The 57,671-nt window shown below is 50.8% G+C and carries 44 protein-coding genes, 1 other RNA gene and 6 pseudogenes (1 of these 51 only partly in view); 24 read left to right on the top strand and 27 right to left on the bottom strand.

Annotated elements, in window-relative coordinates:
* From BM261_RS01895 to BM261_RS01885, 3 genes are all read right to left on the bottom strand, one after another.
* A protein-coding gene (locus BM261_RS01895) for a hypothetical protein (RefSeq protein WP_074894563.1) crosses the window boundary here: on the bottom strand, window positions 1-64 show its 5' end (the start). It extends 1,301 nt beyond the left edge of the window; 64 of the gene's 1,365 nt are visible here — the first part of the coding sequence; its start codon is at window positions 62-64; the stop codon falls past the left edge of the window.
* Window positions 65-92: 28 nt separating this feature from the next.
* Window positions 93-2,978, bottom strand: a complete 2,886-nt coding sequence (gene uvrA, locus BM261_RS01890) for an excinuclease ABC subunit UvrA (protein ID WP_074894561.1) — start codon at window positions 2,976-2,978, stop codon at window positions 93-95.
* A 158-nt stretch (window positions 2,979-3,136) separates the two neighbouring features.
* Window positions 3,137-3,700, bottom strand: coding sequence for a YceI family protein (locus tag BM261_RS01885; protein ID WP_074894558.1), 564 nt, complete (start codon window positions 3,698-3,700; stop codon window positions 3,137-3,139).
* 205 nt (window positions 3,701-3,905) lie between these two features.
* Here BM261_RS01885 and BM261_RS01880 point away from each other — a divergent pair, with 205 nt between their 5' ends.
* Entirely contained in the window at window positions 3,906-5,801 is a 1,896-nt protein-coding gene (locus tag BM261_RS01880) for a tetratricopeptide repeat protein (protein WP_074894556.1), read from the top strand.
* Between the two features lie 180 nt (window positions 5,802-5,981).
* Here BM261_RS01880 and BM261_RS01875 read toward each other — a convergent pair whose 3' ends face one another.
* From BM261_RS01875 to BM261_RS01865, 3 genes are all read right to left on the bottom strand, one after another.
* Window positions 5,982-6,419 carry a YiiD C-terminal domain-containing protein gene (locus BM261_RS01875; protein WP_074894660.1) on the bottom strand — a complete coding sequence of 146 codons (438 nt, stop codon included), beginning with the start codon at window positions 6,417-6,419 and terminating at the stop codon, window positions 5,982-5,984.
* A gap of 113 nt (window positions 6,420-6,532) precedes the next feature.
* The gene (ykgO, locus tag BM261_RS01870; RefSeq protein WP_040666351.1) at window positions 6,533-6,658 is read right to left on the bottom strand and encodes a type B 50S ribosomal protein L36; all 126 of its coding nucleotides are present in this window, start codon (window positions 6,656-6,658) and stop codon (window positions 6,533-6,535) included.
* Complete coding sequence (locus tag BM261_RS01865) at window positions 6,658-6,933, bottom strand: type B 50S ribosomal protein L31 (RefSeq protein WP_003774416.1); 276 nt, start codon at window positions 6,931-6,933, stop codon at window positions 6,658-6,660. The genes ykgO and BM261_RS01865 overlap by 1 nt, the downstream gene beginning before the upstream one ends.
* Before the next feature lie 179 nt (window positions 6,934-7,112).
* Between BM261_RS01865 and BM261_RS01860 the strand changes: the two genes are divergently transcribed.
* Both BM261_RS01860 and BM261_RS01855 read left to right on the top strand, forming a co-directional pair.
* Window positions 7,113-8,138: an ABC transporter permease gene (locus tag BM261_RS01860; RefSeq protein ID WP_041961591.1), complete on the top strand. Its 1,026-nt coding sequence runs from the start codon at window positions 7,113-7,115 to the stop codon at window positions 8,136-8,138.
* The gene (locus tag BM261_RS01855; RefSeq protein ID WP_074894554.1) at window positions 8,138-9,703 is read left to right on the top strand and encodes an ABC transporter ATP-binding protein; all 1,566 of its coding nucleotides are present in this window, start codon (window positions 8,138-8,140) and stop codon (window positions 9,701-9,703) included. Before BM261_RS01860 ends, BM261_RS01855 begins: the two co-directional genes overlap by 1 nt.
* 134 nt (window positions 9,704-9,837) lie before the next feature.
* Here BM261_RS01855 and BM261_RS01850 read toward each other — a convergent pair whose 3' ends face one another.
* Entirely contained in the window at window positions 9,838-10,626 is a 789-nt protein-coding gene (locus BM261_RS01850; protein ID WP_074894552.1) for a polyamine aminopropyltransferase, read from the bottom strand.
* A 143-nt stretch (window positions 10,627-10,769) separates the two neighbouring features.
* On the opposite strand from BM261_RS01850, the gene BM261_RS01845 reads away from it, so the two are divergent.
* The 4 genes from BM261_RS01845 to BM261_RS01835 all read left to right on the top strand — a co-directional run bounded on the left by BM261_RS01845 (window position 10,770) and on the right by BM261_RS01835 (window position 14,170).
* Entirely contained in the window at window positions 10,770-12,284 is a 1,515-nt protein-coding gene (locus tag BM261_RS01845; protein WP_074894550.1) for a polyamine aminopropyltransferase, read from the top strand.
* An 83-nt stretch (window positions 12,285-12,367) separates the two neighbouring features.
* Window positions 12,368-12,496, top strand: coding sequence for a hypothetical protein (locus BM261_RS12845; protein ID WP_256205697.1), 129 nt, complete (start codon window positions 12,368-12,370; stop codon window positions 12,494-12,496).
* 101 nt (window positions 12,497-12,597) lie between these two features.
* Complete coding sequence (locus BM261_RS01840) at window positions 12,598-13,359, top strand: glycosyltransferase family 2 protein (protein WP_074894548.1); 762 nt, start codon at window positions 12,598-12,600, stop codon at window positions 13,357-13,359.
* Between the two features lies 1 nt (window position 13,360).
* Window positions 13,361-14,170, top strand: coding sequence for a glycosyltransferase family 2 protein (locus BM261_RS01835; RefSeq protein WP_074894546.1), 810 nt, complete (start codon window positions 13,361-13,363; stop codon window positions 14,168-14,170).
* A gap of 169 nt (window positions 14,171-14,339) precedes the next feature.
* Here BM261_RS01835 and BM261_RS01830 read toward each other — a convergent pair whose 3' ends face one another.
* The 4 genes from BM261_RS01830 to BM261_RS01815 form a co-directional block, all read right to left on the bottom strand.
* Window positions 14,340-15,782 (bottom strand): NAD-dependent succinate-semialdehyde dehydrogenase, encoded by a 1,443-nt coding sequence (locus BM261_RS01830; protein WP_074894544.1) that lies wholly within the window; start codon window positions 15,780-15,782, stop codon window positions 14,340-14,342.
* 153 nt (window positions 15,783-15,935) lie between these two features.
* Window positions 15,936-16,409, bottom strand: coding sequence for a hemerythrin domain-containing protein (locus tag BM261_RS01825; RefSeq protein ID WP_074894542.1), 474 nt, complete (start codon window positions 16,407-16,409; stop codon window positions 15,936-15,938).
* A 143-nt stretch (window positions 16,410-16,552) separates the two neighbouring features.
* Entirely contained in the window at window positions 16,553-16,900 is a 348-nt protein-coding gene (locus BM261_RS01820; RefSeq protein WP_074894540.1) for a SpoIIAA family protein, read from the bottom strand.
* 25 nt (window positions 16,901-16,925) lie between these two features.
* A complete protein-coding gene (locus tag BM261_RS01815; protein WP_370446631.1) occupies window positions 16,926-17,810 on the bottom strand; it encodes a DMT family transporter in 885 nt (294 codons plus the stop codon).
* A 214-nt stretch (window positions 17,811-18,024) separates the two neighbouring features.
* Between BM261_RS01815 and BM261_RS01810 the strand changes: the two genes are divergently transcribed.
* The 3 genes from BM261_RS01810 (at window position 18,025) to mltB (ending at window position 20,081) form a co-directional block, all read left to right on the top strand.
* Window positions 18,025-18,384 (top strand): hypothetical protein, encoded by a 360-nt coding sequence (locus BM261_RS01810; RefSeq protein ID WP_049248955.1) that lies wholly within the window; start codon window positions 18,025-18,027, stop codon window positions 18,382-18,384.
* Window positions 18,385-18,388: 4 nt separating this feature from the next.
* Window positions 18,389-18,835, top strand: coding sequence for a protein YgfX (locus tag BM261_RS01805; protein WP_074894535.1), 447 nt, complete (start codon window positions 18,389-18,391; stop codon window positions 18,833-18,835).
* Between the two features lie 169 nt (window positions 18,836-19,004).
* Window positions 19,005-20,081, top strand: a complete 1,077-nt coding sequence (gene mltB / locus BM261_RS01800; protein WP_074894533.1) for a lytic murein transglycosylase B — start codon at window positions 19,005-19,007, stop codon at window positions 20,079-20,081.
* Between the two features lie 116 nt (window positions 20,082-20,197).
* Here the strand turns inward: mltB and BM261_RS01795 are convergent, their stop codons facing one another.
* Window positions 20,198-21,097, bottom strand: coding sequence for a Dyp-type peroxidase (locus tag BM261_RS01795; RefSeq protein WP_074894531.1), 900 nt, complete (start codon window positions 21,095-21,097; stop codon window positions 20,198-20,200).
* An 84-nt stretch (window positions 21,098-21,181) separates the two neighbouring features.
* Entirely contained in the window at window positions 21,182-22,873 is a 1,692-nt protein-coding gene (dld, locus tag BM261_RS01790) for a D-lactate dehydrogenase (RefSeq protein WP_074894529.1), read from the bottom strand.
* Between the two features lie 471 nt (window positions 22,874-23,344).
* On the opposite strand from dld, the gene BM261_RS01785 reads away from it, so the two are divergent.
* The 4 genes from BM261_RS01785 (at window position 23,345) to ssrA (ending at window position 28,319) form a co-directional block, all read left to right on the top strand.
* Window positions 23,345-24,022, top strand: a complete 678-nt coding sequence (locus BM261_RS01785) for a response regulator transcription factor (protein WP_003774461.1) — start codon at window positions 23,345-23,347, stop codon at window positions 24,020-24,022.
* A 19-nt stretch (window positions 24,023-24,041) separates the two neighbouring features.
* On the top strand, window positions 24,042-25,445 hold the full coding sequence (locus tag BM261_RS01780; protein ID WP_074894527.1) for a HAMP domain-containing sensor histidine kinase: 1,404 nt from the start codon (window positions 24,042-24,044) through the stop codon (window positions 25,443-25,445).
* 254 nt (window positions 25,446-25,699) lie between these two features.
* Window positions 25,700-27,805, top strand: a complete 2,106-nt coding sequence (gene pnp / locus BM261_RS01775; protein WP_074894525.1) for a polyribonucleotide nucleotidyltransferase — start codon at window positions 25,700-25,702, stop codon at window positions 27,803-27,805.
* Window positions 27,806-27,956: 151 nt separating this feature from the next.
* Window positions 27,957-28,319: a transfer-messenger RNA gene (gene ssrA / locus BM261_RS01770) on the top strand.
* A gap of 142 nt (window positions 28,320-28,461) precedes the next feature.
* Here ssrA and BM261_RS12975 read toward each other — a convergent pair.
* Window positions 28,462-29,439 (bottom strand): annotated as a pseudogene (locus BM261_RS12975) (tyrosine-type recombinase/integrase); the annotation flags it as partial.
* A 32-nt stretch (window positions 29,440-29,471) separates the two neighbouring features.
* Entirely contained in the window at window positions 29,472-29,660 is a 189-nt protein-coding gene (locus tag BM261_RS01750) for a hypothetical protein (RefSeq protein ID WP_003782610.1), read from the bottom strand.
* A gap of 1,470 nt (window positions 29,661-31,130) precedes the next feature.
* Here BM261_RS01750 and BM261_RS01740 point away from each other — a divergent pair.
* On the top strand, window positions 31,131-32,360 hold the full coding sequence (locus BM261_RS01740; RefSeq protein WP_074894521.1) for a tyrosine-type recombinase/integrase: 1,230 nt from the start codon (window positions 31,131-31,133) through the stop codon (window positions 32,358-32,360).
* A 64-nt stretch (window positions 32,361-32,424) separates the two neighbouring features.
* Here BM261_RS01740 and BM261_RS01735 read toward each other — a convergent pair.
* The 9 genes and pseudogenes from BM261_RS01735 to BM261_RS01695 form a co-directional block, all read right to left on the bottom strand.
* Window positions 32,425-34,212, bottom strand: a pseudogene (locus tag BM261_RS01735) (ShlB/FhaC/HecB family hemolysin secretion/activation protein).
* A gap of 54 nt (window positions 34,213-34,266) precedes the next feature.
* A complete protein-coding gene (locus tag BM261_RS01730) occupies window positions 34,267-34,725 on the bottom strand; it encodes a protein-lysine palmitoyltransferase (protein WP_074894519.1) in 459 nt (152 codons plus the stop codon).
* 209 nt (window positions 34,726-34,934) lie between these two features.
* Complete coding sequence (locus BM261_RS12250) at window positions 34,935-35,330, bottom strand: hypothetical protein (protein ID WP_143095744.1); 396 nt, start codon at window positions 35,328-35,330, stop codon at window positions 34,935-34,937.
* A gap of 66 nt (window positions 35,331-35,396) precedes the next feature.
* On the bottom strand, window positions 35,397-35,909 hold the full coding sequence (locus tag BM261_RS01725) for a hypothetical protein (protein ID WP_074894518.1): 513 nt from the start codon (window positions 35,907-35,909) through the stop codon (window positions 35,397-35,399).
* An 876-nt stretch (window positions 35,910-36,785) separates the two neighbouring features.
* A pseudogene (locus BM261_RS13040) lies at window positions 36,786-42,974 on the bottom strand (hemagglutinin repeat-containing protein); the annotation flags it as partial.
* Window positions 42,975-43,007: 33 nt separating this feature from the next.
* A pseudogene (locus tag BM261_RS13075) lies at window positions 43,008-43,937 on the bottom strand (filamentous hemagglutinin N-terminal domain-containing protein); the annotation flags it as partial.
* 303 nt (window positions 43,938-44,240) lie between these two features.
* Window positions 44,241-44,417 carry a hypothetical protein gene (locus BM261_RS12835; protein ID WP_240317871.1) on the bottom strand — a complete coding sequence of 59 codons (177 nt, stop codon included), beginning with the start codon at window positions 44,415-44,417 and terminating at the stop codon, window positions 44,241-44,243.
* Entirely contained in the window at window positions 44,410-44,484 is a 75-nt protein-coding gene (locus BM261_RS12830; protein WP_240317939.1) for a hypothetical protein, read from the bottom strand. The genes BM261_RS12835 and BM261_RS12830 overlap by 8 nt, the downstream gene beginning before the upstream one ends.
* A 1,346-nt stretch (window positions 44,485-45,830) precedes the next feature.
* Window positions 45,831-46,797: pseudogene (locus tag BM261_RS01695) on the bottom strand (IS30 family transposase).
* 717 nt (window positions 46,798-47,514) lie between these two features.
* On the opposite strand from BM261_RS01695, the gene BM261_RS01685 reads away from it, so the two are divergent.
* From BM261_RS01685 to BM261_RS01675, 3 genes are all read left to right on the top strand, one after another.
* Window positions 47,515-48,744, top strand: a complete 1,230-nt coding sequence (locus BM261_RS01685) for an ATP-binding protein (protein WP_074894514.1) — start codon at window positions 47,515-47,517, stop codon at window positions 48,742-48,744.
* 33 nt (window positions 48,745-48,777) lie between these two features.
* The gene (locus tag BM261_RS01680; protein ID WP_172459034.1) at window positions 48,778-49,623 is read left to right on the top strand and encodes a hypothetical protein; all 846 of its coding nucleotides are present in this window, start codon (window positions 48,778-48,780) and stop codon (window positions 49,621-49,623) included.
* Window positions 49,624-49,735: 112 nt separating this feature from the next.
* Complete coding sequence (locus tag BM261_RS01675) at window positions 49,736-50,395, top strand: phosphoesterase (protein WP_074894512.1); 660 nt, start codon at window positions 49,736-49,738, stop codon at window positions 50,393-50,395.
* 106 nt (window positions 50,396-50,501) lie between these two features.
* Here BM261_RS01675 and BM261_RS01670 read toward each other — a convergent pair whose 3' ends face one another.
* Window positions 50,502-51,374, bottom strand: coding sequence for a metallophosphoesterase family protein (locus BM261_RS01670; RefSeq protein ID WP_074894510.1), 873 nt, complete (start codon window positions 51,372-51,374; stop codon window positions 50,502-50,504).
* A 256-nt stretch (window positions 51,375-51,630) separates the two neighbouring features.
* Window positions 51,631-51,972 carry a hypothetical protein gene (locus BM261_RS01665; protein WP_041961345.1) on the bottom strand — a complete coding sequence of 114 codons (342 nt, stop codon included), beginning with the start codon at window positions 51,970-51,972 and terminating at the stop codon, window positions 51,631-51,633.
* Window positions 51,973-52,027: 55 nt separating this feature from the next.
* Between BM261_RS01665 and BM261_RS01660 the strand changes: the two genes are divergently transcribed.
* The 3 genes from BM261_RS01660 to BM261_RS01650 are packed head-to-tail and all read left to right on the top strand — an operon-like array spanning window position 52,028 to window position 55,369.
* Window positions 52,028-53,593, top strand: coding sequence for a recombinase family protein (locus tag BM261_RS01660; RefSeq protein WP_074894508.1), 1,566 nt, complete (start codon window positions 52,028-52,030; stop codon window positions 53,591-53,593).
* Entirely contained in the window at window positions 53,590-54,483 is an 894-nt protein-coding gene (locus tag BM261_RS01655) for a plasmid partitioning protein RepB C-terminal domain-containing protein (protein WP_083426622.1), read from the top strand. The genes BM261_RS01660 and BM261_RS01655 overlap by 4 nt, the downstream gene beginning before the upstream one ends.
* The gene (locus BM261_RS01650) at window positions 54,470-55,369 is read left to right on the top strand and encodes a plasmid partitioning protein RepB C-terminal domain-containing protein (protein ID WP_074894506.1); all 900 of its coding nucleotides are present in this window, start codon (window positions 54,470-54,472) and stop codon (window positions 55,367-55,369) included. The genes BM261_RS01655 and BM261_RS01650 overlap by 14 nt, the downstream gene beginning before the upstream one ends.
* A 431-nt stretch (window positions 55,370-55,800) precedes the next feature.
* On the opposite strand, the pseudogene BM261_RS01640 reads toward BM261_RS01650, so the two are convergent.
* A pseudogene (locus tag BM261_RS01640) lies at window positions 55,801-56,124 on the bottom strand (transposase); the annotation flags it as partial.
* A gap of 32 nt (window positions 56,125-56,156) precedes the next feature.
* Here BM261_RS01640 and BM261_RS01635 point away from each other — a divergent pair.
* The 3 genes from BM261_RS01635 to BM261_RS01625 are packed head-to-tail and all read left to right on the top strand — an operon-like array spanning window position 56,157 to window position 57,383.
* Entirely contained in the window at window positions 56,157-57,086 is a 930-nt protein-coding gene (locus BM261_RS01635) for a tyrosine-type recombinase/integrase (RefSeq protein WP_074894502.1), read from the top strand.
* 22 nt (window positions 57,087-57,108) lie between these two features.
* Entirely contained in the window at window positions 57,109-57,228 is a 120-nt protein-coding gene (locus BM261_RS01630) for a hypothetical protein (RefSeq protein ID WP_083426627.1), read from the top strand.
* Window positions 57,225-57,383 (top strand): hypothetical protein, encoded by a 159-nt coding sequence (locus BM261_RS01625; RefSeq protein WP_003774508.1) that lies wholly within the window; start codon window positions 57,225-57,227, stop codon window positions 57,381-57,383. Before BM261_RS01630 ends, BM261_RS01625 begins: the two co-directional genes overlap by 4 nt.
* The last annotated feature ends 288 nt before the right edge of the window (window positions 57,384-57,671 follow it).

Below are 57,671 nucleotides of genomic sequence, written 5' to 3'. Positions count from 1 at the left end.
CTAAAATCGTTTTTACCAAATCTTCAAGAGCATTGATTAACTTATTTACTTCTTTGTTTTCCATAATTCAAAACCTTATATAAATTTAGAAATCATCTATTAGAAAGTTTTAATATATTTTTCAAATATTTCCCAGTATAACTGATTTCCACTTTTGCTACCCCCTCCGGCACCCCCTCCGCCACAATCCTCCCTCCACCATCGCCCCCTTCCGGCCCCAAATCCACAATCCAATCCGCAGTTTTAATCACGTCCAGATTATGCTCGATAATCACAATCGAGTTGCCTTTGCCTTTCAGACGACCTATCACTTCCAGCAATAGGGCAATATCGGCGAAGTGCAGGCCGGTGGTGGGTTCGTCGAGGATGTAGAGCGTTCTGCCGGTGTCGCGTTTGGATAACTCTAGGGCGAGTTTGACGCGTTGGGCTTCGCCGCCGGAGAGGGTGGTGGCGGACTGGCCGAGGCGGATGTAGCCGAGGCCTACGTCCATGAGGGTTTGCAGTTTGCGCGATACGGTGGGGACGGCGTCGAAAAATTCGCGGGCTTCTTCGACGGTCATGTCGAGGACTTGGCTGATGTTTTTGCCTTTGTATTGGATTTCGAGCGTTTCGCGGTTGTAGCGTTTGCCGTGGCAGACTTCGCAGGGGACGTACACGTCGGGCAGGAAGTGCATTTCGACTTTGATCACGCCGTCGCCTTGGCAGGCTTCGCAGCGGCCGCCTTTGACGTTGAAGGAGAATCTGCCGACGTTGTAGCCGCGTTCGCGCGAGAGGGGGACGCCGGCGAAGAGTTCGCGGATGGGGGTGAACAGGCCGGTGTAGGTGGCTGGGTTAGAGCGCGGGGTGCGGCCGATGGGGGATTGGTCGACGTTGATGACTTTGTCGAGGTGTTCGAGGCCGCGGATGTCGTCGTATGGGGCGGGTTCTTCTTGGGCGCGGTTGAGTTCGCGGGCGGTGATTTTGGCGAGGGTGTCGTTAATCAGGGTGGATTTGCCGCTGCCGGATACGCCGGTGATGCAGGTAATCAAACCGAGCGGCAGTTCGAGGGTGACGTTTTTGAGGTTGTTGCCGCGCGCGCCTTTGAGGACGAGCATTCGGTCGGGATTGACGGGCGTGCGTTCAGACGGCACGGCAATGGATTTTTTGCCACTGAGGTATTGTCCGGTAACGGATTTTTCGCATTTGGCGACGTTTTCGGGCGTGTCGGCAATCAGTACGTTGCCACCGTGTTCGCCTGCGCCCGGGCCCATATCGACGACGAAATCGGCTTCACGGATGGCGTCTTCGTCGTGTTCGACCACAATCACGCTGTTGCCCAAGTCGCGCAGGCGTTTGAGGGTGGCGAGCAGGCGGTCGTTGTCGCGCTGGTGCAGGCCGATGGAGGGTTCGTCCAAAACGTACATCACGCCGGTCAGGCCGCTGCCGATTTGACTGGCGAGGCGGATGCGCTGGGCTTCGCCGCCGGAAAGGGTTTCGGCGGAACGGCTTAGATTCAGGTAATCCAGCCCGACGTTAATCAGGAAGCCGAGCCGCTCGGTGATTTCTTTGAGGATTTTTTCGGCGATTTGTTTTTTGTTTCCGTCCAAATCCAGCGTTTCGAAGAATTGGTGGGTTTTGGTCAGCGGCCAGGCGGAGACTTCGTGCAAGGGTTCACCGCTGACGTAAACGTAGCGGGCTTCTTTGCGCAAACGTGCACCGCCGCAGCTTGGGCAGGCGCGGTGGTTTTGGTATTCGCGCAGTTTTTCGCGCACGGTTTCGCTGTCGGTTTCGCGGTAGCGGCGTTCGAGATTGGGAATGATGCCTTCAAAGGCGTGGCTGCGGTTGAAGGTGGTGCCGCGTTCGGATAGGTAAGTGAAATCAATGACTTCTTTGCCTGATCCGTGCAACACGACTTTTTTGACTTTTTCAGGTAGCGTTTCCCAAGCAGCCTGCACATCGAAACCATAATGCCGTGCCAGCGACTGAATCATTTGAAAATAGAATTGGTTGCGCTTGTCCCAGCCGTCAATCGCGCCCGTTGCCAGCGACAATTCGGGATGGGCGACCACTTTTTCAGGGTCGAAGAAATTGGTGTTGCCCAAGCCGTCGCAAGTCGGGCAGGACCCCATCGGGTTGTTGAACGAAAAGAGGCGCGGCTCTAACTCGGGCAGGCTGTACGAACACACGGGGCAGGCGAAACGCGCGGAAAACCAATGCTCTTCGCCGCTGTCCATCTCCATCGCCAGCGCGCGCTCGTTGCCGTGGCGCAGCGCGGTTTCAAAACTTTCCGCCAGCCGCTGCTTGATGTCCGCCTTCACTTTCACGCGGTCGATGACCACGTCGATATTATGCTTGATATTTTTTTCCAGCTTCGGCACTTCGTCCAACTGATAGACCTCGCCGTCTACGCGCACCCGCGCAAAACCCTGCGCCTGCAAGTCGGCAAAGAAATCGACAAATTCGCCCTTACGCTCGCGCACTGCCGGCGCAAGAATCATCACGCGCGTGTCTTCCGGCAGCTTCAAGACGGCATCGACCATCTGCGATACGGTTTGGCTCGACAGCGGCAGATTGTGTTCGGGGCAATACGGCGTGCCGACGCGGGCGTACAAAAGGCGCAGGTAATCATGGATTTCCGTAACCGTGCCGACGGTGGAACGCGGGTTGTGGCTGGTGGATTTCTGCTCGATGGAAATCGCGGGCGACAGGCCTTCGATCAAATCGACGTCGGGTTTGTCCATCATCTGCAAAAACTGCCGCGCATAGGCGGACAGGCTCTCAACATAACGCCGCTGCCCCTCGGCATACAGCGTGTCAAACGCCAGCGACGACTTGCCACTGCCCGACAGCCCCGTTACCACCACCAGCTTGTGGCGCGGAATGTCCAAATCGATGTTTTTCAAATTATGCGTGCGTGCGCCGCGGATGCGGATGGTGTCGTTGTCGCGGGCTTCTGAACGGGGAGTTTTGCTGTCATTTTGATGATGGTGGTTGCACATGGTTTTTTGAGGCCGTCTGAAAAATTAGGAAACCCGTCATTGTAGCACTTTTCCCACCTTCATCTTTTGCTCCTTACAGCACGGCCATTAAAGAGAAAGGCCGTCTGAAAACGGATTTTCAGACGGCCTCAAACCGTATGCCTGTTTTTCAGACGGCCTTATTTTTTCGCAGCCTCGATTTGGATGTTCAACTTCACGTTTTTCGCCATGCCTGCGGAAACCAGGTAATCCGCTCCCCATTGGGTGCGGTCGATGGTGGCGGCAAAATCGCCGCCGCAGACTTCCACTTTCTTCATCGGGTTTTGGTAGCAGTTGAATTTGCTGGCTTTGAGGACAACCGGATGGGTTTGTCCGAGCAGGGTCAGGTTGCCTTGAACCGCGCTTACTTTTTTGCCGTCAAAGATGAATTTGGTGGAGGCAAAACGGATTTCGGGATATTTCTCGGCGTTGAAAATATCGGCCGATTTCAGGTGTTTGGTAAATTCATCGCTGCTCGATTGCAGGTTGGCCAATGGCAGTACGGCTTCGACGGAACCGGTTTTCTTCGCGGGGTCGAAATGGACATTGCCGGTAACTTTGTAAATGCCGCCGACGTTGGTGCTGGTGCCGAAATGGTCGATTTCGAAGCGGGCGTTGGAATGGAACGGGTCGATTTCGTATTGTGCGGCCGATGCGGCGGCAGATGCGGCGGCCAGGGCGGCGGCAAGCAGGATTTTTTGCATGATTCCTCCGTTTGCAAAGGTTTGATTGAAAGAAAAGGCATTGTAACAAGAATTTACATATCGGCAAGCGGAAAGGGGGAAAAGCATCGTTTCCTGATAGGAAAGGCAGACAAAGCCAAGCGCGGCGGGTGGCTCTGTGATAAAGTAAGCCCCCTTTGTTTCAGGCCGTCTGAAAACAGGGTACGCCCTATTTGGAGGAAAGAATATGTTTGCCCGCAAATCCCGCTTAAAAACCATCGTATGCGCCTTGATGCTGCTGTGCGCCCCCGCGCTGTATGCCGAGGATAAAAACGATGCCCCGTCCAAGGAACAGGTTAAAAGCGAAAAAATCGAAGCAGGCCGCAACTTCAGCCGCAATCAGCAGGCAGACGAGCATCAGCGTCGGAAAAACATCATAAACCGCGCCAACGATACCTTTTCCCTGCTGGGTGCGGAGCTGGCATTGCATAAAGGCGACCCCGGCCTGGCATTGGCCACCTATATGGCCATGCTCGACCGCACGCGCGATTCCGAAGTAGCCGAGCGCGCCATGGATATGGCGGTCAATCTGGGTGCATACGAGTATGCGGAGGCGGTATACCAGCGGTGGGTAAAACTCGAGCCGACGCCCGGCCCGGCCTTGAAACGCATCAGTTGGATGCGCGATATGGTGCGCGGGGAATACGGCGATGCACGCAACGGCTTCGATGCCGCGCTGGAAGGTGCGAATGAAGAACAGCGCAGCCGAATTTTCCTGCTGGTGGCGCAGATTGCCGCGCAGAACCCCGCCGTCGCCCAACTGATGGACGACACGGTGCACAAACGTGCCAAAAGCTATCCCGAATTGCCGGAAGCCGTGATTGCCGATGCGATTTTAAGCGCGCTGAACGACAAGGCTGCCGATTCGGTTCAGGCATTGCAGAAACTGGCGCAGCTGGACAGCGAAATCCTGCCGCCTACCCATCTGACCCTGCGCTTAATCGGCCAGCGGCGGCCGGAAATCATCAACCGCTTCTTCGCCGAAACGGATACGTCCAAACTGTCGCCCGTATGGCAGGAATTGCAGATTGAAGCATTGATTTATGCCGAAAAAAAAGATGAAGCACAGGCTTTTCTGCAAAAATTGCTGGAAAAACAGCCTAATGCCGACCTTTACATTCAGGCGGCCTTATTATCCAGCAGCCGCAAGGCACCGCTTGAAGAAACAATGGACTATCTGACCAAAGCCTACCGGCATGGCACGCAGGAACAGCAGAGCAGGGCGGCCGTTATCGCCACCCTCCGCAACGGCGACAACAAAAAATTTGCCGAAGCGCGCGAATGGGCGAACAAAATCCAGGCACCGGACTTCCGTTTCGACAAAACCGTTTTGATGGCTTCGCTGAATCTGGAAGAGGGCAAATGGCGGCAGGCGGCGGCCGAAATCAAACGCGCCCGCGCCATGACTTCGCGCCAAGGCCGTTTCTTCGACGAAAACCACCTGTTGCAAGTCCAACTGCTGGTAATCGGCCGATATGACAATCCGCAACAGGCTTTGCAGGAATTGAACCTCCTCCACGACCAAATCGCCCGCCGGCCCAATAATGCCGAGAACTTGAGTGCCGTCCTTTATCAGCGCGCGCTGGTGTACGTCGATAAATTGAACCGGCCGGAAAAGGCGATTGCCGACCTGCGCCGTTACTTGGAATTGAACCCCGATAATCCGAACGGGCAAAACGCCCTCGGCTACACCATGCTGACCATGCCGAATCCGAAAGTGGACGAGGCATTCGAACTGATACGCGCCGCCTACGAGCAGGAGCCCGAAGGGCCCGCCATCAACGACAGCCTCGGTTGGGCTTATTTCCTGAAAGGCGATGCGGAAACGGCTTTGCCGTACCTGCAATATGCCTTTAAGATGCAAGGCGATGCCGAAGTGTCCGCGCATTTGGGCGAAGTTTTGTGGCATTTGGGCAAAAAAGAGCAGGCGGTCGAAACGTTTGAAAAAGGCTGGAAGGCGGGCGGCAACATCCGCGTCCTGCAAAACACCATGCGCCGCTTGGGCGTGCCGTTGCCGGAATCGGACCAGCCTGCCGTGAAAGATAAAAAGGTATCCAAGCCTGCGGCAGTGAGAAAAAAATAAGCGGCGCATTGAGAAAAGGCCGTCTGAAAACTGAAGCTTTCCCGAAGCAAAAGTTTTCAGACGGCCTTTTTGCAACTGAAGCCATACTCCGTGCGGAAGCGGCAGTTGTTTGAAAAACCGCCTGAAATTTTCCGGTTCGGCCCATGATTCGGCGGCCTCCCGTATTTGGCGGGCAGCCGTTCAGCCCTTCAAGACGACAAATTTTCCGCTGAATACGGCGGCTTTTACGCCGTCGGAAAATATTTCCGTTTCCAGCACGATTTTGCCTTTGCCCCGCTGTTCGAACATTTCCTTCATCTTGCGCCAGTCTTCTTCTGCAGCGGCGCGGGTGATGACGGTCAGGTCGCCGTTTGCCGGATGCAGGTAGCGGGTTTCGCCCTGTTGGATGACGATGTTGCCTGCGGCTTCGGGAAACCGGCTGTGTACCATCGCCCAGCCGCCGACCGTGGCGGCAAGGGCGATGCTGCCGCCGAAAACGGTGTTTTTATGGTTGCGGTTCGGCGCGTGCGGGGCGGAGAGGATAAGGCTGTCGGGCGTGATATCGACGACGGACAGCGACAGTGCGGCCGTTGCGGGAATGTTGGCGTGGAGGAAGGCTTGCAGTTCTCGGGCGGTCATGTGGTTTTCCATGTGTGTCGGACGGTGGCGATTGTAGCGCGAAAGCGGTGGAAAGATGCAAAGGCCGTCTGAAAAACGGTTTCAGACGGCCTTCGAATAGATTGGCGGCTTGTTCAGCGTTGGCGTGCCTTGAAGCGCGGGTTGCTTTTGCAGATAACGTAAACGCGGCCTTTGCGGCGGACGATTTGGCAGTCGCGGTGGCGGGTTTTCGCGGTTTTGAGTGAGGATAAAACTTGCATTATTTGTCCTTCCTTAAAGAGTTCATCATGCCTTGGAAACGTTGCTGGAATTTGCTGGCACGGCCTTCGCTGCTGAATTCGCGGCGTTTGCCGGTGTAAACCGGATGGGATGCCGACGAGGTGTCGAGCATGAATACGGGATATTCGTTGCCGTCGTGCCAAACCATGGTCTTGCCGTGGGTGTCGGCGCAGGAACGGATGAGCCAGCCTTCGTTGGCACCGCTGTCGAAAAACAATACGGTGCGGTAGTTTTCGGGATGGATATTCGGTTTCATGGAAATACTCCTTCTTTGTTATATCGTAACATTCTAAACGCTGCGGAACGCTTTGGCAAGTGTGCGGGCATGGAAAGGCCGTCTGAAAACTGTTATCTTTGCCGCCCGGAAAAAATTATCCGTTCAAACCGTGCCGCCGTTTTGCGGCGGCAGTTTTTCAGACGGCCTTTGGAATGTCTATGGAACCTATCTCGGAACGCGGCGCGTGGCGGGCGTTCAAACGGCACAGGCGCGGCTATTTCAGCCTGCTGCTGCTGGCTTTTTTGTTTTCGGCCTCGCTGCTTGCGCCTTTGTGGAGCAACGATAAACCTTTGTGGCTGTCGTATCGCGGCGAAAGCTATTTCCCGTTGCTGCACACTTACCACGACCGCGATTTCGGCGGCGATTTCGACACGCCCGCCGATTACCTCGACCCCTTAATCAGGCGCAACCTTTCTTCGGACGGCAATCGCGCGGTTTATCCGCCCAATCCTTATGCCGCCGATACGCTGAATGATTTCGATACCGTGCCCGACCCCGCCGCGCCGTCGGAAAGGCATTTGCTCGGCACGGACGACAGGGGGCGGGATGTGTTGGCGCGTTTGGTGTACGGTTTCCGCGATTCGCTGCTGTTTGCGCTGGTTTTGACGGCGGTTACGACGGTTATCGGTGTGGCCGTCGGCGCGGTGCAGGGTTATTTCGGCGGTAAGACCGACCTTGTGATGCAGCGGTTTATCGAAATCTGGGGCGGGATGCCGGAGCTGTACCTGCTGATTATCCTGTCGTCGTTTTTCAATCCCGGCCTGTTGGTCTTGCTGGCCTTGCTGTCGCTGTTCGGCTGGATGGGGCTGTCGGATTATGTGCGCGCCGAGTTTTTAAAAAACAGGCAGGCCGATTATGTGCTGGCGGCGCGCGCGATGGGCGTGGGCGGCGGTGCGATTATGTGGCGGCACATCCTGCCCAACAGCCTCACGCCTGTATTGGCGTTCCTGCCTTTCCGTATTTCCGGCGCGGTGCTGGCTTTGACCAGCCTCGACTTTCTCGGACTGGGCGTTCCCGCCTCGCAGGCCAGCTTGGGCGAACTGCTGGCGCAGGGCAAGGACAACCTGAATGCCTGGTGGATAGGCCTGTCGGCTTTCGGCACACTGACGGTTATGTTGTTACTGCTGGTGATGATAGGCGAGGGGCTGCGCCATGCTTTCGACGTGCGGGCAAGGAGGGGCTGATGGAACCGTATATCCTGGAGGTTGAAAACCTGACTGCCGCATTCGGCAGCCGGGAAGTGTTGTCCGGCATCGGCTGCAAAATCCGTCGCGGGCGCAAAACCGCCGTTGTAGGCGAAAGCGGCAGCGGTAAAACCGTTTTCGCACAAAGCATCATGCGGCTCAATCCCGACCTTGCCTTGAAAGGCCGTCTGAATTTCGACGGCGAAGACGTTTTGCAGGCCGCGCCGCGCCGTTTGCGGCAGTTGCGCGGCAGCAAAATCGGCATGGTGTTCCAAGAGCCGATGACCGCGCTCAATCCTGTGATGACTGTCGGCGCGCAGATTGCCGAAGTGCTGACCCTGCACTTGGGTTTGGATAAAAAACAGGCTTGGGCAAGGGCGGTCGGGCTGTTGGCGGAAACCGGCATCGGCGAACCGGAAGCAAAGGCGGCGGCGTATCCGTTCCGGCTTTCCGGCGGCCAGAGGCAGCGGGCGATGATTGCAATGGCTGTGGCAGCCGAGCCGGAACTCCTGATTGCCGACGAACCGACCACTGCGCTGGATGTCGCCGTGCAGGCGCAGATACTCGACCTGCTTTCCCGCCTGCAGCAAACCCGCAACATGACCCTGCTGTACATCACGCACGATTTGAACCTCGTACGCCGCTTTGCCGACGACATCATCGTCATGAAGCAGGGCCGCGTGGTGGAGCAGGGTGCGGCGGCTGAAGTGTTTGCCGCCCCGCGCCACGACTACACCAAGCTGCTGCTCGATGCCGCCCCCCGGCGCGACGTGCGCTCCGTGGCTGGGGACAGCCCGTTTGTCATCGAGGCCGACGGGATTGCCGTCTCCGTGCGCGAAAAAAGCGGCTGGTTTTCCAGTAGGCGGAAAACGCTGTTGGAGCCGCTGTCGCTTCAATTGAAGGCGGGTGAAACGCTGGGCATCATCGGCGAGAGCGGCAGCGGCAAAACCACGCTGGCCAAAGCACTGATGCGGCTGATTGAGGCGGAAGGCCGTCTGAAAATACGCGGGCGGGAATGGCGGCGCGAAATGCGGCGGGAAATACAGATGGTGTTTCAAGACCCGTTCGGCGCGTTCAACCCGCGCATGAAGGTGTCGGACATCGTATCCGAAGGCCTGCGCGTGCACGAACCCCGCTTGGACAAGGAAACCGTGCGGCAGCGCGTGGCCGAAGTGTTGCGGCAGGTCGGCCTGCCCGAAGACGCTTCCGAACGCTATCCGCACGAGTTTTCAGGCGGCCAGAGGCAGCGGCTCGCCGTCGCCCGCGCCCTGATTGTCAAACCTTCGGTGCTGGTGTTGGACGAGCCCACCAGCGCGTTGGACGTGCAATGGCAGCGGCAAATCCTGAAACTGCTGGCCGATTTGCAGCGGGAATACGGCTTGAGCATGGTCATCGTCAGCCATGATTTGGCGGTCATCAACGCCCTGTCGCACTGCGTGATGGTGATACGGAACGGGAAAATTGTAGAGCAGGGTGATTGCGAAACGGTTTTCAGACGGCCTCAACACGAATACACGAGGCAGTTACTGGCGCATTACGGAAACGACGGCGGCTTACAAAATTGATTCGGATGACGGCACGGCACGATGCCGTGTCCGCACGCCGCATAAGGAATAGGCCGTCTGAAAACGCAGCTTCCGCCAGGAAGCGGAGTTTTCAGACGGCCTTTCTGCCTGTCGCACGGGCATCGGGCGGTAAATCAGAAATGCAGGTGTTTGCCGTTGTGCGGATTGGCGGATTTGAGGGCGGAGAACAGGGCGGGAAAGTCGAGCGGATATTGCCGCGCCAACTGTTCAGCCCGTTTTTTCAGCGAGTCGAGATTCAGTTCCGCCGGAGTTTGCCGGAAGGCCATCACGGCAATGTTGCCGTGGCTTTCCGCCGGCACTTCCAATACTTTTCCGTCAAACGCTTCCTTCAAATCGGCAACAAAGCGCGGATAGCGTTTGTCGCCGCTCCACCAGTTGGTCATGAAAATGCCTTTGTCCGACAACGCCTGCCGGCAGTCGGCAAAAAATCCGGAGCTGACCAAATCGTCGATAATCTGTTCGCCGTCGAAACCGTCGGTCAGGATGATGTCGGTGCCGCCGCGCAGGGTTTTGACGTATTGCGCGCCGTCGGCCTCGACGATTTCGAATGTTTCCCCTTCAAACGGCAGCTCGAACAGGCCGCGCGCCACGGCGATGACGTTCGGGTTGATTTCCACCGCGGTCTGGCGGCAGTCGGGCAGGCAGGCGTCTATCCAACGGGCGAATGAACCGCCGCCCAGCCCGATTTGCGTGATGTGGACGGGCGGGTCGGCAAACAGCAGCCAGGCCATCATCGCGCGGCTGTACGATAAAACCAGCTCGGTCGGATTGTCGAGGTTCATTGAGCTTTGGATGGTGTCGCTGCCCAGATGGAGGGAGCGGATGTTGCCGGTTTCGGAAATGCCGACTTCGGGCATGGCGGGGCGTGCGGGGCGCAGGCGGTGGTAGGGGTGGCGGGCCATAAATTCGGAATCAGGTTGCGTAAGGGCGGCATTTTAACCCATTTGCCCGCAGAGTCGGGAATTTCCCCGCCCGCCTGCCGCGTCGAAAAACGGCGGTATCCGCTATATAATCGCCGCTTTTCCCCGCAGGCCGTCTGAAAGATATGAAACTCAACCGCACGCTGATTGTTTCCGTTTTCGTTGTCGCAAGCTGCGGTTTGGCTTACGAGCTGATTATGGCCGCGCTGGCCAGCTACCTGCTCGGCGACAGCATTTTGCAGTTTTCCTCGATTATCGGCCTTTATCTTTTTGCCATGGGCATCGGGGCGCATCTGACCAAGTACATCAAAGACGAAGACACCCTGCGCCGCTTTATCGAAATCGAGCTGCTGGTGGGCGTTATCGGCGGCATATCGGCCTTGGCCTTGTTTGTGGCCTTCGGGCTGGCCGCCGCGCCGTTCCGCACGCTGCTGTACGCGCTGGTGTTGGTGGTCGGCACGGTGGTGGGCATGGAGATTCCGCTGGTGATGCGGGTGTTGAACCGCGAAGAGGCGGACTTCAAAGAGATGGTGTCCAAGGTGCTGACTTTCGACTATCTCGGCGCGCTGGCGGTTTCGCTGCTGTTCCCGCTGGTGCTCGCCCCGCGGCTGGGTATGGCGCGTTCGGCCCTGCTGTTCGGCATATTGAATGCCGCCGTCGCGCTGCTGACCGCCCGCATCTTCAAAGGCCGTCTGAAAAATTACCGGGGGCTGCAAATCCGCGGATGGACGGTACTGATGTTCCTGCTGCTGGCCTTTGCCTACGCCAACCGGATTACCTTCCGTGCCGAACAGAGCTATTTCGGCGATCCGGTGGTGTTTGAAAGCCATTCGCCCTACCAGCGGCTGGTGGTAACGCAGTGGAAAAACGATACGCGGCTCTACATCAACGGCAACCTGCAATTTTCTTCGCGCGACGAGGCGCGTTACCACGAAGCCCTGGTACTGCCCGCCATGCAGATGGTGCAAAAGGCGGAAAACGTGTTGATTTTGGGCGGCGGCGACGGACTGGCCGCGCGGGAAGTGTTGAAATACCCGCAGGTAAAACAGCTGACGCTGGTGGATTTGGATCCCGAAATGACCAAAACCTTCCGCACTTCGGCCACATTGAGCAGCCTGAACCAAGGTTCGCTGTCGCACCCGAAAACCAAAGTCGTCAATGACGACGCGGCAAAATGGCTGGAGGAAAACGAAGGCCGTTTCGACGTCATCATCATCGACCTGCCCGACCCCTCCAACTTCTCGCTCGGCAAACTGTATTCCGTGCCGATGTACCGCCTGGTTGCCCGCCGTCTTGCGCCGCAGGGTAAAATCGTCGTCCAGTCCACCTCGCCCTATTTCGCGCCCAACGCCTATTGGTCGGTGGTGGCCACGCTGGAGGCCGCAGGGCTGCATACCGCGCCGTATCACGTTTACGTCCCTTCGTTCGGCGAATGGGGCTTTGTGCTGGCCGGCCGTGAAAACCGCTTCCCCGTTCCTGCCGCGTTCTCCGTCCCCACCCGCTATCTGAACGGGAAAACCGCTGCCGAAATGTTCGACTTCCCGCCCGATATGGCGCGGCGGCCGGTAGAGGCGAATTATCTGAACAACCAGATGCTGGTCAATTATTTCGAACGCGACTGGGCGGAAGTCATCCGTTAGCGGGGGCGGCTGCGCGGGCGGCGGTTGTTTTGCCTGCGTCAAGCGGGTACACTCGCGCCTGCCGAAAATGTCAGGATTCCATCATGCAGAATTTTCTCTTTATCTTTACCGCCGTTACCGTGGCCGCCTTCATCGCGGCCGGTATTTATTTCTTGATCGGTGCGATTAAAGAAGGGCGCGAAGAGCGCGAACGCAACCGCATCAACCATTAAACCATGCAGGCCGTCTGAAAACACCGGGGCACGGTTCGGCAACACCGCACCGCCGTATTTTCAGACGGCCTTTTCAACGGACGACGAATGAGGGCAGACCCATGGCGAGCGACATCAGCGTACTGATTTTGGCCAAAAACGAAGAGGCAAACATCCGCGAATGCATCGAAAGCTGCACTTTTGCCGGAGAAGTCATCGTCATCGACGACTTCAGCACCGACGACACCGAAAAAATCGCCGAAGCATGCGGCGCGAGGGTCATACGCCGCGCCATGGACGGCGACTGGGGCGGACAGCAGACCTTCGCCGTCGAACAGGCGCGCTGCGGCTGGATTTTCTTCATCGATGCCGACGAACGCTGCACGCCCGAAGCGGCCGAAGAAATCGCCCGAACGGTGGAAAAAGGCGAAAAAGCCGCCTATTGGCTCAGACGGCAAAACCGCTTCCGCCACAACAAAGCCGTACACGGCGTGTTGCGGCCTGATTACGTCTGCCGCCTGATGCCGGCGGAGGGCGTGCGGGTCGAAGGCTACGTCCATCCCGCCATCCTGCATCCCTACGTGGACAAAAAACTGCAACACTTCCTGCTCCACTACACCTACGACAACTGGGACCAGTATTTCAACAAATTCAACAAATACACCAAACTGTCGGCAGAGAAATACAAAGACGCGGGCAAACCGGTCGGCTTCTGGAAAGACATCGTATTGCGGCCGATTTGGGCATTTATCAAAGTCTATATTTTCGACCGCGGTTTTCTGGACGGCAAAATGGGATGGATACTGTCGGTCAACCACTATTTCTACACCATGACCAAATACGTCAAACTCTACACCCTCTATAAATCCGACGGAAAACTCTAAAATGCGCGCCAGCCTGATTGTTACCACCTACAACCGCCCCGACGCACTGCATCTGGTTTTACAGTCCGTTTTGCAGCAAACCGTACCGCCGGCGGAAATCATCGTCGCCGACGACGGCTCGGGCGCGGACACTGCGGAAACGGTTGGGCGGTTTGCAAAAACCTCCCCGATACCGGTCAAACACGTTTGGCAGGAAGACCAAGGCTTCCGCGCGGCACAATCGCGCAACCGCGCACTGGCGGCGGCGCAAGGGCCTTACATCGTGCTCATCGACGGCGACATGGTGCTGCATCCCGAATTTATTGCCGACCACCTGTCCGTGGCGCGGGAAGGGCGTTGGGTGCAGGGCAGCCGCGTGCTGCTGACCGAAGCCGCCACCGCCGCATTGCTGTCTTCGCCCCTGCCCGTGCCGTTCAAGCCGCCTTTCTATTCGCAGGGCATCATGAAGAAACACGCCGCCATCCGCTGCCGCAGCCTGATGCTGCTGACGGCTTTGCTCGCAGGCAGCAGCATGAAATCGATTAAAAGCTGCAACATGGGTTTTTTCCTGAAGGATGCGGCAGCCGTAAACGGCTTCGACAACCGCTTTGTCGGCTGGGGCAGGGAAGACAGCGAGTTTGCCGCCCGCCTTTATCATTCTGGCCTCGGCCGCACCAACCTGAAATTCGGCGGCCTGGCCTATCATCTTTGGCATCGGGAAGAAGAGCGCGCCTCTTTGCCGAAAAACGATTTGCTGCTGCGGCAGACCCTAGAGTCCCGAGCCGTGCGCTGCGAAAACGGCATGAAGGAATGCTGCGGCAAGTCCGAATAATAATCCTCCCTATCGTTATTCCCGCCTGCGTTGGGTGGCGAAGCGGACTTGTTCGGGCCAAGGTATCGGAATTTAAGTGAATGGGTCATGGTTTGAACGGATAAGCAAAAAGGCCGTCTGAAAAGATATTTCAGACGGCCTTTTTGTCTCAAACTGCCTTTCAGACGGCCTAAATGCCTGCGGTAACGATGTATTTCATTTCCAGATATTCATTCATGCCGTAGCGCGAGCCTTCCCGGCCCATGCCCGACTGCTTCACGCCGCCGAAGGGGGCGGCCGCGTTGGACAGCATACCCGTGTTTACCGCCACCATGCCGTATTCCAAGGCTTCGGATACGCGGGTGATGCGGCCGATGTCGCGGCTGTACAGATACGATGCCAGGCCGTATTCGGTGTCGTTGGCCAGCCGTACGGCTTCTTCTTCGTTCCCGAAGCGGAACAGCGGGGCGACGGGGCCAAAGATTTCTTCTTCCGCCACCGCCATTTCACGCGTTGCGCCGGCGATTACGGCGGGTCGGACGAACAGGCCGTTTGAAAAACCGCCGCATAAGATTTTGCCGCCTTTGGCGCGCGCGTCGTCCAACAGGCGTTCCACATGCGAGACGGCGGCTTCGTCAATCAGCGGGCCGATGTCCGTGCCTTCGTCCATGCCGTTGCCGACTTTCAGTTTTTCCACTTCCGCCGTGAGTTTAGCGGCAAACTCGTCATATACGCCGCTTTGGACGTAGAAGCGGTTGGCGCAGACGCAGGTTTGCCCCGCGTTGCGGAATTTGCTGGCCAGCGCGCCCTGTACGGCGGCATCGATATCGGCATCGTCGAAAACGATGAACGGCGCGTTGCCGCCCAGTTCCAGCGAGATTTTTTTCACTGTGGCGGCGCATTGGGCCATCAGTTCGCGGCCGACTTCGGTCGAGCCGGTGAAGCTGAACTTGCGTACCCGTTCGTCGCCGGTCAGCACGCCGCCGATGGCGCGGGACGAGCCGGTGATGACGTTGAACACGCCCGCCGGAATGCCGGCCCGTTGGGCGAGTTCGGCAACCGCCAGCGCGGACAGCGGCGTTTTCGATGCGGGGCGGACGATGAAGGTGCAGCCTGCCGCCAGTGCGGGCGCGGCTTTGCGGGTAATCATGGCGTTGGGGAAGTTCCACGGCGTGATGGCGGCGCACACGCCGACGGGCTGGCGGATGACGCTGATGCGCTGATCGGCGCGCGTGGCGGGGATGGTGTCGCCGTAAACGCGCTTGGCTTCTTCGGCAAACCATTCGATATAGGATGCGCCGTAGGCGATTTCGCCGCGCGCTTCGGCCAGCGGCTTGCCTTGTTCGGCGGTCAGGATGCGCGCCAAATCTTCTTGGTGCGCCGTCATCAGGTCGAACCAGCGGCGCAGGATGCGGCTGCGTTCGGCGGCGGGGCGTGCCGCCCAGTCTTTTTGCGCGGCGGCTGCGGCGGCAATCGCGGCGAGGGTTTCGCTTTCGACCATATCGGGTACGTCGGCCAAGTGCTCGCCTGTGGCGGGGTTGCGCACGAACATGGTGCGGCCGTTGTCGGCACGCCGCCATGTGCCGTTAATCAGGCATTCGGTTTTAAACAGGGTGTTGTCGTTCAGTTTCATGCTGCTCCTCCTTTTTTGTTGCGATGCCGGATTCGTGAGGCCGTCTGAAAAGGCGGAAAATGAAATCCGGGCGTTTTGCAGGTGGTGCAAAACGCCCGAAACTATACGCCTGACGGCGGGTTTTGTCTTTTCAGACGGCCTTTGGGGCAGGACTTAGCTGTTCAGGGTACGGGTGAAGAGGATGTTGTTTTCCAGTTCGATGTGGTCGGCCAAATCGTCGGTGAATTCTTTGGCCAGTGCGTACAGCCGCTGCCATGAGCCGCAGGCGTTTTCCGGCGGGGTGAAGTCGTTGGTCAGGCTGCGCAGTTGGGCAATCGCGCCCTGATGGTCGTCGTGTTCGTGCATCATCATGCGGATGGGCATGGTCGCACCGCTGCCCGCGCCTTGGTCTATCATGGGGAACAGGATGCGTTCTTCTTTCATCATGTGGCTCAGCAATTCGTTTTGAATCGCCTGCACCAGCGGGACGAAATCTTCGGGAAAGCTGCCGGCGTGCACTTCGGCCACTTTTTCGCCCAGTTCCAGCATTTCAGCCATTTGGCTGCGGTGGGTGTCGTGATAGCGGGGGACGATGTGGGCGGTGATGTTGTTCAGCGGGGCGTTTTGCCAGATGCTCAAGTCGGTCATGGTTGTGTTCCTTTTTTATCGTGTTGTTTAAAGATGCGGATTATAGGAATGTTTTGCCGGCTGGGCAAACAAAGAGAGGCCGTCTGAAAAACGCTTCGCGGCAAAAAGCGTTTTCAGACGGCCTTTATGGTTTTATCACGGATTTATTCGCCCAACAGCCAAGCCTGCGCTTCGGCGGCGGTGTCGAAGTATTTCGGGTGGGTGCGGGTCAGCAGGTCGGAGATGTGGGTGGCGAATTTGATCCAGATGTCGTCCACCACGATGGCGATGCGACCGAAGTCTTTGTCGTGCGCGTTGACGAATTTCAACTGCTCCCAAGCCATATCGATGGTGAAGTCTTTCAACATGCTCAAATCCAACAGCAGGTCGGGGCGGTGGACGCGTCCGACGGCTTTCAGTACGGCCTGTTCCAGCTCGCGGAAGTCTTCGATGGTGAATTCGTTGTAGAGCGCGACGTTCAAGCCGTAGCTTTGTTCTCGGATGGAAATCATGATTCAGCCTTTCTGTTATGGGAGTTTATTTTTTCAAACCGCTCAAAATGCCGCCGGCGATAATAATACCGATACCCAGCCATTCCTGCCAGCCGATTTGCTCGTTAAACAGGATAATGCCGGACAGTGTGGAAAAGACGACGGTCAGATAAGCCAGTGCGGCAACGGTAAATTTCCGGCCGACGGCGTAGGCGTGTGTCATGGTCAGTTGCGCCAGCATGGCGGACGCGCCGATGCCGAGCAGGTAGGGCAGAGATTGCAGGGAAGGGCGGTGCCAGCCGGTAAACGTGGCCAGCACCGCGCCCATTATCATGCCGACCAGCGAGAGGTAGAACACTACCCTCCAGGCCGGTTCGCCCGCCAGGGAAAGTTCGCGCACCTGCAAATACGCCCAGCCCGACAGCAGGCCGCCGCACAGGCCGACGGATGCGGCGAAAATCTGCCCGCCGCCTACCGAAGGATGCAGCAGCAGGACCACGCCGGCAAAGCCCAGCAGCAGTACGCCCTGCATATAGAGCGAAATCCGTTCGCGCAGCACGATAAACGACAAGACGGCGAGGAAAATCGAGGAGGTATAGGAGAGGGTTACGCCGGTGGCTAGCGACAGGTGCATCACGGCATAGAAGTTGCACATCATGGCCACTGTGCCGACGACGCTGCGGTTGAGGTGGCGCGGCAGGTTCGGCGTGGAAAAGGTTTTCCCCTGCAATTTGGCCAACCCGCCCAGCACCACGGCGGCAAACAGCATGCGCCAGAAAACCAGCTCGCCGCTGCCCATGCCGAATTTTTGATGGGCGGCTTTGATGCAGAGGTTCATCAAGGTGAAAAACAGGGCGGCGGCAATCATCCAGGCCGACCCTAAAAGCTCTCGGTTGTGTGCTTTCATGGCGGGGTAAGGTAAAGGGGCCATCTGAAACGGCTAAAAACGGGGATTATACGGGAAAGCAAGGTGCAGCGGCCGTCTGAAAGTTTGGAACGGGTGCAGGCGGCTGTTTGGCGCAGCCGCTATTGCAAGGCGGCGGCTTCGTTTTAGCTCCGCAGAAACTCCGCTTCCTGACGGAAGCTTCGTTTTCAGATGGCCTGTTATCCAGTACAATCCCCTGCCTTTGTTGTAAGGAAACGATATGTATTTTGTAGATCGCAGTGCCGTGGTGCTGAAACCGACGCAGAAATTCCTCGATTGGCTGAAGTCCACCGATGAAAATATGCCCGAATTGACGTTGGAGCAGATACGCAGCAACTGCTCGGTGTTTTTGGTGCCCGAATTCGATACGCCGGAAGCGGTGGTCGGCTATTTCGACGAACGTTACCGCCAAATTTTCGAAGCAGAAGTCTCTTCATGGGAAGTGCCGCAGAAGCATTGGCCGCAAGATATGGGCTTACAGGCTTTCTGGGAATTTTTTGATGTCGAAATCCACGATATGGTGCTGGATATGGACGATGCCGACATCAAAATCGAGCCCGTATTCGACAACATGATGTAACGCCGTGCAGCCGTTTATCGTCGAAGTCAGGCCTTCGCGGATGCTGATTGCTTTGGTCGTTGCACTGCACGTTGCGGCCATCGCCGTCTGCGGTCTGTATTTCGAAGGATGGCGGATGGCGGCAGGTTTGGCCGCTTTGGCGTTTTCGCTTCTCTACGCCTTATATGCCGGCTGCGGTTTCGGCCGCGATTCGGTTGCCCGTATCAGCATCGATGCCCAGGGCAGGGCGGCATTGCTGATGCGACGGAACCAAACGGCTTTTGAGGCCGTGCTGCTGCCGGGCAGCATGGTTCACCGCGCGGTTTGTTTTTTACACTGGCGCGTGGGTGGGCGGGTTATCCGCCAATGCCTGCCTGCGGATGCCGCCGGACGGCAGGCTTACCGCCGCCTGACAATATGGGCGCGCTACGGCCAACCCAAACACAAGGACGGATTGAGACCTTTGCAATAACATAGGTTACTAAAATTTTATGCTCAATCTCATTTTCAAAATGCAAAACCTTTCTGATTTTTCCTACTTTTTGCTCAATATTAGGAAGGTTTTAGTCAATTGAAATTTTTTGGCGCATTTTTATGCGTCAAATTTCGTTAACAGACTATTTTTGCAAAGGTCTCGGATTATGAAAAAAACACTTCCCTTATTCGCCGCCGCACTGATTCTGGCGGCTTGCAGCTCCGAGCAGAAACCTGCTTCCGAGCCTGTGGTGCAGCAAACAACCGTTACCCCCGTGCAGCAAATGCCGAAATTCGATGAGTCTGCCGCCTCCGTGTCGCTGGTGGGTTTCAACGGCAACGACAATGTGCAGCGGTTTATCGATTTTGAAGCGGCAAACGGCCGTTACAATAAAGCCGAACTCCAGGCCTTTTTCAATGGCGCGGTGTATAAACCAAATATTATCAATATTATGAATAAGCCGGGTACGTCGCGGCCATGGTATGAATTCCAAAAAGGCAATGCGGGGGCGGCCAAAATCGCCGACGGCCGCAATTTCTATATGAAAAACCGCCAGGTCATCGACCAAGTGGCGCGAGAATACGGCGTGCCGGCGGAAGTCATTGTCGCTATCGTCGGCATCGAAACCAATTACGGCCGCAATATGGGCAGCTTCCGTTTGGCCGATTCGCTTTCCACGCTGGCTTTCGATTATCCGCGCCGTGCCGACTTCTTCCGAAAAGAGCTGCACGAACTCTTGCTGATGAGCAAAGAGGAAAATCAGGATCCGTTCTGGTTTACCGGCAGTTATGCCGGCGCGATGGGTATGCCGCAATTTATGCCTTCGAGTTACCGCAAATGGGCGGTGGATTACGACCGCGACGGGCATAGGAACATTTGGGGCAGCGTGCCCGATGTGGCCGCATCTGTGGCGAATTACCTGAAATCGCACGGTTGGAAGACGGGCGGGAAAATGGTGATTCCGGTGCTGCTCACACCGACTCCGAAGCTCGAGGCGGTTATCGAGGAAAAAACCGAGTTGAAATACACCGTCGGCCAGTTGCGCCGGATGGGGGTTGAAATCCAAGAGCCGGTGGCCGATCACGAGCGCGCGGTTTTATTCAAGCTGGAAGTTTCACCCGGCCTTTACGAATACTATATCGGCCTGAATAATTTTTATGCGGTTTGGCAGTACAACCACAGCCGGATGTATGTAACCGCCGTGCGCGATATTGCCAACGGTGTCGGTTCGGGCGGTTTGTAGGCGGTTAGACAAAGGCCGTCTGAAAAGGCCGGACCAAACAAAATCAGGACAATGCAAAGCCGCGTTGTCCTGATTTTTGTATTTGCCGTTTCAGACGGCCCCAACGTTCCGAAGCCTTACAAATCGGCCAGACGCTCGACACTCGGCGCATAGTAATAGGCACTGCGTTTGGCGGTGGACATGTGTTTCAGCAGCAGGTCGATTTTGCCGTCTTTTTCGCCGAACATAAATTTCAGTTGTTCGTCGATGTTGTGCAGGCTGGCGCAGTAGGCGATGAATTGCAGGCCGTGTTCGCCGCCGACTTGGCCGAAAGGCAGGCTGCGGCGGACGATTTTCAGGCCGACGCCGTTTTCTTTGATGTTGGTACGGCCCAGGTGCGAATCGGGCAGCCGCTCTTCGCGGGGAAATTCGATGTTGTCTTCTTTGCTGCGGCCTACGGCCTGTTCTTGTTCGGTTACGCTGATGCTGTCCCATTTTTTCAGGTCGTGCAGGTATTGCTGCAGCACCACATAGCTGCCGCCCGCGCTTTTTCCTTCGGCAATGATGCCGACGGAGGCGATTTTTTCGTCGCCGTGCGGGTTTTCCGTGCCGTCTACGAAGCCGTCCAAGCCGCGTTCTTCCGGCATGCGGAAGCCGTGGGTTTCGTTTTTCATTTCAAGCGATTCGCCGAAGGCGGCCATCACTTTTTCCGCCAACAGGTAGTTCAGGCCGGTATGGGCGGATTGGATGTGTATCATCAAATCGCATTGGGTGGCGGGGCACAGGCCGTTGCCCAGCGGTACGAACGGGCGGATTTCTTCGCCTTCGCCGCTGTGGTTCAGGCTGCGCCAAAAATCCGCACCGAAGGCGATGGTCATGCCCAGTTCGTGTCCGGGAAAACGGGTTTGACAGTCGGTCAGTGCGGCGAGGGCTTCGCGGCAGGCGGTTTTGATTTTCGCCGCATCGCGTACGTCGGCTTCGATGTAGATGGCGGCGGTAATGGTTTCGGGGATGATGGCGGATTGCGGGGTGCTCATATGAGTTTCCTTTCTTTTGTTCGGTTTGTAGTGATTGAGGCCGTCTGAAAGATGGTTTTCGGTTTTTCAGACGGCCTCATTGTCTTACTCGGCCCAGTTTTTCTTCTTACTGGTTTTACCTATGCCCGGATTGAAGCTGTTGGTCGGGTCTAGTTTGCGGTAGAACTGTTTGAGCGCGGGTTTGGCCTCGTATAAATGGCCGACGTTGTGCTCGGCGGGATATTGCGCGCCGCGTTGGTCTAAGAGATGCAGCATTTCGTGTTCCAATGCCATGCAGTCGTTGCCTTTTTTGATGATGTAATCCTGATGGAAAACGTGGCACATGAAATGTCCGTAGTAGAGTTTGTGGATGATTTTATTGTCGATTTCCGACGGCAGTTTTTCAAACCAGTCGCGGTCGTCGCGGCGCAGGGCGATGTCCAGTGCGACCAAATCTTCCACTTCGTCGTCATGTACGGCGCGGTAGCGGATGGCGGCAGAAGCGACGGCAAAACGGTGCAGCATGGCGGCTTGGGTTTCTTCTGCGTTGCATTTGAAAAACTCGCCGCTGCGGTGGGCAAAATACTCTTTCAGGAACGCGCGCGCTTCATCGACGCCTTTTCCGCCCATTTTCAGAATCAGATGGTGTTCGTATTTGTCGCGGTAATCGCGCATGGATTTGGGTAGGTGGTCAGGCAGGTATTTGCTGACGAACTGCATGACTTTGTCGGAAAAATGTTTGGGCAGGAAGCTGACTTTTTTGCCGAATCGATCAACTTTAGCTTTGAAATCAAATAATTTCGGCAGTTGGTGCGTACCGAATTTTTTGATGACGTAGAACGTGTCTTTGCCGTACACGTCGGCAATATCGAAAGCGTCGCGATGGATGTATTCGCCGGAAACGGGCAGGCTTTCAAATTCGCCCAAGGCGGTGCGGCGGATGTCGGTCAATTCATTAATATCGTTGGTGCCGATGTAGAACACCGCGGTTTGCTTCTCTTGCGGGAAGGTGTCCAAGCGGACGGCGAAAACCATCAGTTTGCCCGCGCAACCGGACGCTTCGTAATGACGCGCCGGGTCGGCGTTGAAACGCGCGGCGGTCGGCTCGTCCACTTGGCGGACATGGTCGCAATAGGCATGGTCGTGTCCTTTACCCGCGTCTTGCGTGATGTCTTTTCTCTGATAGTGATGACCTTGAAGGTTGGTCAGGATTTCTTCGGGCGTGTCGCCCAAATCTATGCCCAAATGGTTAACCAGCTCCAGTTTGCCCTCTTCATTGATTTGGGCGAACAGCGCCATTTCCGTATAGGCAGGACCGCGCTGCACCAATGCGCCACCGGAGTTGTTACACACGCCGCCCAAGACGGACGCGCCGATGCAGGATGAGCCGATGACCGAATGCGGTTCGCGCCCCAAAGGTTTCAGCAGCAATTCGAGCTGGTTCAGGGTCGAACCGGGCAGACAGACGACTTGTTCGTTGTTGTTGATGGTTTGGATGATGTTCATCCGCATGGTGTTCACAATCACGATGTCGCGGTCGTAATCGTTGCCGTCGGGGGTCGAGCCGCCTGTCAAACCGGTATTCGCCGCCTGCGTAATCACAATCACGTCCGCTTCGACGCAAGCCTGCAAAATTTTCCACATTTCCAGAATGGTTCCGGGGCGCACCACAGCCAACGCCTTGCCCTCGCCGAAACGGTAGCCTTGGCGGTATTGTTCGGTTTTCGCGGGGTCGGTGATGATGTATTTTTCGCCGACGATGCCGGCCAGGTTTCGGGTGAGTTGCGATGCGTCCATAATTGAAGTGCCTTATTGTCTGTGATTGAGTTGAGGCCGTCTGAAAAACCTTTCAGGCGGCCTGGCGGTGCAGCAGGCATTATACTGCCGTGCCGACGGGACGGACAAATTTAAACAGGTGCTGCAAGCGGGTTGAGGCCGTCTGAAAGCATTTGTACGGCGCGTGTTTTCGGGGAGGCGGGACAGTGCGGGCCAAGAAAGGCCGGAAAGGCCGTTCAAATACAGTATCCGTTGCTGTTTCTATGCTGCCTGCATCGTTTGAGGTTTACCTCGGGGTATTTAAACAATTGATATTCCTATATTCTAACAATGCCTTATCGCGGAACGGCATGAAAAAATAAATGTTAAGGTGCTTGCATTATTGCAAAAACGCGCAAACCAGGTGGTCGATATGCTATCTAAAACCGAAGTCGGCATGTTAAGATGGGAAATGTAAAGATTTTGAATCCACCAACCGCAAAGGATTAAACCATGAGCCGAGTATTATTAGTAGACGATGATGCCTTGTTGACCGAACTTCTGACCGAATACCTGACCGCGGAAGGTTTGGAAGTGCGCAGCGTGCCGGACGGCGAGGCCGGTGTGCAGGAAATCTTGTCCGGGCAGTACGACGTGGTGGTTCTCGACTCCATGATGCCGAAAATGAACGGCTTGGACGTATTGAAAACCGTGCGGGCGCAAAGCAGTATCCCAATTATCATGCTGACGGCCAAAGGCGATGATATAGACCGCATTATCGGCTTGGAGATGGGTGCGGACGATTATGTGCCGAAACCGAGTACGCCGCGCGAATTGTTGGCGCGTATCAACGCCATTTTGCGTCGGGCGCAAAACCAGCACGATCAGGGCAATGCTTCCAACAGCCTGTCGGTCAGCAATGTTACCCTTTATCCGTCGAAGCGGCAGGCCACTATCGGCGACGGCCCGTTGGAATTGACCAGTACCGAATTTAATCTGCTGGAAGTGCTGATGCGCCATGCCGGGCAGGTTGTCAGCAAGGAAACCCTTTCCATCGAAGCGCTGGATCGCAAGCTGGCCAAATTCGACCGCAGCATCGATGTGCATATTTCCAGTATCCGCCACAAATTGGGCGACGCTTCATTGATCCAAACCGTGCGCGGTTTGGGCTATCTGTTTGTCAAAAACTGATTAGAAAGCCGATGCTCAGATGAAGCTGTTCCAACGTATCTTCGCCACGTTTTGCGCCGTGATTATCTGCGCCATATTCGTGGCGAGTTTTTCATTCTGGCTGGTTCAACAGTCGCAGGCCGAAAACCATTTCAACCAACAGCGTGCGATTGACGAAATCCTGCTGGCCAATGCGGTCTCCGCTTTCCGTGTGCGCGGCGAGGCGGGTGCGCGCGAAATGCTGCAGGGATGGCATGAGGGGCAGGGTCCGGAAAAAATCCTCATCATCACCGGCGACGAACAGAGCGACTTGCTCGGGCGGAAAGTAGATGCCAAGCGGATTGAGAAAGCGCGGGCGTATGCGTTGGAAAATCCGGACAGCAAAAGCGTTCATTTGGAATACGGCCGCTGGGGCGAAGAATATCTGTTTTTCATCCGCAATTGGGACAGCACGGAAATCCAGCGTCGTCCGAGTCCGCTGTATATCCCCGGCCTGCCTTTGGAGCAGACGTGGCATGAAATCATCATTCTGGGATTTATTTTCCTGGTCGGCTTGGCTTTGGCCTACATTCTGGCCAACAACATCACGCGCCCCATACGCATTCTCGGGCAAGGGATGAAGCGTTTGGCGGCAGGTGAATTGGAAACGCGCATTACACAGTTGATGGATAACCGCGACGACGAACTCTCCCAGCTGGCCATCCAGTTCGACAAAATGGCGCAGCAATTGCAACAGCTGGTGGCCAAAGAGCGGCATTTATTGCACCATGTTTCGCATGAAATGCGTTCGCCGCTGGCGCGTATGCAGGCGATTGTCGGCCTGATACAGTCGCAGCCGCAGAAGCAGGAGCAATATTTGCAGCGTTTGGAAAGCGAACTGGTGCGGATGGACACGCTGGTGGGCGAACTGCTGACCTTGTCGCGTTTGGAAACGGCCAACGTCAAACTTGAAAAAGAGCCTTTGAAACTGGTACCGTTTATGCGGAACCTGGTGGAAGACAGCCAGACTTTGGCGGAGAAAAACGGCCAAATCGTCGATCTGGTGATAGAAAAAATGCCCGAAGATGCCGAAATATTGGCCAATGAAAGCTACCTCTACCGCGCATTTGACAACGTAATCCGCAATGCCATGAATTACAGCCCCGAGGGCAGCACCATCAAAGTCCATATGCGGCAGGATGCGAAAAATTGGCTGATGGATGTTACCGATAACGGCCCCGGTGTGGCTGAAAACCAATTGCCGCATATTTTCACCGCTTTTTACCGCGCGGACAGCAGCGGTAACAAGCCGGGAACAGGTTTGGGACTGGCCTTGGCCAAACATATCGTCGAACAGCATTGCGGCAACATCAAGGCGGAAAATATGCAGCCGAACGGCTTGCGGGTCTGCTTTATATTTCCGAAAAAAGCCTGTAATGCCTGTATAGACCGAAACCAGAGATAGCATATGAACGGCAGGCCGTCTGAAAACCGTTAAAGTTTCAGACGGCCTTACGCTTGAACAGCCTTTTATGGCATAATCCGCCGGTTTTCAGACGGCCTTTCATTCTTCAAAAAGGCCGTCTGAAAACCAGTCAGCAACTGCCGCATTATTTCCAACCGCCGCATAGTCTGAAACCCTAACACTGCGCATTACCGTCCGGCCGAGTGTGCAGTGTTAGTGTTTTAGCTTTGCGGCTTAAACCGAAAGGACTTTACATGTTCGACAAACATATCAAAACCTTCCAATACGGCAAACATACCGTTACGCTGGAAACAGGCGAAATCGCCCGCCAAGCCGCGGCAGCGGTTAAAGTATCCATGGGCGACACCGTCGTCTTGGTGGCCGTTACCGCCAACAAAGAAGTAAAAGCAGGGCAGGACTTCTTCCCGCTGACCGTCGATTATCTCGAGCGCACCTATGCCGCAGGTAAAATCCCCGGCGGTTTTTTCAAGCGCGAAGGCAAACAGAGCGAGAAAGAAATCCTGACCAGCCGCCTGATCGACCGCCCCATCCGTCCGTTGTTCCCCGAAGGCTTCTATCACGACATCCAAATCGTAGCCATGGTGGTTTCGCTTGATCCCGAAATCGATTCCGACATCCCCGCCATGATCGGCGCGTCCGCCGCATTGGTATTGAGCGGCGTACCGTTTGCCGGCCCCATCGGTGCGACACGCGTCGGTTATGCAGACGGCGCATATCTGTTGAACCCGACCAAGTCCGAGCTGGAAAAATCCCAGTTGGATTTGGTGGTGGCCGGTACGGCAAAAGCCGTACTGATGGTGGAATCTGAAGCGCAAATCCTGCCTGAAGACGTGATGCTCGGCGCAGTGGTGTACGGCCATGAGCAAATGCAGGCCGTCATTGCCGCCATCAACGAATTGGCCGACGAAGTCAATCCCGAAGTGTGGGATTGGAAAGCACCCGAAACCAATGAAGAATTGGTGGCCAAAGTGCGTGAAATCGCAGGCGCAACCATTGCGGAAGCCTTCAAAATCCGATCCAAACAGGCACGCAGTGCGAAAATCGCCGAAGCATGGTCGGCCGTTGAGGCTGCGCTGATCAACGAAGACACCGATACGTTGGCGGCCAACGAAATCAAAGGCATCTTCAAACACCTGGAAGCCGATGTGGTCCGCGGTCAGATTCTTGACGGACAACCGCGCATCGACGGCCGCGATACCCGCACTGTCCGCCCGATCAATATTCAAACCGGCGTGCTGCCGCGCACCCACGGTTCCGCACTGTTTACGCGCGGTGAAACCCAAGCCCTGGCCGTAGCCACTTTGGGTACTTCGCGCGACGAGCAAATCATTGACGCACTCTCCGGCGAATACACCGACCGCTTCATGCTGCATTACAACTTCCCGCCGTATTCCACCGGCGAAGTCGGCCGCATGGGTGCGCCCAAACGCCGCGAAATCGGCCACGGCCGCCTGGCGAAACGCGCATTGATTGCCGTCTTGCCCGAACCGGAAGATTTCAGCTACACCATACGTGTCGTATCCGAAATTACCGAATCCAACGGTTCTTCTTCTATGGCCTCCGTCTGCGGCGGCTGCTTGAGCCTGCTGTCTGCCGGTGTGCCGCTGAAAGCACACGTGGCAGGTATCGCGATGGGCTTGATTTTGGAAAACAACAAGTTTGCCGTCTTAACCGATATTCTGGGCGATGAAGACCACTTGGGTGATATGGACTTCAAAGTTGCCGGTACGACCGAAGGCGTTACCGCTCTGCAAATGGACATCAAAATCCAAGGCATCACCAAAGAAATCATGCAGATTGCGTTGGAGCAGGCTAAAGAAGCCCGCCTGCACATCCTGGCGCAGATGAAAGAAGCCGTTGATGGCCCGCAGGAATTGTCGCAGCATGCCCCGCGCCTTTACACCATGAAAATCAACCCCGATAAAATTCGCGAAGTCATTGGTAAAGGCGGCGAAACCATCCGCGCCATTACTGCCGAGACCGGTACCGAAATCAATATCGAAGACGACGGCACAGTAACAATTGCCGCCACTACATCTGAAGCGGGCGAAGCAGCGAGAAAACGCATCGAAGAAATTACCGCCGAAGTGGAAGTGGGCAAGGTATACGAAGGTACTGTGGTGAAAATCCTCGACAATAATGTCGGTGCAATCGTAACAGTGATGCCGGGCAAAGACGGTTTGGTACACATTAGCGAAATCGCTCATGAACGTGTGAAAAACGTCGGCGATTATTTGCAGGTCGGCCAAACGGTTAATGTGAAAGCTTTGGCGGTGGACGACCGCGGTCGGGTTCGTTTGTCGATGAAAGCCCTGTTGGACAAACCGGCAGCAGAGTAAAGTAGTAGAGGCCGTCTGAAAAGTTTCAGACGGCCTTCTTTCAAGACGGTTTTATATTTCGAGTTGGATAAGGTTTCAGCGTAAATCCAGCTTGTTGCGGCAGAGGTGGCAGATTCTTAAAAATTCCACTATAATCCGTCTCTCTTTATCTGGGGGCGATCTTGGTTTCGACGGGGGTTGCGAAGCAGATGCGGGCATACCGGGGTCTCAGATTTCCCGTAAAACACTGAATCTAAATAGTCGCAAACGACGAAACTTACGCACTGGCCGCTTAAGGCCTGCCGTTGCAGCAGTTGGTCAATGGGCTGTGTAGCGCACGCTACCGCAACGTCATTTTACATTGACTGGTTTCCTATCGGGTTACTTGGTAGGGAATAAGATTTAAGGTAACTGGTTTCTGGATGGCCTGTCGGTCGGCATGATAGGAACGAGATTTTAAATAGACACGACTAAGTATGTAGAACGCTTTGTAGAGGACTTTCGGACGGGGGTTCAATTCCCCCCGCCTCCACCAAGATATCCGATAAGTATCCTGTACTTATCTCCATTTCTGTGTTTTTTGGCACACTATTGGCACATTTTCCACTAAGAAGCTGCTCAATTTTGGACTTTTCACGCTGCTTGTCGGCCAAGTCAATCCAGCGGGAATAGTTTTCAAGTAGCATTTTCATGGTGCTGTGTCCCATCTGACGGGCTACCCACATGGGGTTGGCTCCGGCCATGAGGTTGAGTGTGGCAAATGTATGGCGGGTGTTGTAGGGTTTCCTGTACCTTACCCCCGCTATTTTTATGGCGTGCTGCCACGGTCTCCACGGCACTTTGTCGTTCTCAAACGGGCTGCCGGTTTTCGGATTGATGAAAACGTATCCGCTTGCTAGTCCTGTTCTTTGCCATTGCCTACGTAAAGCTTCCAAGGCGCAGCTATTGAGCTCGATGTCTCGATAGCTGTGGGTTTTGGTGCTTTTCAGCTTGCCAGCCACGGATGCTTTGTTCACGCGCGCGCACTGCCTTTGGAAGTCGATGTCCTGCCAAGTGAGAGCGATAAGCTCGCTGGTACGCATACCGCTAAAAAAGGCCAGCTCGAAGTAATTGTGAAACACAGGTTCATTTTTCAGGTAGCCTAGGATGGCTTCGGCCTCTTCGAGCGTGAACGGATCAGGCGGCTCTTTCTGCACTTTGGCGTTAGCCAGATGCTGGGCGGGATTGTCTTTTATCCTACCGTCGCGGAGCGCAAGAACAAACGGCTGCCGAATAACGGTGGCGATGTTGTTGCGAGTTTTTGCGCTACAGTCTAAGGTAGCCAGCAGCCCGGCTAGGGTACTGTACTGGATACGGTCTATCGGTATGTCGCCAATTTTGGGCAGAACGTGGCTGTTGAGCATGCCGCGATAGCGGGATAGGGTGGAGTGGGATAGCTGGTTAACGGTGGACAGCCAGGCTTCGGCCATCTCACGGAAGGTGGGGCTGCGTTCCGTTTCTTCCGCCCGTTTGGAGTCGGGGAAGAATTCGGCATAATCGAATACGCCGATGGCGATTCGGGTACATATTTCTTCCCGGAGTTTGGTGGCGTGTCGGATGTTGGCGGTGGTGGGCTTGAGCGGCAGGCTTTCCCAACATCGTTTACCCCGATACATGAACCATATTTTGATACTACGGTCGCGAATAACTAAGCCGGTTGGCATTCGTTTCGTTGCCATTTTTCTACCTCTTTTACGTTGATTAAGATGTGGCGGTCAGGTGCACGGTAGTAGTGGAGTCCCTCTACCCAAACGCCGGTGCTAATTTTGTCCCTTAAAGCCTTTTCTGTATAGCCTGACAACTCGGCGTAACGTTTTAACTGAATTTGGTTCAACATATTCAATCCTCCATATGAGTAATTAGGACTTGCAGTAAGTGGTCGTAGTACCGTAGCCAACCATGTGGCGGACATCAGGCAACCTGAGTCGTCTTTCTGTTTGCATTTTTTCTCCAAATTTAAAGTTCGCCTTTAAGTGGCTTAGTTAATCCATTGTCCACGAAAGATTGTGTTCCAAACTGCGTTGTGGCGGGTAATTTACCGGTGGGATAAGCAACAATGTCAGGTACGTATCTATTGCCTATATCGGTACCAACCATCTTAGCAGTAAAAAGCCCTAAAATTTTTTTCAGCCCATTCTCAAAGGAGGATGAATATCGGCAGACCATATGGCGGTTTGAAACGTAGAAAAGCCTTTGTTCACTGAGTGAATAACAGGTCACTTTGGTTGGGTGGAGCTGGTTATCTCTATAAAAGTACGATGGCCACAAGTGTATTCATGTAATGGAACAAGGTCTTGTTAATGCTGAGCATAGTATGGTTTTTAATATAAAGTAGAAATAATATTAAATATCAATGGATTGATATTTTTGAAGTGGTTTCTGCCCGAGACCTTGGCAAAATTCACTAACTGGAGAACCTGGTCAGGCACACTTCCCCATCTGTTGAGCCTAATCAAGCACCGATTGAGCGGACAAGATTCCAATATCCCGTATGCCGATGTAGGTATCGCTGGCGTTATCCGGACCTGGTCCATCAGCGGCTGACAAAATCAGGTCCGCACATCGGTGCAAACGGTATCTGTACCACCACCGGCAACGACTGGGATGCATGCCGGGTTAAAGTCACTTTAAGCTCACTCACAGCATATCCGCACCGATGCAGAAAGTCATACCTACGGGCAAAGGGCAGATTACCGAGACCAAATCGGCAATCAAAAGCGGTATTGAGGTAGAAAGCAAGGTTGTCTGACAAGGCAGATAGCCTTGCTTGGAAGCAGGGATGGTTGCAAGGATCTAGTTCTTATCACTCACTGAAAGATAAAACCTAAGCAAGAGGTGATGATGCATACCAACGACCAGCAGCTATCTTCCCTAGTGACCGGAGAGTACCTAGGTCCGTTGTAGATGCTTCCGTTGCAGATGGTTCCGGTGTTGATACTGTTTTCATTACCCGCAGCATTTGTTTTTATTCAATTTGAAAACTATTCCCGCTGGATTGACTTGGCTGACAAGCAGCGTGAAAAGTCTAAAATCGAGTAGCTTTTTGATGGAAAATGTGCCAATAGTGTGCCAAAAAACACAGAAATGAAGATAAGTATAGGATACTTATCGGATATCTTGGTGGAGGCAGGGTCTACTAAAATAATACCCAAAGGAATCTAATTTTATTTTATTTAAATAATTTAATTATTTAAAATCAAAATATTAAATTAATTACTATCTGATATTTTCTAATTCTATCTAAACAAATCCTCAAATAAATGGCATACTTAATGGCATACCAATATTAACACAAACGGAAATACTCATGGCAATCCTGACAGATACCAAAGCTAGAAATCTTCGCCCTGATTCGCCAGCCATTTCCCACGGCGGGGTCGCAGGATTAACTTTACATCCCAGTTCTACAAAAGGTCGTGGTAAATGGGTTTATCGCTATGTAAGCCCTGTTACCAAGAAACGTAGAAATGCTGGTATGGGTACATATCCTGAAATTAGTATTGCAGAAGCAGGAAAATTGGCGCAAGCAATGCGCGATTTAGTTAAGCAAGGTTTAGATCCATTAGAAGAAAGAGCAAAGCGAAATACTGAAAATCAGCTTAAAAACAATATTCCTACATTCCAGCAAGCAGCATTGGCTGTTCACACCAGTTTGCTACCAAGCTGGAAGAATAAGCGTCATCAAGATGAGTGGCTATCCTCCTTGCATCGATATATTTTTGATGTTATTGGGAAAATTAAGGTTTCTGATATTCAACCTATTGATATTGCAAATATTTTAAAACCTATTTGGCTAGAAAAATATGAAACAGCAAGTAGAATTAAGCAGAGAATTCATGCTGTTATGGCATGGAGTTGGGCGCATGGTTTTACTCAATCCAATCCAGTTGATATTGTTGATAAATTATTACCGCCTCTACCTAGTAAAATTATTCGCGTGCAGCATTTACCAGCAATGCCATGGAAAGAGATACCTAAATTTATTAATAATAATATTAGTAATAAGAACCATTATGATACAAGTAGGGCAATTATACTATTTATTATATTAACTGCTTGCCGTTCAGGTGAAGCGCGTGGTATGCAATGGTCGGAAATAGATTGGCAAAATAATGTTTGGACTATTCCTGCTGACCGCATGAAAACCAATATAATTCATCGCGTTCCATTATGCACTCACGCGATAGAATTATTAAATTCCATTCGTGGGCTTCATGATACATTGGTATTTCCATCACCAAGAAAGCAAACAATTCTATCTGATACTGTTATGACAATGTTTCTGCGCAAGCACAACGCCCCTAGCGACACACCCAACAGAGTAGCTACTGCACACGGTTTTCGTTCCAGCTTTCGTGATTGGTGTAGCGAACAAGGTTATGCACGAGATTTGGCTGAACGTGCTTTGGCTCATACTGTCGCCAATCAAGTTGAAGCAGCTTATCATCGTACGGATTTGTTGGAGCAACGTAGACCAATGATGCAAGCATGGGCGGATTTTGTTATGGGCGAAATACAGCAACCTGAAAAAACATAAAACATCAAAACCAAAGCTACTGGCACAAAACCAGTAGCTTTGGTTTATCTTTAATGCACACTCATCAAAACGAATACCCCACCTGAAACCCTGTTACCCATTTCTTCGTCTGAAAATACTTAGGTTTTTCCACCGCACGACTGGCAAACAAATCATAGTGCAAATTCCCACCTGCTCTCATTTGCCCACGCACACCAACCGTTGCACCGGCCAAAGTTTGTCCCAACAACCATTTTGCCGATTGTCCCGAAACATGTCCCACATCTGCACCTAAATACAGTTGATGTCCTTGTTTAAACTGCCAGCTCAAATCATTGCGCCAATACCAGCCGCGTTCCGCAGCCAAGCTCATTTCGCCATCAAAACCGCGCACGGTGTGGCGTCCGCCAATGGCGATTTTATCTTGCGGCGTTAACGGCGTTTTATTCCATTGTGCTTGAATCGTGGTGTCATAAGCAAAAGATTGTTTGCCGATTTGAAATGGGATATTCACATCCGCATTGGCTGTCCAAATCTTCATACGCGAAGTGCCTTCACCAACTGCTTCTTCGGGAGCACGCAAAGCATCACTCATACCCGTCCCACGTTTATAAGCAATCTTAAATTGAGCCGTACTGTTGCCAATGTATTCTTTATGGCTTAACTCGGCTAACCAACCTGCCGTTCTACGGCGTTGCACCGTAATCTCCGCATCGTCAATATAGCTTTGTGTTTCGCGTGTCCATAATTTCGCACCAACATGTGTTTTGCGTTTGGCATCGCGGTAGATTAGGCGGTTGAAACCCAAATCGGTGTTGTAACTTTTACCGTTGTAATCATACGCTGCACTTAATCCTGCTACGGCTTGATGATAGCGGTAGCCGCTGTGATTGAATACCCATGTCCATTTGCCAAACGACACAGAGTAATGCAGCGCATAATTGTGTGTACCACCTTTTTTCAGGCTGCCTGAACTGTCTGTTTCATCGGGAACATTACCAATGGAACGTCCATAGTTCACATAAAACAAATCGCTTAATCCCAATGGATTATCCGCCGAGAAAGTAACATTGCCTTGATATTTACCTGTTGCCTTTGTACCCGAATCATCCATCCCCACACTCAAACGATAAGGCACCAATCTTTGCTGCCATTTCACCAGTACCGTACTTTGATTGGGTACCCCCTCCACAGGCACAATTTGAATATCTGCTTCCACTGTTGGAATACGCTTTAAATTCTCCAAACCCTGTTCCAAATCGCGCAAATTCAAGATGCCGTCTGAACGCGTGGGAAATTCATTTTGAAACGCCGCAATGCGTCCAGCATGGGTTTGATTCGCTTGCGACATATCCACTTCAACGTTTTTAAGATAACCTGCCAACACCGTTAAAACCAGCTTACCGCTGTTTAAATCCTGTGGCGCAGCCAAAATGCGCGTGGTGGTGTAACCCCGTCCAATCAAAATATTTTGCGTAACCGTCATAATGTGATTGATGTCGCCTGCATTCAAACACTTGCCAGCCTGAAAACCCGTTTCGCGCAAGGCACGTTTTAGGGCAAACTGAAACCGAGCATGGTGTTCGCCTTCCAACACCACTTCGTTAATGGCAAAACACGGTTGGCTGCTGTCATCGCCCATCAACTGATTAACCGTTTCCCCCGTGTTTTTTTGATGCAAACGCACATCGCTTTCAGGCTGCATGGTTTGGCGCAACTGCTCTTCGCGTTGGCGTTACTGAATATCTTGCTGCATACGGATTTCGGCAGGGTTGGGGGCGGCCAACAAAGTAGCAGGAGCGATGATACCTGCCGATAAGCAGCACCAAGACAAAAAGCGAATATTAGGCAAATAGGATAAAGGAAGTTTCATGGCATGGTCGCAAAATCAATAAAATCATCAATGGGTATTCAATACACGATTGCATCAAGTTTTAAAAGTTAAAATTCTTAAACCCTCATCGCTCCCTTTATGATACAAGGCGCGTACTGTCGTACTAGGAAATAACTGGCGCACAGCTGAGCGCATTTGATGACTGTGTCCCAATGGCGCAAACCATTGAATCAGCCAAATATTGTCGCCACAGTTCCAATCGCTGTTGTCGCGCAAATGGCGGTCAGATTCTAAATAATGCGCCTGCGCTACTTCATCAAAATAAGCCCATGAGATATAACCGATTGGTTGGGTACCCTTGCAAAACAAAGCGAACTGCCCGTTTTTTAACACAGGCAATATATACGTCATCATCTCCACAATAGGTACTTGGCGATGCGTAGGCGACTGATACCATAGCCAAGTGATGGCACCGAGTGCTTCGCTTTCGTTCCATTGTTCATTGGGGTAGAGTTTAGGGGAGATGATGTTTAAGGGTGGAGTGATGGGCATATTTTAAGTTAGGGTTGGTGTTGGTTAAAACAAAAAATGGTTTCAGCCTGAAATGAAATATTTCACGTTAAAACATAGTTTTAGCACATGAGACTGAACTGCGTGGGCAACGAGTTGCCCACCCTACCATTTAACATTTTATGTTAATTGCACAGGCTACGCTGGCTAAGGCTAAATCTCCCATCAGGGCTGCCCATTGTGCAGTATCTTTATCCATGCCTAGAGTTTGCAATCAGAGCTAATTTTTCTAGTTCAGAGTCCGAACCTTTAACATAAAAAGTCACAAAAGTTGTAGGACCTCTTGTAAATGAATTGCTATCAGATACTTGATATGGTTCAACCATAGTCGGTATTTCAGAGAATATCCTTTGCACTCTTTCTCTATTATCCGTTTTGTAACCTAATTTACCTTCTTGTTGAGCTTCTGTTATCAATAATGCAAAACAAATCCCAAACATAATTACCATACAACCAAATATGGTATTTAGATTTTTATTGATAAGATGGAATGGCATTAAATGAATCTCCAATACTAGGTAAGTTTGCAGGAATAAATCGTTGAATATTGCTAGAGGTTGCCCTGTTTTTTTGATCTGCGGAGGCATACCACATAATCAATTGCGCCTAAGCCACATGACAAAACCATCACTACCTAATAAAGATTAACACATTTAATTAGGATATATACCTTCTATATAATCCTTATTTAAATAAAAACTCTTATAAAAATCTGTGTTATCTGTCGGGATTGAAAAAAAGATTTTATCTTTCTCATCAGGTTTAAATTTGTTATCAATATTAAAAAGAGAATAAGGATTACAATGAGTTCGACATACTAATGGTAAAAATTTATATCTTGGATCATGAAATATTCGATATTTATCAGGATCGAAAGATGCTAAAAATTCATCAATATTGGTACTAGATATTTTGTCATCACTAATAAACATCGCTAGAGATAGGTGACTTTGATTTTCCATTTGTTGATTAGTAAAGGATATAAATACTAACTTGCCATTATCAAACCACATAGATTTATAGTTATTGCCTTTGGGAGAATAAATTCTAGCAGCACATACCATAGATCTATCTTTACAGTCGTTATATTGAGTTTCATCAAACTCAACTGCATGGCACAATAAAGGCAATAGAAAAAACAGGGTTATTAATTTATTACTATACATAAGACGGCTTTCTATTTATTCGATAATAAATCTAGTTTTCAATATTTGATTTTGTTCTGGATTAGTGTACATAATAAATTTTACTGCTCCAAAATCTGACATTAAACCCACAACCTTTCCATTTTCTGTATAATTTTCAGGCTTATCTGCACTAATAATTTTATCTTTTAGGTGTGGGAATTTTTCTTTTAGAATATCACTCTGTACATTCATCCCTTTTTTATAAATATTATCTGAGAACATCTTTAGTATGGTATGATATTGAAATGCTAAATTTGCATCTTGCAGCAAATTATGCTCTTCAGATGTCAAATTTTGACCTTGTCGTTCTTTCAACTTTATAGGTGTTACATCTGTTAAAAAATCTTTTAAACGATTATATCGATATTTATGTAAGATTGAATTTAGTTCTGTTTCCGCTTTATCAAATTCTTCACTATTTTGGGTATAATTTTGAGAATTTAAACGTTCAACTATAGGTTGTGTAATAAGTAAACGATTTGCTAAATGCTGATATTCTTTATTTGTTTGAGCATTATCATTCATGTTTGGTGTATTAAAATCACTTGGATCCCAAATCATTTTGGCATATGAATCAACATATAGTGTCGGATTATCTGTAATAGGAAATTTATTTTCATCAGGGTTTTTCATGCTACTAATTAAAAGATTTTCAAATACAGTTTTTCCTTGTAAAACAATTGGCGCTCCTGTTTCATCAGATACCAAAGTTAATACACCATCTAAATTTTCATAATGATAACCATCAATGACTAATCTATTGTTTTCATCAACTTTCAATTTTAAATTTGGAGTAGAGGGTGCGATGATATTAATAAATTGCATTGCGTCATTTTTGTTTGGGAAAGAAATATAATTATTCTCCACTGCGCTCTGTGTATTCAGGCTACCTTGTGCTGCGTTTGTTGCGCTGTTTCCGATTGCCGCCCCCGTAGCCGTTCCCAACAGATTTGTAATCGCGGTTACAGTCTCTTTCTGCTCCGCCGTCAGTTTGCTGCCATCTTGCTCATTGTAGAGGTAGTTACTGATAATCGGCGCAGCAGCCTCCGCCCCACCTGCGCTAATCGCACCTGCTAGGGCGTTATTGTCTCCTGCCGCTGCAACAGCCGCTCCTAATACCGCATGGGCAAGGATATGTGCAGGTGTGCCTTCTGCATTGTGTTTTTTGAATTGTTGTCCAATTTCATATGACAATGCTGGTGATGCAGTTGCGGCTACTATGCCCGTTGTGCTTTGGGTCGGCGCACTTAAGCCTGCGGCGATGCTGTTGAGTAGCACTTGTCCTCGTTGCCAATTTTTCACTTGGGTGTCGTAGTCGCTTTGACTTATCTCGCCTTTTTCTAGTTGTGCTTTGAGTTGGTCAAGGCGTTGGTTAATTTCGGTATTGGCTGCTTGAACGTTTTGGTTGAAACTTTGGCTAACCGCTCTTTGTAAATCCAGTTCACTTTGCACTTTTTCTTTATCAAACACGTTTTTCAGGCTGCCTGAATGTTGTTGCGCGGTTTCGCTGGTTGTGTTTGTGTATATGTCGGCTTTGGTCTCCTGTGCCGTTTTGCCCGTCAGTTGGATTTGTTTGTCCTCATCTGTAATGCGGATATTTTGGGTGTTGATGCCGCTTTTTGTGATGCTGCTTTGATTGTCTCGATCGCTGCCATAACCTACTGATGAACTTGTACCGTTTTTATCCGCTACGCTTGTTAAGTGACTGTCTTGCGGATGGTTTTGTTCTCCTTGCCCCAGTGTTTTACCGCTGATTGTTGCGCTGGCACCCAGTCCGAAACTTTCACCTTTGTATCGGCTGTAATTTTGAATATCGCTGCTGGCAAGTGTGCCTGTGATGAATCGGTTTTTGCCGTTATCTTCTGCGCTTTGGCTACTGGTGATAATGCCGCCATCAAGTTGGGTGTGTTGTTTCACATTCACTTGATAGCCCGCATCACCCGCATAAATGCCGCTTTGTTCGCTGACGCTTTGGTGCTCAGCGTTAATTTTGCTTTGGCTGTAACTACCGCTGGCACTGAATCCATAGCCGACAGTAACTTGTGCGCTGGCGTTTTGTTGTTTGCTTTGATAGCTCTCGCTATCTTGTACACTTTGAATGGTCAGGTTTTGGGCATCAACTTGTACGCCTTGGCCAATGACTTGGGCGCCTTTGATGGTGCTGTTGCCGCCGCTTTGAATGATGGTTCGGCTACCTTTGTCGCCAATATGGCTATGCCGGTGGGTGATGCTGTCGCCATTGCCGTAGCCTTTGCCGACATTGCCGCCTGCGGTAATGCCCAATGACCAGCCCCCTTGTCCGAATGATACGGCGACTCCTGCGTTCCAGCCGCTGCTTTTGTTGTTGCTGCGTTCTCTGCTGCTTTGTTCGGCGGATTGGAGTGTGATGTCGTTATCGGCAATCAGGGTGGTACCTGCTTTACCCGCTACATCTGAACCTGTTATGGTGATGTTGGATTGTTCTGCTGCACCTGTGGCAATTAATGTGGTTTTACCACCTGCTTGAATTTGACTTGCTTGGGCTTGGCTTGCTTGAATTTGGGTGGTTTGTTGGTTTTTTTGCTCGCCATAGGTAATGGAGATGCTGACTTGGTTGGCATTGGTTGTCCCGTTGGCTAAGTTTTGTGCACTCTTACCTGTTTGATAGGCTTGCCAGCCTGCATTGGCTGCTGCCATGGCATTGACACGACCATTTTTGCTTTGTCCGACTTGTTTGCTGCTTTGTGCGACGGCAATAGCTTGTTGTGCCAAATCGGTAACGGGCGAACTGAATGCCACCGTTAAGCCTTTTTGTTCATAGGTTTGGGTGGTATTGCTGTTTAATTGGTTGTGTGCCGCTTGAATGTCTATACTTTGGGCATGGATGGTATTGTTGCCTTCCGAGCTGGAAACGGTACTGCCGATTTGTTGGTAGTGTTTGCCTGCCATAATGGTGGTATCGCCTTTCAGGCTGCCTACGGTACTACCTGTATGTTCGGTGCTTTGGGATTGGTTTTCTTGTGTGTTTGTTTTGCTGCCAATCGTGAAGCCAATACCTGCACTCATCAAACCTGATTTTTTGGTTTGATGATAGGTTTCGCTTTGATTATGGGTTTGGGTTGTGCCAATGTGAACATGATTGCCTGCTTGGATATGGGTGCCATTGTCAGAAATGACGTTGCTGCCATGGATGTTGGCATCGTTTCCTGCCTGCAATACAACTTGCTTGCTGTCAAAAGTGCTGCTTTGGGCGGTTTCGTTGTGGCTCTGGGCTTTGTCGGTAATAATCAATTTATTGCCACCACCGCTTCTGCCTGTGTGTTTGGACGCGTCATCAACATGGGTCGTGTTGATGCCTGCGCTGATGTTGATGTCATTTTTGGCAGACACAGCGAGTGTACCGTTTGCGCTGCTGACTTCGGCAGCTTTGGCATTGAGGTTATTGCCTGCTAACAGGTTAACATCACCTTGCGTTTGAATATTGCTACCAATTTCGTTAGTTGAACCGCGAATAACATGGTTATCAGCATCAAAATGGGTTGCTTGATGTTTGCTGGTTTGTACCGTATCTAGGTTAATGTCGCGCCCTGCTTGCAGCTGGGTTTGTCCTTGCTCTGATTGATTGCTGATTTGACTGGCGATGATGTTAATATCATTACCTGCCTGCGCTGCTAAAACACCTTTTTCTGTGCCTGTGATGTAAATACCTGCTATTCGGTCTAGGTGGGTGCTGCTGCTTTGTGTATTTTGACTGCTGGCGGTAGTGCTTTGGCTGTTGATGTTGTTGCCTGCTTGAAGTATCAGGGCATTTTTAGCAGAAAGAGTACCGCCAATATTGTTGATGTCTTGTGTGGCAGAAATGGCTGCTTTTTGTGCATGAACATGTCCACCGATATTGTCCAGTGTATCGGTGTTGATAATCAGTGCATTGCGCCCTGCAATCGTGCCTGAGTTTTTCAGGCTGCCTGAAACGTCTATTTGTGCATTGCTACCAGAGAGCAATGCACCTTTACCGTCTATGTCGCCATTTTTCACACGCACATAAACCTGTGGCACCAACACGGTTTGCGTACTGCCATCAGGAAGTTTGACTTCTTTGTGTACCAACCAAACAATGTCGCTGGTTAGCTGTGCGACTTGCTCGGCATTTAGTGCAATGCCAACCGTGAGATTCATGGAACGTGCAGCGGTTGCGCCATTATCCATTAAGGCTTTGAATTGTGCTTCGTCGTTTTGATAACCATCTAAACGACGATGCCCCGTTAGATCTGCGATTTGTTCATTGATTAAGCGTTGCTCGTAATAACCATCACCCAAACGTTTATGTAGATTGTTGGGGTCTAGTTTGAGGCTGCCCAGCATGTAATCACTACCTAGCCATTGACGGTAGTTGGCAAAGCGTGGGTCGGTTTCAACAAGGTAACCTTTATTGGCTGGGTTAATAATGTATAGACTGCTACTGGGTAGTTGGGTAAAAGGATTGGGTGTATTGGGTAGCGAAATACCGTTGTTTTGTACAGTACGGATATTATCCCATTGGCTTGTCGGTAAAGCTGTGCCTTGATTAGGTGCGTTATGGCTTAATGCTTGGCTATGCGATTCATAGGCAAATGAACCCAGTGAAATGTTGCGGGTGATTTCTTTTGGCAAAATATAGTTTTGTTCGCTATGTCCTGTTTCATCGCGTCCTTTACGATGCGCACGCCAGTAGTTGTGCAACTTACCGTTTTCGCTGAAGACTTTCTTCTCGCCAAAGGTTTGCTCGTTATGCAAACCGTCTTTTTCTGTTTGCACAATGAGATTGCCACCAGCAATGATTTGGCTATCGGTATTAAATACTTCTTTACCATCAATGGTTAAATCATTACCTGAAATGATTTTGGCTGGCGCGGTTTGGGTAACTTGGGTTTTTTGGGTGACTTTTTCATAATCGTATTTATGCCAATTTTCATGATTCACACCATCGGGCGTGTGTAAATGGTCTGATTCATCGTTGTACACAAACCAACCCAATGCTTGCTGTGTACCTTCTCGCAATAATTCGTGGCGTCCAAATGCTTCGTAATCCACAATATGCTCACGCCCTGTTTCTACCAACTGCGTTTGCAAATGCTCATTGGTATTGAGCAGCTTTTCTACGCCTAAACGCATTTTGCCGGCGGCTTCAATGGTGGCGCTGGCATTGCGTATGCTTTTGGCTTTTCCTATGGCTTGACCTTGGGCATCCAATGCACCGCCAATTGCCATGTCATTACCGCTGTAAATCAGGCTGTTTTCACGGTTACTTAATTGATGAACCCCTAAATTCAGGTTTTCTCGTGCAGCAATGGTGGCACCTGTGCCGTTTTCATCTTGATTGTCTAAGCGAGTAGCCGCAATAGCGATATTGTCGCCATAAATCCGACCTGTACCGATATTATTCACTTGCCCCGCTTGGATTTTGGTTTGTTGTCCGTCAATCAAGCCACGGTTGGTTAAATTGTGCTGCGCGACAATATTTGTTGTGCCGCTTGATTGGATACTGCCTTGCGCTGCATTATCAATGCTGTTCGCTTGAATCTGAATGTGTTTTCCAGCTTGTAAAGTATGTGAATTTTTCAGGCTGCCTTGTGTGTTGAATGAAAGTTCATTGCCCGCTACAATGTTGCGCTCCACATGGAAATCATCTTTTAACACAATATCGAGCTTATTATCAGCTGCAAGCATACCATTGTTGGATAAAGATTTTGCCTGAATAACAACATCGTGACCCGATTGAATCTTGCCGTTCGTGTTATCAATGGCAAGGGTGTACTGCCGACCATCGTTAATGGTCAGTTGTTGATTGGTCGCGATTTCGCCATTTTGATTATTCAGGCTGCCTGAAACGGTGAATTGTGCATTTTCAACAGACAAAAGTTTGCCTTGTTGGTTTTCTGCCTTTTGGCTATGGACAGTCAGTTGTTTTGTGGTCGTGATGTTGCCGTTTTGATTGAGCAGTTGCTGACTTTGGATATCGGCTTTATCTACGGCAATTTGCCCTTGGGTATTGTCTAAGATTTGCCCTTTTGTTGTCAGTTCTCCAACAGCAATATTGCCCGAATTGCGTAAGCTGTTTTGACTGGCAATACGACCACTTTCGCTAAGAATATGACCCGCATTATCCAAATGACCAACATCGAGATTTAAATGCTTGGCTTGAATTTCTGCTTTTTGCGTATTATTCAGGCTGCCTGAAACCGCTAAATCCGCTTTTTCTGCCGACAACAATTGACCATTGGCATTATTCAGCTGAGCGGTTTCAATCGCTAATTGTTGGCGTGTTGTGATGTTGCCGTTTTGATTATTGAGATTGTTGGTTTGAATATGGGCTTTATCACTGATTAACGTCCCATTGTGATTGTTAAATGCCGAACCTTTGGCGTTTAACTGATGAATAGCCATTTGCCCTGCATTGTGGAGACCGTGCTGAGCAGTAACATTTGTTTGACCATTGGCAATGATGTTGCCTGAATTATTCAATGCCCCACGCGTTTGGATTGTCCCATCAGCAAAGGTAGGTGCATTTGTGATTGAAGTAGAAACGGTTGCGCTACCCATACCTGTGGCAGTTGTGGGTGCGGTAGCTGATGAATGAGAAGGTGTATTGTGGTGATTGCCTGTATGGTTGCCTGAATTATTTGATGCAGTCGGTGTTGTGTCTGGCAAACCGATTTTGCCACTATTGCTTAATTGACCATTGGCTTGAATATGCAGTTTTTGTGAACCTGTTTGTGCAATCGTACCTTGATTATCCAGTGCGTCGGTATGAACAGCCAAACGTGCTGCTTGAATATTGCCTGATGTTTGGTTTTTCAGGCTACCTGAATTGTGAATATCTAATTCACCGGAAGATAATACTGTGCCTGTGTTTTGAATGGATTGACTTTGAATTTGCGTACTTTGTTGTGAAGCAATCGTACCGCTGTTTTTAACGGTTTGACTGCGGATATTGACTTTGTGCGCCTCTGAATGATTCGCGTCTTGTGCATTTGTGGCGGCAATCGTGCCGCTATTAACCAACTGCCCTTTGGCATCTATCGCCACATTGCCAGCTGTGGCAAACAACTGTCCTTGATTGCGAATGCCAGCTTGTTCAGTCGTGCTGATTAAAGTGATTTTATTGGCATACATCCCACCTAATGCACCTGTATCAATGGCAAACATAGGTGCATTTGCGCCTTGGGTTAATGTATTGGCAGCTGCATTACTTTGAATGTGCGAATGCACATCACCTGTTGCCGCCACATCATTTTGTCCTGCCACCACCCGAACATCTTTACCCCAGATTGGCGCATTGACTTTGGTGTGATAACTGAGAATGCGGGTGTAATCCGTATCTCGTGTATCCAAACCTTGTCCATGAATGGCCACTTCGCCCGAACGGACTTGAAAGCCTGTTAATGCACCTGCTTGATATTGTGGTGTACCTGTGGTCAAAGTCGCACGAGAAGCATTGATAAAACCACCGCCATTGACTTCAATCCCCACTGGATTGGCAATCACTACTTCAGCCCGTCGTCCACCCACTTCAATATAGCCATTCAGTTGTGAAGGATGGCTGCTGTTGATTTGATTGACAATCACCCGAGCTTCGCCCCTTGCCAACCAAGGATTGCTTTGAATCCAACCACCTAGCTGTGTTTGCACATTACCACGACTGTTATTTAAAATCGCCCCTTTGCCATTCACATCAAACTGCTGGTACTGATTGACAGAAACCCCTGCCGAAGTAGGGGTTTGAATGTTGATTTGCGGTGTGCCGTTACCTGTTTGCAAAATCGTGGCTTGTTGGGTTTTGGGCGCATGTTTATCAGCAACAATGCCTTGCGCATGGGTGATACTTGCTGTACCTAGAGCTAAAAACAGGGAAAAGCCCAATAGGGAAATGGAGAATGCGCGAGAACGAAGAGCAAAACCGTTAATAGGATTGGTTTCAACATGAACGCTGCCTGAATCGGTATCGGCACAGCTTTTACCCTCGCGCTTGGCGGTTTCGGCAACAACCATCATACAGCCGCGTTTGCGGTTGAAGATAATGCGATAAAGGGTTTTATTCATGAGGAAACTCCTTAAATAACTTAAATTAGTTCAATATTGAGAACATGGCTAGAACATTACGGTTGTCATTCAATTAAGCAATTGGACTTTCTGTTAAACATGTTTTATAAACAGTCTATTACTTAAATTTAATGGTTCTTATCAAAGCATAATAATTCTTTAACGTAAATTTGACAACATTGGCAAAGCATAATTTATGTAAATGAGTAGAATAAAATGGTAAAAATATGTAATCAGCTCGACTAAAAACCGCTAACGCTTTTTCCATTCAATCATTTGTCTTACCAAGCTTAGCAACTCAATTCGTTCTTCTTCTGCCAATTCCTGCAACAAATCTTCCAATTCCCTCACTTGGTCGCGCACCCGAGTGCTGCCTTCATGCAATAAATCTGCCGTTTCACAACCAAAAATTTCCGCTAGCTCAACCAATTCGTTCCACCGTCAAACCAATATTGCCACGCTCCAAACGCGATATGGCATCAAGGCTTAAATTCAAACGTTCTGCCAACTGCGCTTGCGTCAATACGATCGTGACACTTTTATTGAGGAGTCTGGTATGCGGTTGTTGGAATTTTGATAGGAATTTCTGCCTGCCTGCCGGAATTTTTTTCTTATGCTGGAAAAAAGAACAGACGCGTCATCTATTTTTTCATAAATGAACGATGCTTGATATGCAAATATGTGATGATCCAAAAAAGCGAGTTATTTTTGAAAAGCCCGTTGCCTTTTTTCAAAAAAAAGGTATTCTTTATATTTAATATATATATAGTATACCTATTTATAAATGACCTATGTCATATAAATTACAATAGGGCGGTTTAATGGGCTAATGTGGTGATGTTGGCGAGAGGGTGACGGCTTCAGCCGTTTTGTATTTTTTAGAGGAAGGATACTTCCAAATCTCAAGTGTGGTGGATTGATCAATAATCAACATGAAGACTTGGATCGAGTAGAATATATTTCTTGTATAAATGGAGGCTCATTGTTGATGATTAGCACACTTTGACCATCAACCGGTATTTCTCCTAGTTGGAGTTGTGGTCGTAGCAGGAAATTTATCGGTAAGGTGGGACATAGTGAAAAAAGACATTTGGACTGTAGTAGGTGATGCCGATACAAGAGACTGGTTATGTTGCTGCTTTTATATTGCTGTTTTATATCCCGTCAACCGATGAATTTTTGTTATGCTTGATGAATGCTTTTGACAATGGCCGACAAGTTGTTTGCAAAACTACCGGGCAGCAGATGGCCTGAAAAATTGGACGTGCTATTCGCTGCAAAATTATCTCTTCGGTTTTTGGATTGCATGTAGTATAAAAGTCCGGTGCGCAGAAACGGGGGGATGACTAGCCTACTGTGTTGGTAAAATGTGATCGCCGCATGGGCATGAGATTCACATTACTGTTGATGGTGGTAATCTCCCTGTGTTCAATCAGTAACAGAATGATTTGGGACATAGCACCAATATTGAACATAAAATTTTTGGGTTCCATATTAGCTATTTCCCATGATGGGAGACTCGCGGTGATGGTCTTGGCCGATATCACTGTATGGGTAAATCAATCGGCCGTACTGGTAGGGAGACGTTGTGCTGTAGAGGTAGAGATAGTTTTCATCCCTGAAAAAGATGACTGATTGACTGGATACGCCTTTATCGTAATGGCTCGCTGAAAAGTACACTCTTACGCTTTTTTGAGTTCATACTTATCGCAGAAGCATAGCAACGGTTGAGCTGGTTCCTGTGAAACTCGGCGGTCATGTGCCCGAGTAGGCGGGCGTGGGTAGCGGTTAGTAATCTGGAAAAGATTTGGACCTCCTTGGATTCGCATTTCAAGTGCAACACTATGGTACCGGTGGTTGGAACAGATTCAAGAATAAAACACTTGGCGTTTCGCAGCCAAGTGTTTTTCTCGGCCGGTGGTTCAACTCATCTTGAACCCTGCGTATCTCCCGATCGCTGATGTTTCGGAAATCGGTTTGTTTGGGGAAATATTGCCGGATGAGTCCGTTGGTGTTCTCATTCAGCCCTTTTTCCCAAGAATGGTAAGGGCGGCAAAAATAGGTTTCCGCCTTCAATGCTTTGGCTATTTTGGTGTGTTGGTAAAATTCTTTGCCGTTATCCATGGTGATTGGTGTGGACTCTGGCTTTATAGACCTTTAATACCCTAATGACTGCCCGGGCAGTGTCTTCGGCCTTTAAGTTATCCAATTTACAGATGATGGTGTAGCGGGTAACGCGTTCGACCAAGGTCAATAATGCGCTTTTCTGATCTTTGCCGATGATGGTGTCGGCCTCCCAATCGCCGATGCGGGTTTTCCGGTCGAAAATGGTGGGTCGGTTTTCTATGCCGACGCGGTTGGGCACTTTGCCTCTGGTCCATGTGCTGCCGTAGCGTTTGCGGTAGGGTTTGCTGCATATTCTGAGATGTTGCCACAAAGTGCCGCCGTTGCTTTTGTCTTGGTGAAGGTAGCGGTAAACGGTGCTGTGATGGAGTGTGATCTGGTGGTGTTTATGCAGGTAGGCGCATACTTGTTCGGGACTGAGTTTGCGGCGGATAAGGGTGTCGATGTGCTGAATCAGCTGCGAATCGAGCTTATAGGGTTGTCGCTTACTCTGCTTGATAGTCCGGCTTTGCCGTTGGGCTTTTTCGGCGCTGTATTGCTGCCCTTGGGTACGGTGCCGTCTGATTTCGCGGCTGACGGTGCTTTTGTGGCGGTTAAGCTGTTTGGCGATTTCGGCAATGGTGCAGTGGCGGGACAGGTATTGGATATGGTACCGTTCGTCTTGGGTCGGTTGTGTGTAGCTCATGGCAATCTTTCTTGCAGGAAAGGCCGTATGCTACTGCATACTGGCCTTTTTCTGTTATGGAAAGTTGCACTTCAAATGCGAACCCTCCCGGGACTGAATATCTCTGGCTGGGTGTAGTAGATTATGGGAAGGATTTTGGGTTCCTTGTACCGTTTCCAAGACTACATTGATATCGACACGGGTCGAACGCAGTATCCGTTGCTGTTCTGTTGCGTGTGCTTGAAGCAGGGAGGCTTGTGTGCCGTACTCCATAAGCTCACCCCTTGGCGCCATCTGAACCACGTCAAAAATGCTCTGCAGCTGCGAAAGAGCATGTTCTGGTTTCAGCAGTGGTTCGGATGTGCCTTTGTCGGTCAGCTTGCCTAACTGGAAAGAGCGGTTCTTTTTTTTAGTCGGGTTAGCGTATCTGTAAGCATCATCAGCTACTTCCTGTTATGCTCGCTGATCGCTTAATGCTGTTAACTCTTCACGCACCTTTTGTACCGCCGGAGAATCTACCGTGTTATCTAGCCCGGTCTCTATTGTTGATTACCTGCCTAACAGCCAGAATGAGCGGCGCATCACGCCCGAGGACTATGTACGCCAGTATAACAAGGAGTGTATATAGCGGCTGTTTCGCGGTGTGGCCTACGGCATCATTACCATACAAAATAAGATGTATTGCGCAAAAATACAGTTTAAATTAAGATTCTGTCTTAAGTTAAACTGGATTTTGTTATGTATTACCCACGTCACCTGCAATCCGTCCTGCAAAAGCTGTCCGCCCAATTTCCCGCCGTATTGCTGACCGGTGCGCGGCAGGTCGGTAAATCTACGCTGCTTCAGCACATTGCGCCCGAATACGGATACCTTACCTTAGACGATCCCTTGCTGCTCGACCAAGCCGAAAACGAGCCGCAACTGTTTTTATTGAACCACACGCCACCGCTGATTGTGGACGAAGTCCAATATGCCCCCGAGCTGTTCCCCCTGCTGAAAATGGATATAGACCGGCGCAAGCAGAACGGCCTGTACCTGCTGTCCGGTTCTCAGGCTTTTGAGTTGATGCAAAATGTCAGCGAAAGCCTGGCCGGGCGCATTGCGGTATTGAAATTAAACGGATTGTCGTGGCGCGAAATGCGCGGCGATGATTTTCAGACGGCCTTTGTGCCGGACGAAGGCTATTTGGCTGACCGGAAACCGGTATTCAGTTTGCCCGAACACGAAAATATCTGGCAGATTATCCACCGCGGCGATATGCCGCGCTTATACGAGCAACCCGCAACCAACTGGCAGGTTTACTATGCCTCGTATGTCGCCACCTATATCGAACGCGACGTGCGCCAATTGGTCAATGTAGGCAGCAGCGGCGATTTCACTCGGTTCATGATTGCTATTGCCGCCCGCAGCGGGGAATTATTGAATTACAGCAGCGTGGCCCAGGAAATCGGCGTATCGGTGGATACCGTCAAGCGTTGGCTCACCGTGCTGCAAACATCGGGCATCGTCTATCTGCTGCAACCCTATGGCAACAACCACCTTAAACGCGCCATCAAAACCCCGAAAGTCTATATGCTGAACACCGGCCTGATGGCCTACCTGACCAAATGGCTGACGCCGGAAACCATTCAAAACGGAGCCAAGAGCGGGCAGTTTTTTGAAACTTTTGTCGTGGGCGAAATCATCAAATCCTTCCACAACCAAGGCCAAGAACCGCCGATTTATTTTTACCGCGACACCAATCAAAAAGAAATCGACCTACTGATCGAACACCAGCAGATGCTGTACCCCGTTGAAATCAAAGCCACCGCCAATCCCAATAAAAAAATGGCCGCTGCTTTCAACCTGCTGCGCAACACGCTGCCGGCAAACGAATTGGGCATCGCCCACGGCACGATCATCAACCAGTACCCGCAAAAAATCTGGTTGGCGGAGAATTTGGTTGCCGTGCCTGCGGCCTATGTTTGAGGCTACCTGAAACCGCCCTTCAAGGAATGAACTATGCCCAACACCCCCGCCAACCCCATCCCATCCGAACATTTCCACGACGGCGCCCTTATCTCCTGCAAGCTCACCGACTGGACATTCACGCGCTACCACACGCCCGGCAAATCCGATTATGCCGTGGTGTACGGCACGGTCGCTCAAGACGGGTCGGGGCGCTTTGCCGCAGGCGGTCGGATCCGCACTTCGCCCGTTACCCGATGGGCGGCACCTCTGGCCCATACGCACAACTCGGTGTATTGCCTTCCGGCCGGTGCAGGCTGCTTTTGCGACCTGCCCGCAACTTTGCAGCCTGCCATAGACAGTTTGGGCATCGACCCTGCCGAAGCGGCCGTTATCCTACAAAACGCCTTCATGCAGCCTGCACATACCTTGCCTGAAACCGCCTGTTTCGGCGTTCCGGTGATGCGGCCGGCAGGACAGGGCGATTATCCTGTCGTCATGGAGTACCACATCGCCGAATTGCCGTTCTATTCATTTTGGCGGGACAGCAGCATCGGTTCTGCCCAAAGCCTAATAGACGGGCAAGCCGCCGTTTTTCTGCACGATTGGAACGCATTCTGCCGCCGGTTTGTCCGTACCGGTAAACACCGCGGCCAAACCGGCCATACCAGTAAACAAGCTGCAGACGGCCAATATAGCTATTTCGGCCTGCCGATTGTGCATACGCCAGAACAAGACAATGCTGCCGTATTGGAAGCCGACATCGCCAAACTTCCGTTTTACATCTATTGGCGCACTGCCTGCGCTTCCGATGTACACCCGTTGGCAGACGGCACGCACGTTGTGCACCTTACCGACTGGGAAGCCTTCTGCCGACGGTTGGTATTGACCGGCAGATAGATGGGCAAAAAAGTGCAGGCTGCTTTTTATCGCCCCAACCCTGTTTCAGACGGCCTCTAAAGCAGCCTGCACCTTATTTTTCATTGTCAGATCACCCGAAACCGAGTATCCCATGTCCCAAACCTATTTCACCGCCGACTGGCACTTCTCCCATCCCAACATCGCCCGATACTGCCCGCAATTCCGCCTACAAAGCGATAACACCAACGAGCTGAACGAATACCTGATCGACTGCTGGAACCGCGTCGTTACCCCGCAAGACACTGTGTACAACCTCGGCGATGTCTGCTTTGCCAAAAATCCCGCACACATCGAAGCCGTGCTGCAACGGCTTAACGGGCAACACCATTTGATCTACGGCAACCACGACTACCTGATTTGGCAAAACGAAGCACATTTCCTCAACACGCGCAAAGCCGACGGCCATCCGTTGCTCTCGTCCGCCAGCCATTACCTGCGGCTCAAACTGCCCGAAATCGGCAATACCGCGATTTTGTGCCACTATCCTTTATACGAATGGGACGGTATCCACCACGGCCTATACCACCTCTACGGCCATCTGCACGACCGCATGGCCGCCGTCAAAGGACGTGCCCTCAATGTCGGCTGGGATATGCACGGCCGTTTCCTGACCGCACAAGATATTGACGGCTTCCTGCGCGACCTCCCTGCCATGCAGTATTTCGATGACAAGCAAAATGTTATCGTTGGCAACAGCACGGAAGATGCGGCTGCAAAAGTTCGGGCGAGATTGGCAGCATTGAATGAATGAGCTTTTTATTTTAGAAATGAATTTTCAGGTAGACTTGAATGGTGCAGGCTACCTGAAAAACAACCGGCAAAACAAAAGGACGGGTTTTCAATCCGTCCTTTCCGCATCAGCAATACCGCCAAGTGTCCTGCATAAAATGAATGATCTCGTTTAACAGTACAGGCGAAAGCGTAAACAGCTTGTCCCCTTTCTTCTGCTCCACTTCCAAAATCAACATACAGCCTTCCGACAATTTTCCCTGTCCGTCAAATTCCAATTCTTTAATTTTTACCGACCGGGTGATGCCGTTATCCGCGAAGTTGTTTTGGTATGCCTCGCCCGTGTGCCCGTAAAAATGGTAGGTAAACGCCAGCTGGTCCAACACACTGGCGATCTCTTCCGCGCCGTAACCTCTTTGGCTGTCGGCAGGCTGGTCGTGCGTTATCAACACATCGGGGTCGTGTTTGTTTTTCAGGCAGTCTTTAACAAAGTGGCGCAGGGTTTGCCGTTCATATTCCTGAATAAATTCGCCGTGCGGCCGCTGTTTCCTATCGCCAATGCGCCCGATGCCGAGAATTTCCAGCGACTCGCCATCCTTCTGCAACACAAACGGCTCGCCCGTTTTCAGCACCCAAACGCGCTGATAAACATCAATCGGAAAAGCAGCCTGCACACTTTGCCGCTCCAATTCATCCAAAAATTCATGGTCTTCATGATTGCCGCGTACGCAGAGCATATTGAGGTTGAGCCGGTCGAGGAATTGGGCGATCGGCGGCTTGGCGTGCACAAAATCATCCATAAAGCCCAATTCGTCGCGGTCCCTCGCCGCATGACGCAGCGTGGCCTTGTCCATACGGCCCTTATCCGGAAATGCGCCCATATCGCCGCATTGGACAATTAAGTCTATGGGTTGGCCGGTGGTTTGCTGGTAGTGGTGCGAGAGCTTGAAGGGGAGCAGGAATTTGCCGTGGATGTCGGCGAACAGGGCAAGGCGGATCATGGGAACGGTTGCAATTGAGTGATGGAAACAAAACGCAGAAACGGTGGCGCGTCGGGCAATCGGAAGACTATTTTAACAGCAAACAGCAAACTATTTTTTATTTCTCTGTTCGGGTACCGAGCATCAAACTAATCTACGCCGGCTTGCACGAGAAAAGTTCCCTGAGATGACATTCTCGACACTAGATCGCTCTGAGTGATCTGTATTATGAAATCAAAACAGGCATATCCTTCAGGAGATGCCTGTTTTACTAGTATCAGTCTCTCAGATATGCTTCTGATGAAGCAAGAAACTTTTTGAATTCACACACGAACATTGCCGCCTTCAAGTTTTCGCTTAAACAGATCTGAGTGAGTACGATTTGACGGACAAAGCTTGAATGCTGCATCAACCTGATCATAGCCAAACTGTCAGGCATAAACCTTTTTTCCAACCAGTTTTTGACTGTTCGCTCTGATACACCTGTCCAATGTGCAAGGTTTTTGACATTGACATGATTTTTCTGCAATTCTTTGTATAAAGCGCTTGAGAGTAACTCTTTCCACATATCTTCATTGATATTCTTCAAGGGAAGTTTTTTTCCATTTGAGTGCAACATTTTTCCTAACTGTTCCTTTATATTCTGTTAATCAATAAATTACCTGCCATTTGTTATGGATCCAAAGGAACAGTTATCAAAACAGCAAAAAGCGGTTCTGTATATCCGTATGTCCACGGATCATCAGAAATATTCGCCTGATAACCAGAAAGCTTTTTTGCTGGAATATGCCAATAAGAATGGACTGACCGTTGTTGGTGAATTTATTGACGAAGGCATCAGCGGAGTCGTGACGCAAAAACGGTATCAGTTCTTGAACTTAATTGATTTGGTCAGAAGCGGCAAAGCAGATTTCGGTCATATTTTGGTTTATGACGCGAGTCGCTGGGGACGCTTTATTGACCCGCAAGAATCTAGTTATTACCAATACCTCTGTCAGCAGCAAAACATCATTCTGCACAAATGTGCGGAACCGATTCCAGTGGCAACAGAAGAGTTGGATCCGGTAGTAACAGGTATCATAGATGTATTCCAGCAAACTTCCGCCGGTCTCTTTAGCAAGGGGCTATCAAAGAAGGTTTTTCTCGGGCAAGAAAACTTGATCAGGCTCGGTTTCCGACAAGGTGGCTCTGCAGGGTACGGATTGCGCCGCTTGTTGGTAGACGAGAATAGGCAGCCAAAATTTGAGCTTAAGGCCGGGGAACATAAGAGTATCCAAACCGACAGGGTAATTCTGGTTCCCGGCCCGGAACATGAACAGGCCGTTATCCGGAAAATTTACGAGGACTTCATTTACCAAAAAATGAGCGAACAGGCGATAGCTGATGATTTAAACAGACAGCACATTTTGACCGACCGTGGCACCTCTTGGACTAGAGGTGTTGTGCATCAAATCCTGATTAACGAAAAATACATCGGCAATAATGTCTGGAACAAAAGCAGCTATTCGCCCTTCAAGCCACATAAAGGCAAGAATGCCTCCGAACAATGGGTACGGGCTAATTCAGTCTTTCAACCCATTGTTTCCACCGTACTGTTCAATGCCGCCCAAAGCATTATCCACCAAAGAAGCCGGCATTGGAGCAATGAAGAAATGCTGGATAAATTAAAGGAGCTACTCCGAATTAACGGCAAGCTGTCTGGTTTGATCATTGATGAAGCCGCAGATTGCCCTTCCAGCAGTATGTTCCGTAGCCGCTTCGGAAGCCTACTTAAGAGCTATCGGGAAGTAGGTTATACACCCAGCCGAGACTATCGCTATCTGAAAATCAATCGTGCCTTGAGACGGACTCATGCAGATCTGGTTGAGCAGACGATTGCAGAAATTGAGCGGCTGGGGGGAGCGGTATCCCGCATTCCGGAAAACGATTTACTCCATATTAATCAGGAGTTTTTTGTTTCTCTAGTGCTGGCACGCTGTCGGATAACCAATGCTGGTACCAAACGCTGGTTTATACGTTTTGACAGTAGCCTTGCTCCTGATTTGACCATAGCTGTGCGGCTGGATGAAACGGCGGAGAAAATAGTAGATTACTATCTACTTCCTTCCGAAAAAACCCATTGTGCCAAAGTGAGATTGACGGAACAAAACCCAATTGACTGGGATTGTTATCGCCATAAAGATTTGAGTCGTTTTTTTGCCATGAGTAAACGGGTATTGATTAAGGAGGCAATTTTATGAGGATGGTGATTCAAACACTACCGATCAATCGAATCAAGGTCCTGAATCCACGCAGTAGGAACCCCAAAGTGTTTAACCAATTGGTCGCCAGCATCGCGGCAGTCGGTCTAAAGCGTCCGATTACCGTTACCAAATCGGAAATATTGGATGGAGAACAATGGTATGGCCTATTATGCGGCGAAGGAAGATTGACCGCCTGCCAAGAGCTAGGTGAAGAGTACATACCGTGTCACATTGTGGAGGTTAGTGGTGACGAAGGATTTTTAATCAGCCTGGCTGAAAATATTGCTAGACGTAAGCACACCAATTTGGAAATACTGTCTGCCATTCGGGTGTTGTATGAACGTGGATATTCCGAAAAAGATATTTCACGAAAAATTGGCCTTCATCAAGCATACATACGGGGAATTTTACATTTGTTGCGAGAAGGTGAGGCACGCCTGATTGCAGGCGTAGAAAAAGGCTATTTGCCGATTGACGTTGCTGTAGATATTTCCCGTGCAAAAGAAAAAGAAGTTCAAACGGCTTTATCCGATCTCTACCAACAACAGAAGCTAAAGCGCGGAGATATTGCCAAAATCAGGAGACTGATCCAACAGAGAAAGCGTGATGGTAAAACTTACCACTTCACTCCGAGGCGTAATACACCTATCAATAAGGAGAAGCTACTTCAAATGTATGAGAATGAGATTAAGCGAAGACAGTTGATGGCAACACAGGCTGAATTTTGCCAACAACAGCTGCTGATCATTCTTTCTGGGTTAAATCGTTTGTTTGAGGATAATCATTTCAAAACACTGCTTCGGGCAGAGAGAATCGTAGATATGCCTGAGAACCTCAGTAAATGTCTGAGCCATTATAGGGAAACATATATCAATGAATCAGCCTAAACACATCACTTATGCTTTTCAAGCATCATTGAAGAACATCGCGCTCAAAGATATTCAAACTATGCACCCCTTCCCCGAAGGGATACGGGGGAGCGTGAAGTTCAAAAGCATCTTGGCCTCAGTAGAGGAAATTGGTGTTATTGAGCCGCTGGCTGTTTATGAAGAAAACGGTAAGTACCTCTTACTGGACGGGCATCTCCGTCTGCTTGCCTTACAAGAACTAGGAATCGACACGGTAGTATGTCTGCTGTCCACAGACGATGAAGGATTTACCTATAACCGGCAAATTAACCGGTTAAGCCCAATTCAGGAATACCGGATGATCAGCCGTGCAATTAGCAAAGGCATACCAAGGGAGAAGATTGCCAAAACCCTGAATATCAACTTATCCGGAATCGAAAGCAAGTTGAATTTGCTGAATGATATCACGCCCGAAGTAGCCGCGAAACTCGCAGACAAGCATCTGGCACAAGATACGTTTCGGATCCTCCGAAAAATGAAACCCATCCGACAGATGGAAGCTGCAGATATGATGATTGCAGCCAACAAGTTCACCAAGTCCTATGCTGAGATGATCTTGGTGGCATCCTCCCAGGAAGACTTGGTTGATCATGCTCAGAAAAAGAAAAAGCACTCGGATAGTCTAGAAAAACTTTCACTGTTGGAACAAGAAATGGACAGGTTGAAGGAGGACTATACCCGGACAGAGAAAGAAATTAGTGATACCAATCTGTCTTTGATTGTTGCTGGCGGTTATTTGAAAAGATTGTTAGATAATTCTGCCGTGAAAGAGTTCATCAGCTTGTATTATGCAGACATCCTAACCGCATTAGATACGGTTTCCCAGCAATTACAACAAGCCCCGATGTCTCTTGAGAAAGAGTAAAGTATCAAAAAAAGCTGCCTCATTTCTGAAAGATGTCTTTTTTAGCTTTGTTACTCCAATCACAAAAAGTATGCCACCCTCCGAAAGGCTGTAGAAATCAGTAGCGTTGTCTACACTTTTTCCGCTACTGAAAGCTTCTATTTTTGCTGAAATAGTTTTTGAGTAGTTATCCGGTGTTGTCAAGAACAGAGTGGGTTTCCTGTGCCTATCGACATTCTTGATAATGCCGGGTAGCTGCTTAATTGGGTCTTCAAGCAAAAATCAAAAGTGTAAACAATACTGTTAGATACCTTTGCAAAAAGCCTTTCCCTCGACAGCCGGAACCCAAACACAGGTTTTCGGCTGTTTCCGCCCCCAATCACTCCTAATTTTACCCAAATGCCCCCTTAATCCTCCCCGGATACCTGATAATCAGGCATCCGGGCCGCCTTTTATGCGGCAACAGGCACACTTAGCCTGTTGGCCGCTTTCAACAGGTTCAAACACATCGCCTTCAGATGGCTTTGCGCATTCACTTTAATCAGCCCGAAATAGGCTGCCCGCGCATAGCGGAATTTACGGTGCAGCGTACCGAAGCTCTGTTCGACTACATAACGGGTTTTCGACAAATACCGGTTATGTTTGGTTTGCGCTTCCGTCAGCGGACGGTTACGGTGGACTTTGCGCATAATGCCGTCCAGCAACTGATGGTCTTCCAGATGTTGCCGGTTTTCCGCACTGTCATAGCCTTTGTCGGCATAGACGGTCGTACCTTCGGCAAAACGAGGCGCAGAGGCAGGCAGAGCAGATGAATAACACGTTTGAGGCCGTTGCCCGAAAATGGCACGCCGACCAAGCGGCCAAGCCCGACAAATGGAAGCCCGACCATGCGGGGCGCGTTATCCGCAGCCTTGAGCTGCACATCTTCCCCGACCTTGCCCGCCGCCAAATAGGCGAAATCATGCCGCTTGAAGTGCTGGGCTTGCTGCAACGGCTGGAGGCGGCAGGCAAACACGATACGGCGCATAAAGTCTATGACGTGGTAAATCAGGTTTTCCGCTACGCAGTCATGCTGAGATTGTGCATATTCAACCCCGCCGCCGAATTGCGGGGGGAGCTGGCACAGGTGGAGCAGAAACATTACCGAACCATTACCGACCCCGAAAAGATAGGCGGGCTGTTGCGAGCCTTAGACGGCTACACGGGCAGCCCGCAAACGCGGGCATTGCTGCAACTTTCCCCCTATGTTTTCGCCCGCCCGTCCGAATTGCGGCTGTTGCGCTGGTGTGAAATCGACTGGGAGGCGCGGCAATACCGCAAAGACGGGGAGGAGATGAAAAACGGGATAGGGCACATTGTCCCATTGAGCCGCCAAGCGATAGCGATACTGGAAGGCCTGAAGCCCGTAACGGGGCATCATGAATTTGTGTTTGCCAACATCGGCAGCAAAAAGCCCTTGAGCGAAGGGGCGGCACGCAAAGCCTTGGCACGGCTTGGCTTCCTAGACCAAATCACGCCGCACGGCTTCCGCCATATGGCAAGCACGCGCCTGAATGAGATGGGCTTCAATTCCGACTGGATAGAGCGGCAGCTTGCCCACAAAGACCCCAACGCGACAAGGACGGCCTACAACCACGCGGAATACTTGGAGCAACGCGCCGAGATGGTGCAGGCATGGGCGGATTATCTGGACGGCCTGAAGGCGCAATCAGGCATATTGCAGCAAACGGGAGGATAAACTATCATCCTGCAATGCCCGCATCCTAGAGCTACGGCGGGCAGGGTATCAAATCGCCTGCACCATGGAGCAGGTAGAGAACCAATACGGCCAAACCGTGCAGCGCGGGCGTTATTCACTGGTGTCGGAGGGCAGGGTATGAGCATCCTCAAACTGGACTATCAAGGCCTGCCCGTCCATGCCGACCGCGAAGCGTGGTTCAACGCCACCGAAATAGCGGCCATGTTCGGCAGGCGGCCTATCGACTGGCTACGCCTGCCCGAAGGCGATGTGTTTGAACCTGTTGAAAGCGGCTAACAGGCTAAGTGTGCCTGTTGCCGTCTAAAAGGCGGCCCGGATGCCTGATAATCGGGTATCCGGGGAGGATTAAGGGGGGGTATTTGAGTAGAATCAGTGGATATTTGAAACAAAAACAGCCGAAAATCTTTATTTAGGTTTCGGCTGTTGGGGAAAAAGGAATTTTGCAAAGGTCTCTGCCTGTCCGATTTTAAAACTTCACGTTCACGCCGCCGGTAAAGCTGCGGCCCATTTGCGGCGTATCAGAGAGGAAGCTGCTATGGGCGTAAACGGATTGGTTGAGCAGAT

Source organism: Neisseria elongata subsp. elongata (assembly GCF_900113545.1).
In the GTDB taxonomy this organism is placed as follows: Bacteria; Pseudomonadota; Gammaproteobacteria; order Burkholderiales; family Neisseriaceae; genus Neisseria; species Neisseria elongata.
Note: the sequence above shows the minus strand (reverse complement) of the source record. Positions and strands in the feature narration are given on the sequence as shown.

Coding starts and splice junctions, on each gene's coding strand:
- uvrA (WP_074894561.1), bottom strand. CDS start 2,978: ATGTGCAACCACCATCATCAAAATGACAGCAAAACTCCCCGTTCAGAA.
- BM261_RS01885 (WP_074894558.1), bottom strand. CDS start 3,700: ATGCAAAAAATCCTGCTTGCCGCCGCCCTGGCCGCCGCATCTGCCGCC.
- BM261_RS01880 (WP_074894556.1), top strand. CDS start 3,906: ATGTTTGCCCGCAAATCCCGCTTAAAAACCATCGTATGCGCCTTGATG.
- BM261_RS01875 (WP_074894660.1), bottom strand. CDS start 6,419: ATGACCGCCCGAGAACTGCAAGCCTTCCTCCACGCCAACATTCCCGCA.
- ykgO (WP_040666351.1), bottom strand. CDS start 6,658: ATGCAAGTTTTATCCTCACTCAAAACCGCGAAAACCCGCCACCGCGAC.
- BM261_RS01865 (WP_003774416.1), bottom strand. CDS start 6,933: ATGAAACCGAATATCCATCCCGAAAACTACCGCACCGTATTGTTTTTC.
- BM261_RS01860 (WP_041961591.1), top strand. CDS start 7,113: ATGGAACCTATCTCGGAACGCGGCGCGTGGCGGGCGTTCAAACGGCAC.
- BM261_RS01855 (WP_074894554.1), top strand. CDS start 8,138: ATGGAACCGTATATCCTGGAGGTTGAAAACCTGACTGCCGCATTCGGC.
- BM261_RS01850 (WP_074894552.1), bottom strand. CDS start 10,626: ATGGCCCGCCACCCCTACCACCGCCTGCGCCCCGCACGCCCCGCCATG.
- BM261_RS01845 (WP_074894550.1), top strand. CDS start 10,770: ATGAAACTCAACCGCACGCTGATTGTTTCCGTTTTCGTTGTCGCAAGC.
- BM261_RS12845 (WP_256205697.1), top strand. CDS start 12,368: ATGCAGAATTTTCTCTTTATCTTTACCGCCGTTACCGTGGCCGCCTTC.
- BM261_RS01840 (WP_074894548.1), top strand. CDS start 12,598: ATGGCGAGCGACATCAGCGTACTGATTTTGGCCAAAAACGAAGAGGCA.
- BM261_RS01835 (WP_074894546.1), top strand. CDS start 13,361: ATGCGCGCCAGCCTGATTGTTACCACCTACAACCGCCCCGACGCACTG.
- BM261_RS01830 (WP_074894544.1), bottom strand. CDS start 15,782: ATGAAACTGAACGACAACACCCTGTTTAAAACCGAATGCCTGATTAAC.
- BM261_RS01825 (WP_074894542.1), bottom strand. CDS start 16,409: ATGACCGACTTGAGCATCTGGCAAAACGCCCCGCTGAACAACATCACC.
- BM261_RS01820 (WP_074894540.1), bottom strand. CDS start 16,900: ATGATTTCCATCCGAGAACAAAGCTACGGCTTGAACGTCGCGCTCTAC.
- BM261_RS01815 (WP_370446631.1), bottom strand. CDS start 17,810: ATGGCCCCTTTACCTTACCCCGCCATGAAAGCACACAACCGAGAGCTT.
- BM261_RS01810 (WP_049248955.1), top strand. CDS start 18,025: ATGTATTTTGTAGATCGCAGTGCCGTGGTGCTGAAACCGACGCAGAAA.
- mltB (WP_074894533.1), top strand. CDS start 19,005: ATGAAAAAAACACTTCCCTTATTCGCCGCCGCACTGATTCTGGCGGCT.
- BM261_RS01795 (WP_074894531.1), bottom strand. CDS start 21,097: ATGAGCACCCCGCAATCCGCCATCATCCCCGAAACCATTACCGCCGCC.
- dld (WP_074894529.1), bottom strand. CDS start 22,873: ATGGACGCATCGCAACTCACCCGAAACCTGGCCGGCATCGTCGGCGAA.
- BM261_RS01785 (WP_003774461.1), top strand. CDS start 23,345: ATGAGCCGAGTATTATTAGTAGACGATGATGCCTTGTTGACCGAACTT.
- BM261_RS01780 (WP_074894527.1), top strand. CDS start 24,042: ATGAAGCTGTTCCAACGTATCTTCGCCACGTTTTGCGCCGTGATTATC.
- pnp (WP_074894525.1), top strand. CDS start 25,700: ATGTTCGACAAACATATCAAAACCTTCCAATACGGCAAACATACCGTT.
- BM261_RS01750 (WP_003782610.1), bottom strand. CDS start 29,660: ATGTTGAACCAAATTCAGTTAAAACGTTACGCCGAGTTGTCAGGCTAT.
- BM261_RS01740 (WP_074894521.1), top strand. CDS start 31,131: ATGGCAATCCTGACAGATACCAAAGCTAGAAATCTTCGCCCTGATTCG.
- BM261_RS01730 (WP_074894519.1), bottom strand. CDS start 34,725: ATGCCCATCACTCCACCCTTAAACATCATCTCCCCTAAACTCTACCCC.
- BM261_RS12250 (WP_143095744.1), bottom strand. CDS start 35,330: ATGCCTCCGCAGATCAAAAAAACAGGGCAACCTCTAGCAATATTCAAC.
- BM261_RS01725 (WP_074894518.1), bottom strand. CDS start 35,909: ATGTATAGTAATAAATTAATAACCCTGTTTTTTCTATTGCCTTTATTG.
- BM261_RS01685 (WP_074894514.1), top strand. CDS start 47,515: ATGTATTACCCACGTCACCTGCAATCCGTCCTGCAAAAGCTGTCCGCC.
- BM261_RS01680 (WP_172459034.1), top strand. CDS start 48,778: ATGCCCAACACCCCCGCCAACCCCATCCCATCCGAACATTTCCACGAC.
- BM261_RS01675 (WP_074894512.1), top strand. CDS start 49,736: ATGTCCCAAACCTATTTCACCGCCGACTGGCACTTCTCCCATCCCAAC.
- BM261_RS01670 (WP_074894510.1), bottom strand. CDS start 51,374: ATGATCCGCCTTGCCCTGTTCGCCGACATCCACGGCAAATTCCTGCTC.
- BM261_RS01665 (WP_041961345.1), bottom strand. CDS start 51,972: ATGTTGCACTCAAATGGAAAAAAACTTCCCTTGAAGAATATCAATGAA.
- BM261_RS01660 (WP_074894508.1), top strand. CDS start 52,028: ATGGATCCAAAGGAACAGTTATCAAAACAGCAAAAAGCGGTTCTGTAT.
- BM261_RS01655 (WP_083426622.1), top strand. CDS start 53,590: ATGAGGATGGTGATTCAAACACTACCGATCAATCGAATCAAGGTCCTG.
- BM261_RS01650 (WP_074894506.1), top strand. CDS start 54,470: ATGAATCAGCCTAAACACATCACTTATGCTTTTCAAGCATCATTGAAG.
- BM261_RS01635 (WP_074894502.1), top strand. CDS start 56,157: ATGAATAACACGTTTGAGGCCGTTGCCCGAAAATGGCACGCCGACCAA.
- BM261_RS01625 (WP_003774508.1), top strand. CDS start 57,225: ATGAGCATCCTCAAACTGGACTATCAAGGCCTGCCCGTCCATGCCGAC.